Annotated in this window: 52 protein-coding genes, 1 other RNA gene and 3 pseudogenes; 12 read left to right on the top strand and 44 right to left on the bottom strand. The window is 47.5% G+C overall.

The genetic code is table 11. The features are described 5' to 3' along the window. Positions 1–77: 77 nt before the first annotated feature. From recG to ACQ5DJ_RS25675, 7 genes and pseudogenes are all read right to left on the bottom strand, one after another. A pseudogene (gene recG, locus ACQ5DJ_RS25705) lies at positions 78–2,131 on the bottom strand (ATP-dependent DNA helicase RecG). A gap of 1 nt (position 2,132) precedes the next feature. Beyond that, complete coding sequence (gene sdaAA / locus ACQ5DJ_RS25700) at positions 2,133–3,017, bottom strand: L-serine ammonia-lyase, iron-sulfur-dependent, subunit alpha (protein ID WP_017249446.1); 885 nt, start codon at positions 3,015–3,017, stop codon at positions 2,133–2,135. 39 nt (positions 3,018–3,056) lie between these two features. Beyond that, the gene (gene sdaAB, locus ACQ5DJ_RS25695; protein WP_069849455.1) at positions 3,057–3,722 is read right to left on the bottom strand and encodes an L-serine ammonia-lyase, iron-sulfur-dependent subunit beta; all 666 of its coding nucleotides are present in this window, start codon (positions 3,720–3,722) and stop codon (positions 3,057–3,059) included. Positions 3,723–3,972: 250 nt separating this feature from the next. Next, entirely contained in the window at positions 3,973–4,422 is a 450-nt protein-coding gene (locus ACQ5DJ_RS25690; protein WP_429844904.1) for a hypothetical protein, read from the bottom strand. Between the two features lie 79 nt (positions 4,423–4,501). Then, entirely contained in the window at positions 4,502–5,359 is an 858-nt protein-coding gene (locus tag ACQ5DJ_RS25685; protein WP_429844903.1) for a DegV family protein, read from the bottom strand. A gap of 47 nt (positions 5,360–5,406) precedes the next feature. Further along, a complete protein-coding gene (locus ACQ5DJ_RS25680) occupies positions 5,407–7,113 on the bottom strand; it encodes a DAK2 domain-containing protein (protein WP_429844902.1) in 1,707 nt (568 codons plus the stop codon). A gap of 13 nt (positions 7,114–7,126) precedes the next feature. Then, complete coding sequence (locus ACQ5DJ_RS25675; RefSeq protein WP_144614271.1) at positions 7,127–7,492, bottom strand: Asp23/Gls24 family envelope stress response protein; 366 nt, start codon at positions 7,490–7,492, stop codon at positions 7,127–7,129. Positions 7,493–7,739: 247 nt separating this feature from the next. Between ACQ5DJ_RS25675 and rpmB the strand changes: the two genes are divergently transcribed. Next, entirely contained in the window at positions 7,740–7,928 is a 189-nt protein-coding gene (rpmB, locus tag ACQ5DJ_RS25670; protein ID WP_005831020.1) for a 50S ribosomal protein L28, read from the top strand. A 98-nt stretch (positions 7,929–8,026) separates the two neighbouring features. Here rpmB and spoVM read toward each other — a convergent pair whose 3' ends face one another. The 6 genes from spoVM to ACQ5DJ_RS25640 all read right to left on the bottom strand — a co-directional run bounded on the left by spoVM (position 8,027) and on the right by ACQ5DJ_RS25640 (position 11,557). Continuing rightward, positions 8,027–8,110: a stage V sporulation protein SpoVM gene (spoVM, locus tag ACQ5DJ_RS25665; protein ID WP_005831022.1), complete on the bottom strand. Its 84-nt coding sequence runs from the start codon at positions 8,108–8,110 to the stop codon at positions 8,027–8,029. 23 nt (positions 8,111–8,133) lie between these two features. After that, positions 8,134–8,307 carry a hypothetical protein gene (locus tag ACQ5DJ_RS25660; RefSeq protein WP_007728365.1) on the bottom strand — a complete coding sequence of 58 codons (174 nt, stop codon included), beginning with the start codon at positions 8,305–8,307 and terminating at the stop codon, positions 8,134–8,136. A 189-nt stretch (positions 8,308–8,496) separates the two neighbouring features. After that, a complete protein-coding gene (gene thiT / locus ACQ5DJ_RS25655; RefSeq protein WP_017249451.1) occupies positions 8,497–9,057 on the bottom strand; it encodes an energy-coupled thiamine transporter ThiT in 561 nt (186 codons plus the stop codon). 265 nt (positions 9,058–9,322) lie between these two features. Continuing rightward, positions 9,323–10,045, bottom strand: a complete 723-nt coding sequence (locus ACQ5DJ_RS25650) for an amino acid ABC transporter ATP-binding protein (RefSeq protein ID WP_069849464.1) — start codon at positions 10,043–10,045, stop codon at positions 9,323–9,325. Next, positions 10,038–10,697, bottom strand: a complete 660-nt coding sequence (locus ACQ5DJ_RS25645; protein ID WP_144614264.1) for an amino acid ABC transporter permease — start codon at positions 10,695–10,697, stop codon at positions 10,038–10,040. Before ACQ5DJ_RS25645 ends, ACQ5DJ_RS25650 begins: the two co-directional genes overlap by 8 nt. A 53-nt stretch (positions 10,698–10,750) precedes the next feature. Then, a complete protein-coding gene (locus ACQ5DJ_RS25640; protein WP_429844900.1) occupies positions 10,751–11,557 on the bottom strand; it encodes a transporter substrate-binding domain-containing protein in 807 nt (268 codons plus the stop codon). A gap of 244 nt (positions 11,558–11,801) precedes the next feature. On the opposite strand from ACQ5DJ_RS25640, the gene ACQ5DJ_RS25635 reads away from it, so the two are divergent. Then, positions 11,802–12,935 (top strand): M20 family metallopeptidase, encoded by a 1,134-nt coding sequence (locus ACQ5DJ_RS25635; protein ID WP_429844899.1) that lies wholly within the window; start codon positions 11,802–11,804, stop codon positions 12,933–12,935. 130 nt (positions 12,936–13,065) lie between these two features. Next, positions 13,066–13,488, top strand: a complete 423-nt coding sequence (locus tag ACQ5DJ_RS25630) for an RDD family protein (protein WP_429844897.1) — start codon at positions 13,066–13,068, stop codon at positions 13,486–13,488. A 366-nt stretch (positions 13,489–13,854) separates the two neighbouring features. On the opposite strand, the gene ACQ5DJ_RS25625 is transcribed toward ACQ5DJ_RS25630, so the two are convergent. Next, positions 13,855–14,730: a LysR family transcriptional regulator gene (locus ACQ5DJ_RS25625; RefSeq protein ID WP_429844896.1), complete on the bottom strand. Its 876-nt coding sequence runs from the start codon at positions 14,728–14,730 to the stop codon at positions 13,855–13,857. A gap of 87 nt (positions 14,731–14,817) precedes the next feature. Here ACQ5DJ_RS25625 and ACQ5DJ_RS25620 point away from each other — a divergent pair, with 87 nt between their 5' ends. Then, positions 14,818–15,126, top strand: a complete 309-nt coding sequence (locus tag ACQ5DJ_RS25620) for a cupin domain-containing protein (RefSeq protein WP_429844895.1) — start codon at positions 14,818–14,820, stop codon at positions 15,124–15,126. 484 nt (positions 15,127–15,610) lie between these two features. Here the strand turns inward: ACQ5DJ_RS25620 and ACQ5DJ_RS25615 are convergent, their stop codons facing one another. The 15 genes from ACQ5DJ_RS25615 to ACQ5DJ_RS25545 all read right to left on the bottom strand — a co-directional run bounded on the left by ACQ5DJ_RS25615 (position 15,611) and on the right by ACQ5DJ_RS25545 (position 30,611). Further along, a complete protein-coding gene (locus tag ACQ5DJ_RS25615) occupies positions 15,611–16,075 on the bottom strand; it encodes a protease complex subunit PrcB family protein (protein ID WP_429844894.1) in 465 nt (154 codons plus the stop codon). A gap of 387 nt (positions 16,076–16,462) precedes the next feature. Next, on the bottom strand, positions 16,463–17,113 hold the full coding sequence (gene rpe, locus ACQ5DJ_RS25610; RefSeq protein ID WP_106653322.1) for a ribulose-phosphate 3-epimerase: 651 nt from the start codon (positions 17,111–17,113) through the stop codon (positions 16,463–16,465). Then, positions 17,107–17,997: a ribosome small subunit-dependent GTPase A gene (gene rsgA / locus ACQ5DJ_RS25605; RefSeq protein WP_429844893.1), complete on the bottom strand. Its 891-nt coding sequence runs from the start codon at positions 17,995–17,997 to the stop codon at positions 17,107–17,109. The genes rpe and rsgA overlap by 7 nt, the downstream gene beginning before the upstream one ends. Before the next feature lie 18 nt (positions 17,998–18,015). Continuing rightward, complete coding sequence (gene pknB, locus ACQ5DJ_RS25600) at positions 18,016–20,001, bottom strand: Stk1 family PASTA domain-containing Ser/Thr kinase (RefSeq protein WP_429844892.1); 1,986 nt, start codon at positions 19,999–20,001, stop codon at positions 18,016–18,018. A 5-nt stretch (positions 20,002–20,006) separates the two neighbouring features. Then, complete coding sequence (locus ACQ5DJ_RS25595; RefSeq protein WP_429844891.1) at positions 20,007–20,762, bottom strand: Stp1/IreP family PP2C-type Ser/Thr phosphatase; 756 nt, start codon at positions 20,760–20,762, stop codon at positions 20,007–20,009. A 4-nt stretch (positions 20,763–20,766) separates the two neighbouring features. Beyond that, positions 20,767–21,837, bottom strand: coding sequence for a 23S rRNA (adenine(2503)-C(2))-methyltransferase RlmN (rlmN, locus tag ACQ5DJ_RS25590; RefSeq protein WP_429844890.1), 1,071 nt, complete (start codon positions 21,835–21,837; stop codon positions 20,767–20,769). 203 nt (positions 21,838–22,040) lie between these two features. Beyond that, positions 22,041–23,387: a 16S rRNA (cytosine(967)-C(5))-methyltransferase RsmB gene (gene rsmB, locus ACQ5DJ_RS25585; protein ID WP_429844889.1), complete on the bottom strand. Its 1,347-nt coding sequence runs from the start codon at positions 23,385–23,387 to the stop codon at positions 22,041–22,043. Between the two features lie 3 nt (positions 23,388–23,390). Further along, positions 23,391–24,341: a methionyl-tRNA formyltransferase gene (gene fmt / locus ACQ5DJ_RS25580; protein ID WP_429844888.1), complete on the bottom strand. Its 951-nt coding sequence runs from the start codon at positions 24,339–24,341 to the stop codon at positions 23,391–23,393. 4 nt (positions 24,342–24,345) lie between these two features. Next, a complete protein-coding gene (gene def / locus ACQ5DJ_RS25575; RefSeq protein ID WP_376900156.1) occupies positions 24,346–24,822 on the bottom strand; it encodes a peptide deformylase in 477 nt (158 codons plus the stop codon). Between the two features lie 16 nt (positions 24,823–24,838). Then, positions 24,839–27,274 carry a primosomal protein N' gene (priA, locus tag ACQ5DJ_RS25570; protein ID WP_429844887.1) on the bottom strand — a complete coding sequence of 812 codons (2,436 nt, stop codon included), beginning with the start codon at positions 27,272–27,274 and terminating at the stop codon, positions 24,839–24,841. Further along, positions 27,271–28,518 (bottom strand): bifunctional phosphopantothenoylcysteine decarboxylase/phosphopantothenate--cysteine ligase CoaBC, encoded by a 1,248-nt coding sequence (gene coaBC / locus ACQ5DJ_RS25565; RefSeq protein ID WP_429844886.1) that lies wholly within the window; start codon positions 28,516–28,518, stop codon positions 27,271–27,273. Before coaBC ends, priA begins: the two co-directional genes overlap by 4 nt. A gap of 75 nt (positions 28,519–28,593) precedes the next feature. Beyond that, on the bottom strand, positions 28,594–28,800 hold the full coding sequence (gene rpoZ, locus ACQ5DJ_RS25560; protein ID WP_016742004.1) for a DNA-directed RNA polymerase subunit omega: 207 nt from the start codon (positions 28,798–28,800) through the stop codon (positions 28,594–28,596). Positions 28,801–28,804: 4 nt separating this feature from the next. Beyond that, positions 28,805–29,425, bottom strand: a complete 621-nt coding sequence (gmk, locus tag ACQ5DJ_RS25555) for a guanylate kinase (protein WP_173604713.1) — start codon at positions 29,423–29,425, stop codon at positions 28,805–28,807. A gap of 16 nt (positions 29,426–29,441) precedes the next feature. Beyond that, on the bottom strand, positions 29,442–29,702 hold the full coding sequence (gene remA / locus ACQ5DJ_RS25550) for an extracellular matrix/biofilm regulator RemA (RefSeq protein WP_015891999.1): 261 nt from the start codon (positions 29,700–29,702) through the stop codon (positions 29,442–29,444). A 24-nt stretch (positions 29,703–29,726) separates the two neighbouring features. Beyond that, a complete protein-coding gene (locus ACQ5DJ_RS25545; RefSeq protein ID WP_429844885.1) occupies positions 29,727–30,611 on the bottom strand; it encodes a YicC/YloC family endoribonuclease in 885 nt (294 codons plus the stop codon). 179 nt (positions 30,612–30,790) lie between these two features. Here ACQ5DJ_RS25545 and ACQ5DJ_RS25540 point away from each other — a divergent pair, with 179 nt between their 5' ends. From ACQ5DJ_RS25540 to ACQ5DJ_RS25530, 3 genes are read left to right on the top strand one after another with little or no spacing between them, the layout of a single operon-like run. Beyond that, positions 30,791–32,530: an Rqc2 family fibronectin-binding protein gene (locus tag ACQ5DJ_RS25540; RefSeq protein ID WP_429844884.1), complete on the top strand. Its 1,740-nt coding sequence runs from the start codon at positions 30,791–30,793 to the stop codon at positions 32,528–32,530. Positions 32,531–32,566: 36 nt separating this feature from the next. Continuing rightward, a complete protein-coding gene (locus tag ACQ5DJ_RS25535) occupies positions 32,567–32,908 on the top strand; it encodes a DUF2512 family protein (RefSeq protein WP_429844883.1) in 342 nt (113 codons plus the stop codon). A gap of 32 nt (positions 32,909–32,940) precedes the next feature. Continuing rightward, complete coding sequence (locus ACQ5DJ_RS25530; RefSeq protein ID WP_429844882.1) at positions 32,941–33,387, top strand: hypothetical protein; 447 nt, start codon at positions 32,941–32,943, stop codon at positions 33,385–33,387. An 86-nt stretch (positions 33,388–33,473) separates the two neighbouring features. Here the strand turns inward: ACQ5DJ_RS25530 and ssrS are convergent. Then, positions 33,474–33,664, bottom strand: a non-coding RNA gene (ssrS, locus tag ACQ5DJ_RS25525) — 6S RNA. A gap of 162 nt (positions 33,665–33,826) precedes the next feature. Here ssrS and ACQ5DJ_RS25520 point away from each other — a divergent pair. Further along, complete coding sequence (locus ACQ5DJ_RS25520; protein WP_429844881.1) at positions 33,827–34,252, top strand: Gmad2 immunoglobulin-like domain-containing protein; 426 nt, start codon at positions 33,827–33,829, stop codon at positions 34,250–34,252. 7 nt (positions 34,253–34,259) lie between these two features. Here the strand turns inward: ACQ5DJ_RS25520 and ACQ5DJ_RS25515 are convergent, their stop codons facing one another. The 5 genes from ACQ5DJ_RS25515 to ACQ5DJ_RS25495 form a co-directional block, all read right to left on the bottom strand. Next, a complete protein-coding gene (locus ACQ5DJ_RS25515; protein ID WP_429844906.1) occupies positions 34,260–35,030 on the bottom strand; it encodes an enoyl-CoA hydratase/isomerase family protein in 771 nt (256 codons plus the stop codon). Positions 35,031–35,048: 18 nt separating this feature from the next. Continuing rightward, the gene (locus ACQ5DJ_RS25510) at positions 35,049–36,224 is read right to left on the bottom strand and encodes a CaiB/BaiF CoA transferase family protein (RefSeq protein WP_429844880.1); all 1,176 of its coding nucleotides are present in this window, start codon (positions 36,222–36,224) and stop codon (positions 35,049–35,051) included. Between the two features lie 129 nt (positions 36,225–36,353). After that, a complete protein-coding gene (locus ACQ5DJ_RS25505) occupies positions 36,354–36,704 on the bottom strand; it encodes a DUF4870 domain-containing protein (RefSeq protein WP_429844879.1) in 351 nt (116 codons plus the stop codon). A gap of 96 nt (positions 36,705–36,800) precedes the next feature. Then, positions 36,801–37,076: a hypothetical protein gene (locus ACQ5DJ_RS25500; protein WP_429844878.1), complete on the bottom strand. Its 276-nt coding sequence runs from the start codon at positions 37,074–37,076 to the stop codon at positions 36,801–36,803. 120 nt (positions 37,077–37,196) lie between these two features. After that, entirely contained in the window at positions 37,197–38,129 is a 933-nt protein-coding gene (locus ACQ5DJ_RS25495; RefSeq protein ID WP_429844877.1) for a GntR family transcriptional regulator, read from the bottom strand. A 136-nt stretch (positions 38,130–38,265) separates the two neighbouring features. Between ACQ5DJ_RS25495 and ACQ5DJ_RS25490 the strand changes: the two genes are divergently transcribed. Beyond that, positions 38,266–38,436 carry a YjzC family protein gene (locus ACQ5DJ_RS25490; RefSeq protein WP_017249478.1) on the top strand — a complete coding sequence of 57 codons (171 nt, stop codon included), beginning with the start codon at positions 38,266–38,268 and terminating at the stop codon, positions 38,434–38,436. Between the two features lie 51 nt (positions 38,437–38,487). On the opposite strand, the gene ACQ5DJ_RS25485 is transcribed toward ACQ5DJ_RS25490, so the two are convergent. Further along, positions 38,488–38,736: a hypothetical protein gene (locus tag ACQ5DJ_RS25485; RefSeq protein WP_144614220.1), complete on the bottom strand. Its 249-nt coding sequence runs from the start codon at positions 38,734–38,736 to the stop codon at positions 38,488–38,490. Positions 38,737–38,827: 91 nt separating this feature from the next. Between ACQ5DJ_RS25485 and ACQ5DJ_RS25480 the strand changes: the two genes are divergently transcribed. Then, positions 38,828–39,361, top strand: coding sequence for a DUF309 domain-containing protein (locus tag ACQ5DJ_RS25480; protein ID WP_429844876.1), 534 nt, complete (start codon positions 38,828–38,830; stop codon positions 39,359–39,361). Here the strand turns inward: ACQ5DJ_RS25480 and ACQ5DJ_RS25475 are convergent. Continuing rightward, a complete protein-coding gene (locus ACQ5DJ_RS25475) occupies positions 39,358–39,909 on the bottom strand; it encodes an RNA 2'-phosphotransferase (RefSeq protein ID WP_429844875.1) in 552 nt (183 codons plus the stop codon). The genes ACQ5DJ_RS25480 and ACQ5DJ_RS25475 overlap by 4 nt on opposite strands. 21 nt (positions 39,910–39,930) lie before the next feature. Then, on the bottom strand, positions 39,931–40,611 hold the full coding sequence (locus ACQ5DJ_RS25470) for a CPBP family intramembrane glutamic endopeptidase (RefSeq protein WP_429844874.1): 681 nt from the start codon (positions 40,609–40,611) through the stop codon (positions 39,931–39,933). Between the two features lie 194 nt (positions 40,612–40,805). Here ACQ5DJ_RS25470 and ACQ5DJ_RS25465 point away from each other — a divergent pair, with 194 nt between their 5' ends. Together ACQ5DJ_RS25465 and ACQ5DJ_RS25460 are read left to right on the top strand one after the other, a co-directional pair. Continuing rightward, the gene (locus ACQ5DJ_RS25465; RefSeq protein ID WP_429844873.1) at positions 40,806–42,005 is read left to right on the top strand and encodes an MFS transporter; all 1,200 of its coding nucleotides are present in this window, start codon (positions 40,806–40,808) and stop codon (positions 42,003–42,005) included. A 97-nt stretch (positions 42,006–42,102) separates the two neighbouring features. Then, positions 42,103–42,582: a CcdC family protein gene (locus ACQ5DJ_RS25460; protein ID WP_429844872.1), complete on the top strand. Its 480-nt coding sequence runs from the start codon at positions 42,103–42,105 to the stop codon at positions 42,580–42,582. On the opposite strand, the pseudogene ACQ5DJ_RS25455 reads toward ACQ5DJ_RS25460, so the two are convergent. The 6 genes and pseudogenes from ACQ5DJ_RS25455 to ACQ5DJ_RS25430 all read right to left on the bottom strand — a co-directional run. Beyond that, positions 42,579–42,983, bottom strand: a pseudogene (locus ACQ5DJ_RS25455) (NUDIX hydrolase); the annotation flags it as partial. The gene ACQ5DJ_RS25460 and the pseudogene ACQ5DJ_RS25455 overlap by 4 nt on opposite strands. Before the next feature lie 261 nt (positions 42,984–43,244). Continuing rightward, positions 43,245–43,703 (bottom strand): hypothetical protein, encoded by a 459-nt coding sequence (locus ACQ5DJ_RS25450; RefSeq protein WP_429844871.1) that lies wholly within the window; start codon positions 43,701–43,703, stop codon positions 43,245–43,247. 219 nt (positions 43,704–43,922) lie between these two features. Continuing rightward, the gene (locus ACQ5DJ_RS25445) at positions 43,923–44,489 is read right to left on the bottom strand and encodes a hypothetical protein (RefSeq protein WP_429844870.1); all 567 of its coding nucleotides are present in this window, start codon (positions 44,487–44,489) and stop codon (positions 43,923–43,925) included. 8 nt (positions 44,490–44,497) lie between these two features. Next, entirely contained in the window at positions 44,498–45,484 is a 987-nt protein-coding gene (locus tag ACQ5DJ_RS25440; RefSeq protein WP_429844869.1) for a metallophosphoesterase family protein, read from the bottom strand. Positions 45,485–45,788: 304 nt separating this feature from the next. After that, a complete protein-coding gene (locus ACQ5DJ_RS25435) occupies positions 45,789–46,253 on the bottom strand; it encodes a hypothetical protein (RefSeq protein ID WP_429844868.1) in 465 nt (154 codons plus the stop codon). Between the two features lie 289 nt (positions 46,254–46,542). After that, positions 46,543–47,024 (bottom strand): annotated as a pseudogene (locus ACQ5DJ_RS25430) (hypothetical protein); the annotation flags it as partial.

Here is a 47,024-nt window from a genome sequence, read left to right as displayed (position 1 = left end):
GCTTAATTCGCAATGGTGTTTTGATACCTGTCCTACGGACGGGGGTCAGTCCCCTTGAAGTGGGAAGGCTTCCTTTCCTAATCGAAGACGACACCATCTAGCACGCCTTCATTCTTTAAATAGTCACGCAGCCAGTGATACTTTTCGTCGCGCCAGAAAGAATCCTCTGCTACCAGCTTGACAGTCTCCTGTCTCGCTACCTCCAGCGCTTTGTAATCACTTAATAAATCAGCGACTTTAAACTCCGGCAAGCCGCTCTGCTTTGTCCCGAAAAAATCACCCGGTCCGCGCAATTCTAAATCGCGCTGCGACAGCTCAAATCCATCCGTCGTCTCGCACATGACACGCATCCGCTCTTTTCCAATCTCGGATTTCGGATCGGCGATCAGCACACAATACGACTGTTCAGAACCACGTCCTACCCGCCCGCGCAATTGGTGAAGCTGAGCAAGACCAAACCGCTCCGCATCATAAATGACCATATAGGTAGCATTCGGCACATTTACACCAACCTCTACGACCGTTGTACTGACCAGGACAGCATGCTCTGCCGCAAGAAAGGCTTGCATGACTGCATCCTTTTCCTTCGCTGGCAGTCGCCCATGCATCAGGCCTACACCGAATTCAGGGAAAATGTGGGTGAGCTGAGCATGTACATCAATCGCGTTTTGCACATCGAGCTTTTCCGACTCCTCAATGAGTGGACAAATCACGTACGCTTGTCGTCCTTTGCGCAGCTCATCCCTCATTTGCTCCAGCACATCCGGAAACTGATCATGCTTTTTCCATGTCGTCTCAATCGGTTTGCGCCCCGCAGGCATTTGATCAATCGTCGAGACGTCCATGTCGCCAAATGCCGTAATTGCCAGTGTTCTCGGAATTGGTGTTGCAGTCATAAACAAGACATCAGGTGACAAGCCTTTATTCCGTAAAATTCGCCGTTGCTCTACACCGAATCGGTGCTGCTCGTCCGTAATCACGAGACCAAGACGGGAGAAAAAGACATCCTCTTGAATGAGCGCATGGGTACCAACCACAACATCGATTAACCCCATTTGCAAAGAGCCGATGACTTCGCGCCTACGTTTCGCCGTCAGCGAGCCCGATAAGAGCGCTACCTGAATGCCGTAATCGGACAAGAGCTTCGTCAACGACTGCACATGCTGCTCAGCGAGAATCTCCGTGGGTACCATCAGCGCTCCCTGATAACCTGCTTTCACCGCAGCAATCAGCGCGATGGCAGCTACGACGGTTTTCCCCGAGCCTACGTCCCCTTGCAGCAGCCGATTCATCGAGTGAGGTGCCCGCATGTCGTCCAATATTTCTTTTACTACTCGTTTCTGTGCATCTGTCAGTGGGAACGGTAACCCTTTGACAAATTCCCGTACCTCTTCCATCGGAATCGCCAAAGCAACGCCTTCCGTTTGCTGCCGATTAATCTTGCGCAGTGTTTGCATTTTCAACTGGAATAAGAAAAGCTCCTCGAACATAATTCGTCGCCGCGCTTGTCGACCATCTTCCGCATTTTCCGGAAATGAATCGAATGAAAGGCATGCATCCGCGGCATCAGTCGGTAGCGCTCCACGATATCCGCAGGAAGGATCTCAGGAATCTCCTTGCCGTACTGACGCAACGCCAGTTGAATGGTTTTGCGTAGCAGTGTATGCGTCACATCGCCGCCAAGTGGATAGACAGGGGCAAGTTCGCCTCGTTTTGTCGCACGTTCGGAGTCTACTTCTGTCATTTCGCTCACAGTGATCTGGAGCTTGTGCTTGTCCCATTTTCCTGTGACGAGTATTTCCTTGCCGGGCGACAGCCTGCTTTTGACAAACGTCTGATTGAACCAGACAGCCGTCACCACGACACGATCCATGACAACCTTGACCGACAGTCGTGATTTTCTTTTTCCATAAAAACGAACAGAGGGTTCGCCGTACACCGTACCTGCCAGCGTGACCCTCTCTCCGTCTTTTACTTCTGTCAAATCGCGCACACGGTAATCTTCATAACGAGACGGGAAATACTCCAGCAAATCACCAATGCTGTTGATTCCCAGTCCTGCAAATGCCTTCGCCCGCTCTTCCCCTACCCCGTGCAAAAGGGAGACAGGCGATTGATATCCACCAGCCATCTTACTTCTCCATCCGTACGCCGAACACTTTGGCTTCGATCATGCGGCCCGTTTGCGTGGCAGCAAGACCACCCTGTGCGGTTTCCTTCAGGGTTGTCGGCATGGCGCAACCGATTCGGTACATGGCATCGATGACTTCATCTGTCGGGATTACGCTCTTGATGCCTGCCATTGCCATATCTGCGGCTACCGTCGCAATCGCTGCTCCCATCGCATTTCGTTTGACACATGGTACTTCAACCAGTCCGGCTACGGGGTCACAGACCAGACCGAGCATATTTTTCAACGCGATCGCCACTGCTTGGGCAGATTCCTCAGGCGTACCGCCAGCCATTTCTACAATCGCTGCAGCAGCCATAGCCGTTGCAGAGCCCACCTCTGCCTGGCAACCACCTGCAGCACCTGAAATGAATGCGTTATTGGCAATGCAATACCCGATAGCACCTGCTGTGAACAAATAATTGACCATATCCTCACGAGTCGGCTGCAGCTTGTCGGATACGGCAAACAACGTCCCTGGTACAATGCCGCATGCTCCTGCTGTCGGAGTTGCGACAATCGTACCCATTGCAGCATTTACTTCGTTAACCGCCACAGACATCGAGACCGCATTCAAAAGTGTGGGGCCAGACAAAAATGTCTTGGTCTCCATATATGTTTGCAGCTTCTTCGCATCGCCGCCTGTCAACCCGCTATGCGAGCGAATATCTTCAGTAAGCCCGCGACGCACTGCTTTTTCCATCACATCGAGGTTGGCATACATATCTTGCATAATGGCATCCCGACTGCGCTGGGAAACTTCCATTTCTGCTTCAATCATCACCTGGGAGATTTTCTTCCCCTGGGATTCGGCCAACTCTACTAGTTCAGCCACATTACGAAACATCTGGTTGTTCACTCCTCTAATCCTGCTCGTCCTTTTTGCTTAGTTCAATGCGAGCAGGGATACGTCAAAGATATGGGGAATTTGACGAATTTCCTCCAGGACTTCCGGGGAGATCGTCGAATCCGTTTCGATTGCCATCAAAGCACGCGAACCGCGTGTGTGTCGAGACACTTCCATGAGCCCCACATTAATATTGTGCTGGGTCAGCACCTTTGCCACAGCCGCAATCATCCCAAAGCGATCCTCATGCAAGACCAAGAGCGTCGGTGTATCGAAGCCCAACTGAAAGGAAAACCCGTTCAATTCCAACACTTCGATCTTCCCGCCACCAATGGAAACACCAACGAGTTCTATCTGACGCTCATCATCAGACAGCTTGATCCGCGCTGTGTTCGGGTGCTCTGTCAAAACCTCAGAAGTGGACAACTCCACTTCCATGCCAGCTTTTTCTGCAATCACCAGCGAATTTTTCAGACGTAAATCCGACGTGTCAAAGTCAAGAATTCCTGCAACAGTCGCCACATCAGAACCATGTCCTTGATACGTTTTTGCAAATGAGCCGTAAAACACAATTTCTGCTCGCAAAGGCATTCTGCCAAACAGCTTGCGAGCCACACGACCGATACGGGCTGCACCAGCCGTATGGGAGCTAGATGGCCCAACCATGATTGGACCGATAATATCAAATACGCTTTTGTACTTCAACCGGTTCTCCTCCTGAATCACAAGGGGTTCAACAAGATTCCCTCTCATTGTATCCTACAGCCTTTGAAAGCGCTACAGAGGAAACTGTACGTAAAGCAATCATAACTGATTTATGCTGACAACATGCGGTCAAATCAGGTTATATGAAAAAACTCCCTCTAAAAAGAAGCGGAGCTTCAAGTTTAGTCAAGCCGGTATCTTCTGGGTCCCACAACCAGCATGTAAGCGTGCAAACTTCATAAATCTCATTTTATTTTTTTGGAAGTGAAATTAGGAATACCTTTACGCGATCTAGTTCTCGATCTATTGGAAGTCCATCATAATTCGAAGAATGAATAAACTCGTTAATGATTGGTTCAAGCTCATCAAGGATTTCAATCTTCCCGCTAAAGGGGAGTCTTTCGTGAATCTGAGATATAAGATTCAATTTTAGTCGCGAAGCCTGCCAATCGATCCAAACATATAACAGCATTCCATGATCACTATTTGATTTTAAAATTTGCTGTTGTCTATTCTCTATTACTTTATGGATAAAGTTCATGAAATCAGCAACTGTGAACTGACTAGCTAACTGCTTACTTAAAGAAATAGACCACATATTAGCAGAAATTTCTTTATTCAAATCATCTTTATGACTGCCAATAAATAGAGAGTCATACACAATATCCTCCAACTCGATAAGGAAATCATCCTTATTCACGAGAACCTCCCCCTTGTTTTTCACGTATAAAAAAGAAGCCCCCTACCTTAGGGAAGCTCCTCTCCGAACGATATATATCTTACCTATCTTTTACCATGACGATCCCGAGTAGACCTGGACCTGTATGCGTACCGATCACCGGACCAATCTGTTCCAACCAAGAATCCGTTACCGAAAACTCTTGCTTGAGTCGCTCCAAGAGCTCAGCCGCTTGATCTGGAACACTGCTGTGCAGCACGGCGATTTTCACAGGCTCGCCTTTCGCGTACTCTTGCAAAGCTTCAAATACGCGATTCAGAGCTTTCTTCGTCCCGCGTACCTTGTCAAAAGCAGACACGTACCCAGCAGGATCCAGTGTCAAAATCGGCTTGATATTCAAGAGCGAACCGATGACAGCAGATGCTTTGCCAATCCGACCGCCTTTTTGCAGGAACTCCAGTGTATCCACAATAAAGTATACCTGTACCTCATCCAAATAACGATCAATCTGATCCAGAATTTGCTCTTTGTTCTTGCCTGCTTGTGCGGCTTTGGCAGCCTCCACGCAGATCATTCCATGAACAAACGAAGCTTTGCGGGAATCGATCACCGTAATGTCGATATTTTCATCCAACATCGACTTGGCGATCATCGCTGATTGATACGTACCCGATAAGGAACCCGATAAGAGTATGGCAATGATTTGCACGTCCTTGCCATAGTTCTCATAGATCGCTTTGTACGCTTCGGCAAATTCAAGCGGAGACGGCTGTGAGGTCGTCGGCATCACGCTCGATTGCTTCAGCTTATCGAAAAACTCCGAAGACGAGATAGTGACTGCGTCCACATACGTTTCGGCCCCAAACATGATTTTCAACGGGACGGCCACGATCCCCAATGACTGTCTCACAGACGCATCGATATCAGACGCGCTGTCGGTAAGAATCACAATTGGCATTCTCGATCGCTCCTCTCCCTATTCGTTCGTGTTCAAAAACTTGTCTTTTACTCGACAGAAAAAATGAATGGATACAACGGTTGACCGCCTGCCTGGATCTCTACTTCCGCATCCGGGTACGCATCAGACAAAGCTTTTTCTAAAACATGAGCTTGATCTTCTGTCGCATCTTCTCCTAAGAATATCGTAATGATTTCGGAGTCTTCATCCACCATTCCCAAGAGTAGCGTCGTTGCGCATGCTAGCAAGTCGGGGCCTGCTGTGACGATTTCTTTCTCAGCCATGCCGATAAAATCGCCTTCTTTGATTTGTACCTCACCCATTTGCGTGTCTCGAACCGCGTGCGTCACCATACCCGTTTTCACCTGGGCAATCGCCTTGATCATCGCTTGCACGTTCGTTTCCGGTTCAACATCTGTACGGAAGCTGATCAGTGCTGCTAATCCCTGCGGAATGCTCTTCGTCGGTATGACAGATACAGGAACTTCAGCGAGCTCGGATGCCTGCTGTGCTGCCATGATGATATTGCTGTTGTTTGGCAGAATGATGATGTGCTGGGCATTCAGTCCTGCGATGGCCTTCATGAAGTCCTCTGTGCTCGGGTTCATTGTTTGGCCGCCCTCTACTACCACATGTACACCCATGCTGCGCAAAATTGTAGCGATTCCCTCACCAGCAGCTACCGCGATCAATCCGTATGGAAGCAGCTCAGTAGCAGGTTGAGCAACTGTTTCTGGCTTCGCCTGTCCTTTGTTCTCTTCCGCTTTTAGAATGTTCGCATGCTGCTCGCGCATGTTCTCTATCTTCAATCGATGCAGGCTACCGAATTGCTGAGCGTATTGCAGTACGCTTCCCGGATGCTCTGCATGAATATGTACCTTGACGACCTCATCATCAGAGACGACCAGTAGTGAATCGCCCATCGTATCCAGATGGTTACGGAACAGCGCTTCTGAGAATGGCTTTTTGTTCGACTCGGTGCTATGCGCGACATGAACCATAAACTCCGTACAGTACCCGTACGTGATGTCTTCTGTTTTCATGTGGATTTGTGCATTATGCTGATCAGAAATGAGCTTGTCCAGCTCTTCCTGACCGATTGTAGGTACCGAACGCTCACGATCGGCGGATAGCTCTTCCCCACGCAACGCTCGCAAAAACCCTTCATAAATAAACAAGAGACCTTGTCCACCTGAGTCGACTACGCCCACTTCTTTTAGAACAGGCAGCATTTCCGGCGTACGCAACAGCGTAGCTTGCGCCTGTTCGTATGTTATTTCCATGACAGAGATAATGTCATCTGACGTGCGCGCTGCACGCACAGCCATCTCCGCCGCTTCACGGGCAACAGTCAAAATCGTGCCTTCTACCGGCTTCATCACTGCCTGATACGCAGAGTCAACACCAGCTTTCAAGGCATCGGCAAACTGACGGGCGTTAACCTCATCTTTTCCATTGACTGATTTGCTGAAGCCGCGGAATAGCTGGGACAGAATCACGCCGGAGTTACCGCGCGCGCCCATTAACAGACCTTTTGCCAAAGCAGCTGCCGATTCAGTGATTCGGGGGGATTCTTTTCGAGTCAGCTCCTCCACACCGGAAGAGAAAGTCAAATTCATGTTTGTCCCCGTATCGCCATCCGGCACAGGAAAGACGTTTAATCCATCCACTACTCTGACGTTGTCGGATAAAAGGTTCGCCCCCAGGTAAACCATCCGGCTAAACAGCACGCCATCTAGACGCGTATGTACCAACTGATGTTCCTCCTTACATATCCCTGTCTGTACGAACTCCCTGCACAAAAATATTAACAGCAGTCACATCAATGCCTACTGTTTGCTCCAAGGTATATCGAACACGGCGTTGAACGTTGCCTGCCACCTCGGAAATTTTCACGCCATAGCTGACGATAATGTGCATGTCCAATACTACTTCGCCATTTGTGTTATGAACGACGACACCTTTGCTCAGGTTGTCTCTTCCTAACAGTTCAGCGATACCATCTTTCACCGCTTTGCGAGAAGCCATGCCCACAAGTCCAAAAACTTCCATGGCCGCGCCTCCAGCGATCCGTGCGATCACGTCTTCTGTAACATCGATCTTTCCTAGCGATGTATTCATTTCCACTGTCATGCAAGGACTCCTCCTCTGTTAAACAGCTTGACCGTCATAGGTAAGCGTAACCATGCTTCCTTACAATTCTACACTAACACAAAAGAGAAATGAAGCGTTTTGTCGATCCTATCAACCCTACGAGAAAGACTCGGTAAATCATGTTGTCAAGTATTGCAATTGACAGCAATGGTGTGCTAATATAGTCGAGTATTTGTATTTCCCACAAAGGAAATCCCGTTAGATGTAACAAGGGAGGTGGATCTTAATGGCACGTCGTTGCTTTGTAACAGGTAAATCTGCTAAAGCTGGAAACGCTCGCTCCCACTCCATGCGCGCAACTCGCCGCACCTGGGGTGTCAACGTACAAAAAGTGCGCATTCTCGTAAATGGAAAACCGAAGCGCGTTTATGTAAGTACTCGAGCACTGAAATCCGGTCTCGTAACTCGCGTATAGTTGAAATCAACTATGCGAAAAAAAGCACCCTCGAGGTGCTTTTTTGCATTTCTCCCGTTTCTCCACTCTTCTCCCAAAGGAGGCTCGGGGCCGAAGCTTCACTTTTTCTTGTTGAACGCCTCGATGATGCCCCGAATCATGCCACCCAGGAACTTCGGCAACTTGATGGTGTAAAACCGCATGCTACCCCTCCTCACCGAAATTACTACACACGATACAAATACACGCCGGCCCCTATGAGTGCTAATGCCAATAGGCTATACCAAACCCACGGAGGTGCCCAATACAAGAAAATGGTGATTCCCCCGACAGCCAACGCAACCCCGAGAACACGTCGCAAGGCGCCCCCCTGTCGCAGGCGATAGGAGCGCAATCCCATTTCGTGCCGCACCTCCTTTAGGTGTTCTCAAAAACGTGCATATTACATCATATTCTGCTGTCGGATAAACATGTATCCTGCCACCTGAAAAAAGTATATGTCTAAGAAGTAAAAAATCAGGCAACGGAACTCGCTGCCTGATTACATTATGTGGATAGTTTGTACTTGATACCGATTTTTTCCTGCTTCTCACGCGACTCGATCGCGTGCGGGGAACAGCAGCTGCGATGCGCTGCTAAGCACAACTGTCAAAACGACTCCCGCGATAATCATTTCTGGCAGCAGATACGTGATGTTATAAATGAGGGAATATTGCCAGACTGGTACACCTTCTGGCGCGTAGCTGCCAAACCAAATAATACCCGATAGAAAATGGCAGACAAATCGTCCAATCACGCCGATGAACAAGCCGCTCCACAGTACCATGATTCGTTGCTTCGTTCCTTCGTAGCCAGACAGGCGAACAAACCCAGCGAGGCCCAGCGCTCCAAAAGCAAGCGGATAGTCTAGCAACAGTTGAACTGGATGGACAACTGTACTACCCAAGAGCAATTGAAGAAATCCGACAACAAGCCCTGTAATGACACCAGCGGCGAGTCCACGGCGAACAGCGATCAATGCGATCGGTACCATCACGAGGGACACAGAGCCGCCCTGTGGCATTTCGAAAACCTTGATCTGACTAAATACGATTGCAAGAGCCGCCATCATCGCCATTTCCAACAAAATGACCAACCGTTGACGATCCAAAATAGTCACTCCTCAAAATAGAATAAATAAATAAATTTTTAGACTTCAAACAGATGTTCAAAAAGTCGCCCTATCAGCACCAAGAAAGTGGCGAGAACCTGAAGTAAACGCCTTTTTCGATGCCAAAGGAGCCCAAATGGACTACTCCGTGATTAAAAGTCGATTTTTCGAACTACCTCTCCTAAGCTGTTTCTGATTCTAGCCCAACTATATGCTCGTGTCAAAGAAAAAAGCCGCAGCCTCATCGGCACTGCGGCTAGTTGTATTACCGAACCTTCTCCAAAAACTGCTGGGCACGTTCACTTCTTGGTTTTTGGAAAAACTCTTCTGGTGGCGTATCCTCCAACAGACGACCATCATCGAGGAACAAAATACGATCTGACACCTCTTCAGCAAAGCGCATTTCATGCGTGACGATTGCCATGGTCATTCCGCTATCAGCCAGCCCTTTCATAACCTCCAAAACCTCCTTGACCATCTCTGGGTCGAGGGCAGAGGTCGGCTCGTCAAACAGCATGATTTGTGGCTCCATCACAAGCGAACGGGCAATGGCTACACGCTGCTTCTGACCGCCTGACAAGCGTGATGGAAAGACATCCGCTTTGTCTGCCAGCCCTACACGCGCCAATAGCTCTCTCGCCTTTTTTTCCGCTTCAGCCGCAGACATGCCTTTTACTTTCATCGGAGCATAGGTCAAGTTTTTCAATACCGTCATATGCGGAAACAGGTGAAAATGCTGGAAAACCATCCCGATTTGCTGACGAATGCCCATCACGTCAGCTTTTGGAGCCGTGATTTCTTGTCCGTTGATCGTAATTGTACCCGTCGTTGGTGTCTCCATCAGGTTGATGCAACGCAATAGCGTTGACTTCCCCGATCCAGATGGACCGATGATGGCGACAACCTCCCCTTTACCGATGTTCGTCGTGATGCCCTTCAACACATTTAGTTGTCCAAAAGACTTCGTAATGTTATCGATCTTAATCACTGAGTCTCATCCTCCGTTCCAAAACGCGCGCTACCCAAGTCAGGATCATAACCATGACATAGTACAGGGTACCAGCAATCATGTATGGCTCAAAATAGCGGAAGATGGTGCCTTTGACCACATTCGCGTTCTGCATGATGTCTGCAAGACCAATCGTGGAAACGAGTGCAGATTCCTTCAAGAGAGCAATTGTTTCATTGACGAGTGCAGGTAAGATATTTTTAACAGCCTGCGGCAAAATAATATCTAGCATCATCCGGTGATATGGTACACCAAGCGCTTTAGCCGCTTCCCACTGCCCTTTATCCACCGCTAATATTCCACCGCGAATCGTCTCAGAAATGTATGCACCTGAGTTTAATGTAAACGTCAGTACTGCTGCTTCCAGTTGCGAAATGTTGTAGCCAGTAAGCTGTGGCGTTGCAAAATAAACAAAGGTAAGCTGCAATATCAAAGGTGTCCCGCGGAAAATAGAAGTATAAGCAACCGCGAGCCAGTTTAGCAATTTCACATTCGAAATTTTAATGAGTGCGAGGATGGAGCCCCAGAAAAATCCCAATACAACCGAAATCAAAGTAACAAGTAGCGTGCCCTTTATCCCTTCCAATATGAAAGGAATATAGGGCACGATTTGTTCAAAATCCAAATTCATGCCCATTCTCCCCTCTTGCTGCTTATACAATTATTCTTCGTTGCCTGGAGAGATTATTGGCCGAACCATTTTTGAATCAGCTTGTCCATTTCTCCGTTTTCTTGCATCTTTTTAATGACTTCATTAAATTTCTCTACGTGCGGCGAGCCTTTTGGGAACGCAACAGCAGAACCGTTCTGTTCATTCTCTTCCAATGTGGTGAATTGTAGAGAGTCATTGTTTTCCACGAAGCCTTTCGCTACCGTGTCCTCGATGATGGCAGCATCTACACGGCCCGCTTTTACTTCTTCGACAATCTCAGGCAGCTTGTTCAGCGAAGTGATCTGCAAGCCAGAAACCGTCTTTGCAATCTCCTTTGCTGCCCCTTCCTGAATAGAACCGAGCTGTACCGCTACTTTCTTGCCAGCCAATTGCTCAGGCTTGGTCAGATTGCTGTCTTTCTTTGCTACGATCGTATTTTTCGCATCGTAATAGATGGTGGAGAAATCAGCGTTCTTCTCGCGCTCAGGCGTTGCTGTCATTCCAGCCATAACGAAGTCCGCGCGATTCGTTTGCAGTGCCGGAATAAGCCCGTCAAAGTTCATGTCATTGATTTGCAGTTCGTAGCCGAGCTCTTTTGCAATGTATTTCGCGATATCAATGTCAAAGCCGACAATCTCATCTTTTCCGCTGCTCAGATCGTGATACTCATAAGGCTTATAGTCAGCAGAAGTAGCCATGACCAATGTTTTCTTGTCGCCAGCAGAAGGCGCAGGTGCTTGTCCTGTTGCGGTTTGATTGCCTGTACCGCATCCAGCGATCACAATTACTGCAAGCATTGAAGTAAGTGCCAGAGAAATAAATGATTTTGTTTTCTTCATGATGAACCCCCGTTGTTTTGATTTTTTACGCATAAAGCAGTCTATTCGCAGCATTAATTTGCATGAAAACTTATATTTATGCATCACAATGATTATTTTACTCATAATCTAAACAATTTCAATCATTTTTTACCTACATTTTAAACGCAGAATATACAGAATTTTATGCACAAATCTTTATTTTAGTGGCAGAAAAGCAAACAAGGCTTTATAGTGCTAGTAAAAGGAATTATAGGAGGCTGACATGGAGAAAAACTGGACGTCCTATTTTCAGCAGCAGCTCCCAGAAATTATCGAGGAACTGCGTACATATGTAGAGATGGAAACACCTACCCATAACAAGCAAGCTGTCGATCGATTAGGCAGCCTGATTGCAGAACGCTTTCGCCAATTGGGGTGTCGGGTGGAGAGCTTGCCACAAGAGCAATACGGAAATCAGCTGCGAATGGAGTTTGGAGATGGTGACGAACAAATCCTCATTCTCGGTCACTTCGATACCGTAAAAGAAATTGGTACATTAGCCGTTGAGCCTTGTCGCGAGGAAAATGGCCGACTCTATGGGCCTGGTACATACGACATGAAAGCCGGGATTGTTTTTAGCTATTTCGCCCTGCGGGCCATGATGGAACACAATCTTTCTCCCAAAAATAAGCTCGTCTTTTTTTGGAACACCGACGAAGAGATTGGCAGTGTTTCCTCCGAAATGCTCATTAGAGAAGAAGCAAAAAGAAGTAAATATGCATTGGTACTGGAGCCTGCCGCTGGAGATGGCTCTTTGAAAACAAGCCGCAAAGGCGGAGGAGACTTCCTTTTAAAAGTAACAGGCCGTGCTGCACATGCAGGCAATGATCACGCTAAGGGGATCAATGCGATTGCTGAGCTGGCTCACCACGTCCTCGATATTCAATCGTTTACGGATTATGAGGCGGGCACCACTTTGTCTGTTGGTACCATTACAGGCGGAAGCGCATCGAACGTCGTACCTGACTTTGCCATGACAGAAATTGATGTACGTATCCAAAGCCGCGAAGAAAGCGAGCGTATTACCCGATTGATGAGTCAGCTGACCCCTGTCCATCCGGAAGCCAAGCTGTGCGTAGAAGGCGGAATCACCAAGCCACCTATGGAACGAACTGCCGGTACCGAGCACCTGTTCTTGCATGCGCAGGAACAAGCGCGTCTGGAAGGCTTTGAATTGACGGAGCAAGGTGTCGGTGGAACAAGTGATGGAAACTTCGCCGCTGATGCAGGAACACCAACGCTTGACGGTTTGGGACCTGTTGGTGATGGGGCCCACGCTTCCCACGAGCATATCGTCATTGACGCCATTCCTGGCAGGATTGCCGTAATGCTTCGGATGTTTTTAACCTTGTCATAATAAATTTACAGGTGTATAATTTTATGGAAAATTAAGGCTCCGTCTCGTTAAAGACGGAGCCTTATCTGCACTATTTTCGAATGGGCAGTCATATATATATTCCTATTCGAATAACAAGGAGAGGGAAAACATGGAATCAATCACCACATCGCCAAGCGATCCAGTAGGATTTTGGCGCCGGCTCGGTGCCGGTCTGCTAGATGCACTCATTATCGGACTACCGCTTCTACTGATCACCTATATCATTACAGGCAATACAGAAGACAATATTGTTACCAATATCATCTCCTCGCTGTACAGCCTCCTCGTTCCTGTATTTTGGCATGGCTATACGGTGGGCAAAAGAATTGTCGGTATTCGCATCGCCCGAATCGATGGAGAGCCTGTCGGAATCGGAACTATGCTGTTACGCAACTTGGTCGGAGGGATCGTGTACTTCATTACACTCGGTATTGGTATAATCGTCAGCGCCATCATGATCGCTGTTCGTCAAGATAAACGCTCGATCCATGACTTGATCGCCGGTACGTATGTAACATCGAATCATCCATAAATCACCATTCATCATGCATAGGGGTACCTCCACATGCCCATCAAGCTAAGAACCTTCTTTTCGGAAACAAGTGATGAACTCTCTTTATTATGAGTAGTCGATTTGTTTCCGAATAAATAAACATACCATATAAGCCTAACTACGAGGCTATTTTTTAAAACACCAGCTATGCAACCTTCATTGTAGCCGTGGTGTACTCGTAGACAACACCCAAGCCATATCAAAGACTGTTTTTCTCTAACAACAGACGAAACAGTATCTTCGATATGGCTTGGGTGTTTATTTGTATGGCTTGATGCAAGATGGGTATGTGGCGGTACCCCTTAGAGCGGATAATAACAAAACCGAGGACTTTTTTGTGTTGGTTTAGCAGGATGAAAATATGTTAGCTACCAATTTTTCTGTAGCAGGGCTGAGGACTTTATTCTTTTTGCGGATTAATCCAACAGGTAAAGCGGATGAAATATCATGGATGTCACGAATAGCGTATTGATGTGAATTGGCAACAAAATTGCTAGGTAGCATAGCAATGCCAAACCCTTGTCGTACAAGATTTAAAACCATCTCCATGTTTGCTGCATCGTAATTAGAGTGTAAATGAAAGCCATGATGAAGAAAAACATGCTCTATTTTTCGCCGATAATCACACAATTGTCCAGTTAAAATGAAATTTTCATCTTCCAAATCACACATGTAAATTTTTTCTTGTGTAGATAATGGATGGTCGATTGGCAGTATCAAACAAAGATTTTCTTCATATAGCGGATAAAATTCAAGATTTAATTCTGGTGATGGAGGCGGACATAAGGCAATATCAAGTTCGTTAGCGATAATCCGTTGACTAAATTGTTGGGTTACGCCACTTTCGATGGAAAGACAAATTTGTGGATGTTCTTTCATAAACGTTGTTAGTACGGAAATCAAATTTGTTTTGCCAATGGAATCAATTGCTCCTATCCGAATAAGTCCTTTCTGACCGATTGAAAATTCTTTTGCGGTTTCAATGATTACATCCACTTGATTTAATAAAATATCTGCCTGTTCTTTCACAAGTCTTCCGGCTTCGGTTAGCACCATTTGTTTTCCTTTACGCTCAAACAGTTCGATGCCGAGTTTTTCTTCTAATTGATTGATGTGTAGCGTGATGGTAGATTGTGCGTATTGCAGCAGATTTGCCGCTTTTATCTGACTACCACATTGGACAACAGCTTGAAATGTCTGTAACAAACGAATTTCCATCATTCATTTCTCCTGAAGAATAGTTCATTTTTGTTCATATTGAACAACATATCATCGTAAGTTACGATTTGTATAGAAGGAGATGATGACATGAAAGATTTCTTTTCCGTTGATATCACAAGCAGTGAGTGGAAATTTGTTTTGGATGGTATAGAACAAATTCCATTACGAGATGAGAATGGTGAACTGCGTTATGTCGTACGATTTGCACCGGGGGCAAAATTCCCTCAACATACGCATAAGGATACTGAGGAATTATTCGTATTAGATGGAGCTCTTATCAGCAATGATGTTGAGTATGGAGCAGGTTCTTATCTCTGTTATGGACCTAATACAAAACATGAACCATGGTCTGAAAAGGGTTGTTTGGTTCTTGTAATGGAACGTAATGCTGGATAGTGTTTTTTTGTGTAGGAAATTATTCATTTTTATTATTTTCATGCAAACATTGCCACATAGAATGGATAACCTTCATTCTAAGAGGAAACCGCTCGAAAAGGAGCGGTTTTTTTATGTTGTGTGCCCAGCAATCTAAGGAAAACTAGCGCGTTTTGAATCGTATCTTGTTTTTCAACCTCAAGTCTTAACACTAAAACAGTGTTTCACTTAATGAATTCAGTTTCTTTTTCAGGCGTGCGCATAGTAGCTACTACATTCCATCCTCTTTCAGCAAAGTGTTTTGCTGTAGCTCTTCCAATTCAGATGAAGCACCAGTGATAAAAATCGTTTTCATTAAAAATTACTCCAAGTCAGGTTTTATTATTTCACTCAGACATACAGGCAACAAAGAAGTTTACCATTGCGAAGTGTTGAGAGCATGTCCCGACTAAAAAAGACCGGATATAATCATCCGGCCTTTTTTCACTTCTATACATCAAGCGATTTATTGGAACAGCACCTTATCTGTTTTTGCATCTATAAACACCATTGTTGTGTATGACGGTAGACTTGCACGCACAATGATATAAGGTGTGTGCACCGCTGGCAATGTAATATCTTCTGGAGCAGGATTTGTCAGATCTACATAAACCGTGAGCATTTCCCATCCTTGCTGAGTTCCAACAACCTTCAAACTATAGCCAGAGGTAGGCATTTCACCACGGGAGACTACAAACAGGTCGCCTTGGCGATGTACACCCTTCTTCGATTTTACTTTTCCTACGAATGCTCGTTCAGCCGCTGACAATCTACCTTCTTTTTCGATAGACAATTTTTTCGTTTGCACGTCTACTTGAGAAGCCGCGATCGACTCCGAATGTTTTTGTTCAGCATGCACGGCAGCTTGTGAAAATGGCAGGATCGAGAGAATGGTGAGAACCGCTACACTGTTTTTCCATAACGATTTCATACTTGATCAACTCCTGATTTTTTTAGGGGGCAACAACATTACTTGATACTGGCCAGTATCTCTCAGACAAGAAGTATTTTCCATTATCTGGATAATTTCATTTAATCATTATATTTATTAAAAAGCAATATTTTCCAAAATGTTTTATTTTTGTTAATTAACCTTTACCACATATCACCAAAAATCCTTATTATAGCGGGAGTAATACGATTTTATTCTATTTGTAGTATGAACTATAATTATACTTTTATATTTATTATTAATTGATTTATCACATAATTAGTTACAATATTCAGATGATTACAAACGAACTATACACAGAGGAAAGCACAAAAAAGCTGACGCCGATTGCATATCGTCGTCAGCTTACATTGCAAAGCATTATTCTTACTGTCCACGAATCGCAGCGATCGCTTGACCACGATCTGCCTGATTGAATACCGCGCTGCCTGCAACGAGGACAGTCGCTCCTGCTTCCTCGCACAAACGCGCTGTTTGTGCATTGACACCGCCATCGATTTCGATTTCCACATGCCCCAAGCCACGCTCGTTCAGCATTTGACGCAACTGGGCAACCTTTGGCACAACGCTGTGAATGAATTTTTGTCCACCAAAACCAGGGTTCACTGTCATGAGGAGAACCATATCCAAATCAGCAAGGACTGGCTCGATCGTGGAAATCGGTGTAGCCGGGTTCAATACCACTCCTGCTTTTACACCTTGCTCCTTGATCAAGTGCAGCGTGCGATGCAGATGACGGCATGCTTCCTGATGAACAGTAATCCAATCTGCTCCACTTTTCGCGAATTGCGGAATGTAGCGATCTGGTTCCTCAATCATCAAGTGTACATCGAGAGGCAGCTTGGTCACTGGACGAATCGCCTCCACAATCAGAGGGCCGATCGTAATGTTTGGAACGAAGTGTCCATCCATCACATCCACGTGAATCCAGTCTGCTCCTCCCTTCTCGACATCGAGAATTTCTTCACCCAGACGAGCAAAATCAGCAGATAGGATAGAAGGTGCGATTTTTACCATGGTTTGTTCCTCCGTTGGTATTCTTTTAGCTCTTCGCGGAATTGTTTGTAGTGTTCGTAGCGCTGTTTACTGATCTCACCAGCCTCCAGTGCGGCCTGCACGGCACAAGCTGGCTCGCTTACGTGAAGACAGCCACGGAACTTGCATTCCGAGCTGCGATCAGCAAAGTCCAGGAAGGATTCCGCCAAATCAAGCTCGGAGAAATCGATAAATTCCAGTGAACTGAAGCCCGGTGTGTCTGCCACATAGCCGCCGCCTGCAAGCGGAATCAGCTCGACGTGACGCGTTGTATGCTTTCCGCGTCCAAGCTTTTGGCTGACATCTCCTGTCTGCAAGCTGACACCAGGAAACAGCATGTTGATCAGGGAGGATTTTCCTACACCTGACTGACCTGCAAAAACCGAAATACGGTCCCGCAAAATCTCACGTACGTCCTCCACACCGCGCCCATCCGCAGTTGAGGTCGGAATCACGCGGTACCCGATCGCTTCATACTTCTCCACGATTTCGGTTACCTCTTCTTCCGACACTTGGTCGGCTTTGGATAGCACAATCACGGAATCAATCCCTGCACGCTCCGTGTGCGTCAGGAACTTGTCCAACAGCAACGGACTGAACATCGGCTTGTACATCGAGAAGACGAGTACTGCCTGATCTACATTGGAAACGGGCGGACGAACCAACTCATTCGTCCGTTCCCCCACCTCCATGATATAGCCTTCTTCCTCATTGATTGCATCGTAGACGACCCAATCCCCAACCAGTGGATTTACTTTTGCATCTTTTTTCTTGAAGAGCCCTCGTGCACGGCAACTGTAGATTCGCCCTTCGTCGGCTACATAATAGAAACCGCTGAGCGCTTTCACAATCCGTCCTTCTGGCATTCATGTCCCTCCACTACACTATGGCAAGCTGTTATACGAAACTGGAATCGTCTGGTATTCATTGAAGCCTTGATCAGTCGATCGTTTCACAAAGACTTTAACTACCGAGTCCTTCTGTGGCGCCAAGACGATTGGTACATCGTACTCTTTATTTTCGGTGATCGTATCCGTGTGCAGAACCTTTGCCTGTCCACGAGCATCTGTCACTTCAATTTTCACTTCCAGTGTTTCACCAGGTACAACCTCTACATAAACCGGAACGTTTGCAAGCTTAGCATCCTGCGGATATTGGCCATTGCTGACCTCAAGCGGAACCGCTACATCCTTTTGCACATCCATTCCCGGATCGTAAGGGTGAGTGCTGAGAACAATACCTGGTTTGTCGGTCGTATAAGTAGGCACTTCGGTGATTTTCCCAACAGCCAGTCCTTTCTTATACAATTCTACTTGTGCAGCTTCTACCGATAAATTCCGTACATCCGGCATTTTCACGAAGGCTTTTCCTTTACTGATCGTGACCGTCACATTCGTTTTGGTCGGAAACACCTTTTCATTTGCCGCTGGCGACTGCTTGATAACCGTACCTACCTCGGCCTTGTCGTCCTCTTCCTCTACGAAAGTGACATTCTCCAGTTTGAAGCCATTGCTTTTCAATGCTTCCTCTGCTGTTGCTCGCGGCAACGTAACCAGGTTTGGCATGTTGATCTCTTGTTGTCCTTTACTTACATACAAGGTCACAACGGAATTTTCCTTTAACCGCATGGGCGGTGCAGGGTCTTGGCGTATCACCATTCCCTTTTCTATCGTATCATTGGCTTCTTCAACGATACGGGCAGCAAGTTTGGCATCCTGAATCTTCTTCTCAGCGAGCGTCACTTCTATTCCTTCCACATGAGGTACCTGTGCCTCTGGAACGGACGGGAACAGATTCAACAGTAAGTTAAATCCGAAGAATGCCAGTACGAAAAACAGTCCGATACCGCCTACCCACAACAGAGCTTTGACCCACCATTTTTTCTTGGCTGGTTTGGCATCCTCTTCTTCTGCACGCTGCTCATAGCGGCTACGCCCCGCTCCTCCGGTTTTTCCATTGGTATGGCCATCGAGCATGTCAGGTGTGATGATCGGCACCACACGCGTCATCTCTTCATCCACCGGGAACGTCAGCTTTTCTTCGTTTAATCGCTCTGGAAACAGGCACGTCTCCAAATCTTCTAGCATTTCACTCGCGGATGCGTATCTGAGAAACGGATCCTTTACCAGCGCCTTCAAAATGACATTTTCCACACTCTGTGGGATAGCCGGATTGACTTGGCGCGGCTCTGGAAGCGGCTCCTGCAAATGCTTGAGCGCCACTGATATAGGCGAATCACCGGAAAACGGCAGTTCACCCGTCACCATCTCATACAAGACGATCCCCAGTGAGTAAATATCGGATTTTTCCCCGGTAATCCCACCACGCGCCTGCTCTGGCGAAAAATAATGGACAGAGCCAAGCATCGCATTCGTATGCGTGATCGTTGCTGAAGTAACGGCTCGTGCAATCCCGAAGTCCGTAACCTTCACCCGACCATTTTTTCCAATCATAATGTTATGCGGCTTGATATCTCGATGAATGATCTGGTTTTGATGCGCATGATCGAGTGCATCGCAAATTTGCTCGGCGATCCGCACTGCCTCTTCTACCGGCAGCGCACCACGTTGAATGATGACTTCTTTCAACGTATAGCCTTCTATGTACTCCATCACCATGTAATGGGTATCGCCTTCCTGACCGACATCATACACCCCAACCACATTGGGGTGAGATAAGCTCGCCACCGCCTGCGCTTCACGTCGGAAACGATTGACGAAATCTTCGTCCGTACCAAATTGTGAACGCAGCACTTTGACTGCCACTGGACGATTCAATATTAAATCTTTGGCCTTGTATACAATGGCCATACCGCCCCCACCGACGCGGGACTCTATTTGGTATCGTCCTCCCAGTCGTTGACCTTCCATCTCTCTCACCCCTCTTCCTGACCGGCATCAAGCGTATTTCGTACGGCAACCAGCGTTATGTTATCTTCCCCACCGGCATCCAGTGCTTCCTGCACCAAACCGTCCACCTTCGCTTGTAACGATATCTGTTTCTGCATATTTTCTTCTATGGAAGGATGACTGACCTTGTTGCTCAGTCCATCTGAGCAAATCAAGACGATATCACCCTCTGACCATTCAAACTGCCCAAGATCAATGAGCACATCTGGTTCAGTCCCAAGCGAACGCATAATGACGTTGCGATGAGGGTGGACAGACGCCTCCTCGGCTGTAATCTGTCCACTTTTCAGCAGCTCATTTACAAGGGAATGGTCTTCTGTTTTCATGACCAGTCCGTCTTGGGTGTAAAAATACAGACGGCTGTCGCCAATATGCGCAGTAATCACGGAGGATTGGTCGAACAAGGCAGCAACCACGGTTGTGCCCATGCCACTGCACTCCGGATGTTCAAGCGCATATTCATAGACTTCTTTATTCGCAATCAGGACGGCGTTCATCAATTGCTCACGCACATCCTCTGCTTCGAGGTCCCCTTCTAGGTGACGCAGTTCTTTTACTATTCGCTCAACAGCAAGGCGACTGGCGATATCACCAGCCTGATGGCCACCCATACCATCTGCTACAATGGCGAGCACGCGTCCGTTTAAATCGGTCACACAGGCATAATAGTCCTCGTTAACCTGACGAACGCGGCCAACATGGGATTTCATCGCGATTTCCATGGCATCACCCCACGGTTTCTTTAGCGTGTTGTGCCCTCAATTGTCCGCAAGCAGCAGCAATGTCACTGCCTTGCTCGCGTCTGATGGTCACATTAATTCCTTTGTCCTCTAAAATGCGTTTGAACTGAAAAATCTCATCGCGTGGCGTGCGCACATAATCACGCTCTGGTACGTAGTTCACTGGGATCAAATTCACGTGGCAAAGCATGTCGCCAATGAGTTCAGCCAGTTCCTCTGCATGCTCGGGCTGATCGTTTTTCCCGCCGAACAGACCGTACTCAAAACTGATGCGGCGCCCTGTCTTGTTAATGTAATGGTGGCATGCTTCCATCAGCTTAGCAAGCGGGAAGCCGCGGTTGATCGGCATCAGCTGGCTTCTCAGCTCCGTGTTTGGAGCGTGCAGGGAAATCGCCAGGTTCACTTGTCCGCCTTGTTCGGCAAACTCGTAAATCTTCGGCACAATTCCACTGGTGGAAACCGTAATGTGACGAGCACCGATATTCAATCCACGGTTATCGTTGATGACGGACAAGAACGCCATCAAGCTCTCGAAGTTCTCGAAAGGTTCCCCGATCCCCATGACGACAACGTGACTGACACGCTCACCTTCCGCATCCAATCTGCGTTGTGCCGTCAATACTTGAGAGACGATTTCACCTGCATCCAGGTTACGCTTTAGTCCACCTAAAGTAGATGCACAAAACGTACATCCGATACGGCAGCCCACCTGTGTCGTAACACAAATGCTGTTTCCGTAGTTATGACGCATAATCACCGTCTCAATTGCATGTCCATCGACAAGCTGGAACAAAAACTTGATCGTCCCATCCTGCGACTCCTGATGCGTGATTTCCTTGAGTGGACCGATGCGGAATGTATCATCCAGCTTTTCGCGCAGCTCCTTGGACAAATTGCTCATCTCTTCAAAAGAAGTGACGCGCTTTACATATAGCCAGTCAAAAATTTGTTGCGCACGAAATGCTTTGTCGCCGGCACTAACCAGCCATTCCTTCATTTCATCTTGTGTCAAACTGTAAATAAGCGGCTTTGCGCCAGTAAATGTCATTAACGGCATTCTATCTCCACATCCTCAAAATCATTGCTTGCCTAAATCCATTCTATCATTGTACCTCGTGGGGCGTCTCGCTTCAAACGGTTTTGACATCCAGATTTATAAATGCGTCACTTTTCCTAGTGTAAACCAATCTGAGCGCTCGCAAACAAAGGCAAAGGAGTGGCATTTTCCACCTGTTGGTGCGCCACCCCTTGTTTGTTTCCTTATCCTCTTCGTTTCAATCGTGCGATAAAGAATCCATCACTCTCGAAATGGTGAGGCAAAATTTGTACGCAGGCTCCGGTTTCATCGACATGCCCTCTGACAGCCTCAGGCAGGTCTTGTGCCAGTGTATCATCGAATACGAAATCAGGGTGTTCTTCGACAAAGCGGCGAACAATCTCCTGGTTTTCTGCTGGCTCGATCGTACATGTGCTGTAAACCATAACACCGCCTTGAGCAAGCATCGGTGCCAATGTCTTGAGCAGTTCGTACTGTAGCTGAGCAATCGCACGAACATCTTCAGGCGTTTTGTTCCATTTCAGATCAGGCTTGCGACGAATCACGCCAAATCCGGTGCATGGCGCATCGAGCAGGATTCGATCGAAAGCTCCCAGCGCTTTTTCAGGTAGGTCCAGCGCATCACTAACGATTGGCTCGATGATCGTAATCCCGAGTCTTTTCGCTGCACTTGCAATCAGATCGCGTTTGTGCGGATGCACGTCACTCGCAATGATTTGCCCACGGTTTTCCATCATTTCCGCTATGTGCGTTGTTTTTCCACCTGGTGCCGCGCAAGCATCCAGTACACGCATGCCTGGTTGCGCAGCAAGAGCTGGTGCTACGAGCATGGAGCTCTCATCCTGGATCGTGAAGAAGCCTTCCTTGAACAAGCGAGTTCCTGCTGCATGTCCGCCTTCCATCAAAATAGCATGAGGACTGACAGACGACGCTTGTCCTTCGAGCCCTTCTTCCGCCAACTTGTCCAGCACTTGATCCTTCGTCGTTTTCCATGCATTGACCCGGATAGAGCTCTGCGGCGTTCTGTTGTTGGCTTCGCAAATCGCAATCGTCGTCTCTTCTCCATAAACCGTAAGCCACTGACGCACTAGCCATTCTGGATGAGAATAGGCTACGGCGATTTGCAAGGCACGTCCGCCATTTGGTTGACGCTCCCACACATCCGGCTGGCGCAACACATTGCGCAAAACACCATTGACCATCGAAGCAATCCCTTGGTGACCGCGTTTCTTAGCGATTTCAACCGCCTGGTGTACAGCAGCGCGCTCAGGAATACGGTCCAAAAAGTGAATTTGATACAAGCTGAGACGCAACAAGTTACGGACCCAGGTCTGGACCTTTTTATTCCCGACAAAATGGGACAGAACATGATCCAGCGTCATCTTGCGCTGAATGGTACCGTACACAAGCTCTGTCACCAGTCCTGCATCTGCTGCACTGAGATTTTCCCGATCCAAGACATTGCGCAGCTCAAGATTGCTGTAGGACTTATGTTCTTCTACCCTGTTCAAAACATCGAGGGCGATATCGCGAGCTCCCTTTTTTGCCACGGACTATTCTCCTACCTTTGTGCCGATTTCAATGTTGCTGCCCGCTCCACGCAAAAAGTCGAGTGCACTCATACGTTTTTTGCCTTCTGGCTGCAATTCGGTTATTTTCACTGCACCGCTACCGCAAGCGACAACGATACCGTCTTCCTCACGGGCGATGATCGTTCCCGGCTCTTTGCCTTCGCCCGACGCAGGCATTTTTTCTACCCACCACAGCTTCCAAATCTTGCCTTCACATGTAGTAAATGCGACAGGCCACGGATTCAAGCCGCGGACTTGGTTGTAAATCTGTTCCGCAGAACGGCTCCAGTCAATTTTTTCGTCTGTACGCTTAATATTCGGAGCAAAAGTCGCTGCCGAATGATCCTGTTGCTCTGCTACGAGCTCACCAGCCAACAGGCGTGGGACGGTAGCCAGCAACAGCTCAGAGCCTGCCGCAGCCAATTTGTCAAACATGGTTCCCACGGTATCGCGCTCCTCAATCGGAACGACTATCTTGGACAGCATATCACCTGCATCGAGAGCTTCCACCATGTACATGATGGTCACGCCTGTTTCCGCTTCTCCCTCGACAATTGATTTATGAATCGGGGCACCCCCACGATATTTCGGCAAAAGAGAAGCGTGCACATTGATGCAGCCATATTTCGGTGCATCGAGGAGTTTCTTCGGCAAAATCTGTCCGTACGCCGCAGTAATGATCAGATCAGGTTCGAGCGCTAATATTTCATCCAAGGCTTCTTCTACCTTGATTTTCTCCGGTTGCAAGACCAAAAGTCCATGACGCAAAGCCGCCTCCTTCACGGGGGGCGGCGTCAATACTTGCTTGCGTCCAACGGGACGATCGGATTTTGTTACGACTCCAACCACGTTGTAGCCTGCTTCGAGCACAGCCGTAAGACTCGATACAGCAAAGTCAGGTGTTCCCATAAACAGGATGCGCGCATCTTTCAAATGCTTATTCCCCTTCCTGGTTCGGGTTTACTTTGTACACCTTGTCAGCCACATCAATAAAGAGGACACCGTTCAAATGATCGATCTCATGTTGAGCGCAACGGGACAACAGGTCGTCTGCCTCGAGCTCAACCACATTCCCGTTACGATCATGACCGCGCAGCTTGATCCACTTGTGACGACGAACGTCTCCTTGCAAGCCAGGAATGCTCAGGCAGCCTTCTGGATAATCGTATTGCTCCCCTTCATGCTCAACGATTTCCGGATTGATCATTTCAATCAGTCCATCACCGCAATCCATCACGATGACACGCTTGGAGATGCCCACTTGTGGAGCAGCCAAGCCTACACCGTCTGCATCGTACATCGTATCTGCCATATCATCAAGCAGCTTGTGCAAGTTGGAATTAAATTTGGTTACGACCATTGCCTTTTCACGCAAAATCTGATCTGGATGTTTTACAATTGTGCGAATCGCCATGTGTTTCATATCCTCCCTAAAGCAGTACGTAAGGGTCGACGTCAATCGTCATCAACACTTTCTGCTGTTTGTTCCATTCTTCAAACGCAGCCGTCGCCTGAGCGAGCAGGTCTGACAGTTGCGGTTCATCACGATATTTTAGCATGATCTGAAAACGAAATCTATCCTTCACCCTTGCAATGGGCGAAGCAACTGGGCCCAAGAGAACCGTTGTCTGTGCCAAACGCTGCCGCAAATAGTCAGCCATTGTATGCGCACCGCGGATAACAACAGGTACATCCTCGTGGCTAAACGTAATTAAAACGAGACGGAAATACGGCGGGTAGCCTGTTCGTCTGCGCTGCATCATTTCATCCTGATAAAATGCGGGATAATCATGCTTGGTCGCATGAATTATGCTATAGTGCTCCGGCGTATACGTCTGAATCACGACATCGCCGTCCAGCTCATGCCGCCCTGCGCGTCCACCTACCTGCGTCAGGAGCTGAAATGTCTTTTCCGCTGCACGGAAGTCAGGCAGATGCAAGGAAGTATCCGCTGCAATGATTCCTGCCAGCGTCACTCGTGGAAAATCAAGGCCCTTGGCAATCATCTGGGTACCGAGCAAAACGTCGCCTTGACCTGTGCGGAATTTGTTGAGCAGCTCTTCGTGAGAGCCTTTACGCGAGGTCGTATCCACATCCATTCGAATGACCCGGATTCCAGGGAAAAGTTTTGCCAACTCCGCTTCCACCTTTTGCGTTCCGGTACCAAAAAAGCGGATATGCTCACTCTGACACTCCGGACAATGCTTAGGCTGTGCAATGGTGTATCCACAGTAATGGCAGCGCGCCGTATGATTCGTTTTATGATAAGTAAGCGAGATGTCGCAATGAATGCAGCGCATCGTATAGCCGCAGGATCGGCACATGACAAAGGTAGAGAAGCCTCTTCGGTTAAGGAAAATGACCATCTGTTCTTCTTTTGCCAATCGATCTGCAATCATCTCATGCAGCTTCCGGCTGAACATCGAGCGATTCTGGGCCTGAAGCTCCTCTCGCATATCCACGACATGTACCTGCGGCATCGGACGGTTCCCGACACGCTCTGGCATACGTAACAGCTCGTAGCGGCCTCGGGTAGCCAGTGCATACGTCTCCAAGGCAGGAGTCGCGCTTCCCATGACAACTACACCCTGATTCTCTTTCGCTCGCCACAGAGCTACTTCCCGTGCATGATAGCGAGGGGTCTCTTCTTGTTTATACGAGCTCTCATGCTCTTCATCGATCACAATCAAACCAACATTCCGAAACGGAGCAAAGATGGCAGATCGTGCACCTACCACCACTTTGACCTGATTGCGAATGATCTTACGCCACTCGTCATAGCGCTCTCCTTGTGACAACGCACTGTGCAAAACAGCTACGTCTGCACCAAAACGGCCCTTGAATCGCTCCACCATTTGCGGAGTCAATGAAATTTCCGGAACGAGAAAGATCGCCTCGCGCCCTTTTTCCAACGTACGTTCGATCGCTTCGAGATATACTTCTGTCTTACCGCTTCCGGTAACACCGTGCAGCAAGAAAGAAGTATACGTTCCCGATTCAATCGATTGCAAGATAGGTGTCAGTGCCGCTTCCTGTACCGAGGTAAAGACAGGTTTCTGCTTTTCCTGGAAACGTCGATTGGCGTATGGGTCCCGGTAAACCTCCACTTGCTCGATCGCGATCCAGCCTTTTGATTCCAGGCTTTTTAGCGGAGAACGCGTAATTCCGTATTCATCCCGCAGCATTTGTACAGATAAGGACTGCTCCTTGTGCATGAGCATCAGTTGAAGAACACGGCGCATCTGCTCCGCTCGGGCTGGCAACGAACTTATCACTTCTTCCAGCTTACCCTCATCCAATAAACTCCGGACAAATGATTGCTGCTTGCGGGTAATTTTGTCCCTTACTTGATACTCCGTCGCAAGCAGACCACTCTGTATCCACCCCGGAACGAGCAAATACTCCTCCGCAAATTGTTTCTCCACTTCTGTTAGCGGTAGTTGCCGTTTGCGGAACAATTCCCACAGAAGCCCCGATCTACCGCATGCCTCTTCGTCCAATGCGTCTGTCGCCGTCAGCCACTTCTCCGACTTCCCTTTGAGTACAGCCGGAAGCATCGCCTGTACAGCCGTTACCCACGGACACAAGTATTGCTTGGACATCCATTCGCTCATCTTTAGCAGCTCTGGCGTAAGAGGAGGAGTGTCGTCTTGTACCTGCACGACATCTTTTAGTCGCGAACGATCTGGTATGGCTTCGTCTTCCTCTACAATCCCTATGACATAGCCTTGCAGTTGACGGGGACCAAATGGGACAACCACACGGCTGCCAATGCGAATCAGTGGACGCAACCAAGGCGGAACATGGTAATCAAAAGGTCGATTCGTTCGGTTGACCGGAACGTCCACGATAATTTGGGCAATCATGACAGGTCTCGGAGCGGTTTATGTTCTTGTACTGCAAGGACAGCATCAAACAGCCTGTCTGCCACAGCCCGCTTGCTCAATTTATCCAACGCCAGTTGCTCTCCGCCACGGGTTAGCAAGGTCACGATATTCGTATCGCTCCCCATACCTGCTCCCTCGAGCAATACGTTATTCGCTACGATCATATCAAGATTTTTTCGCTCCAGTTTGGACTGGGCATGCTGTAACACATTTTGGGTTTCTGCTGCAAAGCCCACGACGAATTGCTTCGTTTTCCGCTCACCAATGGTCTTTAAAATATCAGGCGCTTTCTCCAACTCCAATTCGAGTGGACCATCACCTTTTTTCATCTTATGTTCAGATACATGCTTCGGTCGATAATCGGACACTGCTGCTGATTTGACGACGATGTCACAGTGAGGCAACTGCTCCATGACGGCATCAAACATTTCTTGTACCGACTCCACCTCGATGAATTCCACTCCATCAGGACGTGCCAAGGAAGTTGGCCCACTGATCAGTGTGACCTTCGCCCCTCTGTCTCGTGCCGCTTCCGCGATAGCGTAGCCCATTTTTCCTGAAGCATGATTGGTTATGTAACGAACTGGATCAATTTTTTCACGAGTCGGTCCCGCCGTGATCAATACGTGCTTGTCCTGCAAATCTTTTTCTCGGATCGTTTGCCTAGTCTCATCGGAAGCAAACCATTGACGCACAGCTTCGACGATTTCCTCTGGCTCCGCCAAACGTCCTTTGCCAATCCAGCCACATGCCAAGAGTCCGACACCCGGTTCAACAAACCGATAACCATAGGCCGTAAGCTTGTCCATATTTGCGATAACCGCAGGGTGATTGTACATATTGACGTTCATGGCAGGCGCGACCATAACAGGCGCTTTCGTAGCCAATACAGTGGTCGTCAGCATATCATCCGCTATGCCATTCGCCATTTTGCCAATTACGTTGGCTGTTGCTGGCGCGATCAATACCAGATCAGCTCGATCAGCCAGTTCAATATGACTAATCACATGCGGGTCTGGCTCTGTAAATGTATCTGTATAAACAGGCAGGTGAGACAAGGCTTGAAACGTCAGAGGCTGAATAAACTGCAAGGCGCCCTCTGTCAAAATGACATGCACCAATGCACCTGCCTGTGTCAGCTTGCTGGTCAGTGCAGCAGCCTTGTAAGCAGCGATGCCGCCAGATACCCCAAGAACAATTCGTTTTCCTGCAAGCGAATGCATCTGCACTCTCTCCTTTCTCCCCTATCCGAAATCCGAAAAAAACAACCTCGTGAGGTTGTTTTTAAAGGTGACTGCTTATTTGCGACCGTCCAAAAACTCGTGAACGAGCTCGTCGGAGATGAACTCTTCCAGTGCCAAACCTACAAACTTTTTGGATTTTGGTCTCACCACTTGAATTTCGCTGTTTTCGCGAAGCTGACGCGCACGCTTGGATGCTACTGTCACCAGGATGTACTTGCTCTCCGCTTTTTCGGTCAATTCGTCAATAGATGGATACAACATAATTCTATTCAACCTCCTGTAGCCATTTGCGATATTTGTGAACCTGACGATCTTTTTTCAGATGCTCTGCTGTAATAATCGCTTGAATTCGATCGCAAGCCGATTCGATGACGTCATTGACGACTACATAATCGTAGTGGTCCATGAGCTCGATTTCAGCACGCGCGACTTCCATGCGCTTGCGAATTATCTCTTGTGATTCTGTCCCACGTCCCACGATCCGGTTTTCCAGTTCGTTTAAATCAGGCGGAGCCAGGAACAGGAATGTACCTTGCGGGAAGCTCTCTTTCACTTGAAGAGCACCCTGAACTTCGATCTCAAGAATGACATCTCGACCCTCATTCAGCATATCGTCCACGAACTGACGAGGTGTTCCGTAGTAATTTCCTACGTATTCTGCCCATTCCAGAAGAGCATCTTCTTCAATCATCCGCTTGAACTCTTCCTGGCTTTTAAAAAAGTAATTAACTCCTTCCACCTCTCCAGGACGCGGCTGGCGTGTGGTAGCGGAAACAGAATACACCAAATCAGGCATTACTTCACGAAGTGCCTTGCATACTGTTCCTTTTCCCACACCAGCTGGTCCAGAAAGAACCAAAAGGAGACCACGATCAACCATACTCATTGTTTACACTCCTACTTTATTCGTCCGATTCGTCATCCTTGGTAGTCAAGCGCTGTGCCACTGTTTCTGGCTGTACCGCTGACAAAATCACGTGATCGCTGTCTGTAATAATGACCGCACGTGTACGTCTCCCATAGGTAGCGTCCACAAGCATGTTGCGATCGCGCGCTTCCTGGATGATCCGTTTGATAGGAGCGGACTCCGGACTTACAATTGAAATAATCCGGTTGGCATTGACGATGTTGCCAAAACCGATATTGATTAGCTTGATTGCCATGACGGCCCAGCCCATCCTTTCATGCTACTCGACATTCTGTATTTGCTCCCTCATCTTCTCCAGTTCTGTCTTGATCTCGACAGCCAGATGCTGAATGCGCAAATGATTCGCTTTGGAAGCAATCGTATTGGCTTCCCGATTCATTTCTTGGAGCAGAAAATCCAGTTTTCGACCAATTGCTTCTTCTTTGCCTAATTGAATGGCAAACTGTTGGCAATGACTATCTAAACGGGTCAACTCTTCACTAATATCACTTTTATCAGCGAAAAAGGCAACCTCTTGCGCTACACGAGCAGGGTCCAATTCAAAAGGTGTCAAACCGGCCCACTCACTTACGCGTTGCTCAAGTCGGCCCTTGTAATCTTCCCTACAAAGTGGGGCCAACTGGGAGATCTCCCGCGTCCATGTGTTAACGGCAGTCAGGCGACTGGCTAAATCAGCGTGCAGCAGATTACCCTCAGTCTCTTTCATCGAAACAAGATCCAATGCCGCGCCCTTGACCAGGTCTTGGAGCCACTCTGTCAGCTCCTCTACATTGTCATCTGACTCTTTGGTATGTATCACGCCAGGAAAGTGTAGCAGATCCTTGACAGTTAAAGGCGTCTCTAGCGAAAAACGCTGAGTCATCTCGCGGGAAATGGAGACTAGCTGTTCAGCTACATCCCAGTCAATGTCCATAACCGTAGCAGAAGAATTTTTCCCTTCCACTGAGACAGTGACATCGACACGCCCTCTTCTGACATGCTGCGCAACCAGCTTACGAATCGAATCCTCAAGCATATTCCATGCTTTCGGCAGGCGCACGACAATCTCAGAAAAGCGGTGATTCACTGCACGAATCTCGACTGTTGCTCGAATGGAGCCTTTGCTATCTTCTTTTCTACCGTAACCAGTCATGCTTCGAATCATAAGTTTTCACTTCCATAGACGCAAAATCGTTAATTTATTATAGGAGACAACTCTTGGCAGTGTCAACCGAAGCACCCCCACTACGATGAGATTCCTCCTTGCTCTGACTTATGCTACACTGTGACTGGCAGCTCTCTATACTATATTCTAGCCATTTTTTTGATCTGAGGTGACTTTTTGTGGCATTTGATGGCGTAGTAACCCGCTCCGTTGCGCGGGAATTACATAAACTGGTAGGAGGACGCATCTCGAAAATCCACCAGCCCCACCATAGCGATATTGTTATGCAAGTACGGACACAAGGAGAAACGGTAAAGTTCCTCCTGTCTGCAAACCCGACCTATCCGAGGCTTCATATCACGACAGAAGAATTCACGAATCCGCTGGAAGCTCCGATGTTTTGCATGCTATTGCGCAAACATTGTGAGGGCGGCGTAATTGAATCTGTCCAACAAATCGGGATGGAGCGAATTATTCACATCGACGTACGCACCCGGGACGAGCTGGGTGACACGGCTGTCCGCCGAATTATTGTCGAGATCATGGGCAAGCACAGTAACATCATCCTCATCGATCCTGCAACAGGAATAATTTTGGATAGCGCCACGCATGTGACGCTCGCGATTAGCCAGTACAGACAAGTTACGCCTGGCAGACCTTACGTCTCTCCTCCGAGCCAAGATAAGCGCGACCCTCTTACTGTAACCGAGCAAGCGTTTATTTCTTCCCTCGACTGGAACGGCGGTCGTTTGGACAAGCAAATCGTAGAAGGCTATACCGGGATCAGTCCCTTATTGGCCAAAGAAATTTTGCACAGAGCTGGCCTCGCGAATCGGGAAACACTGTGGGCTGCCTTTTCACAGGTGATGAAGGCAATCAACGCTCATGAGTATATGCCATCCATTGTACAGGCAAACGGCAAAGCGTATTTTCACGTCGTCGAGCTGACTCATCTCGCAAACGGAGCTACCACCCCCTATCCTTCCGCCCAAGAATGCTTGCAGGCATTTTACGAAGGAAAGGCGCTCCGTGACACTGTCAAGCAGCGTGCGCACGATTTAATTCGTTTTGTCACCACTGAACGCAATAAAAATGAAAAGAAAATCGAGAAGCTCGAGCAAACATTGCAAGATGCGCATGAAGCAGATCAGTTCCGCCTGTACGGAGAATTGATCACCGCTAATATGCATCAAATGAAGCGAGGGGATCGCGAGCTCGTCACAGTCAACTGGTATGATGAAGCGGGAGGTACTATCACGATTCCGCTCGATCCGTTGAAGACCCCCTCAGAAAATTTACAGTCGTATTACAAGCGGTATAACAAGGCCAAAAACAGCCTTTCTATCGTGAGTGAGCAGATTGAGCAAGCGCAGGCTGAACTCTTGTATTTGGACGGCGTATTGGTTCAACTGGAACATGCCACCTTAAAAGATGCCGAAGAAATTCGCGAGGAGCTCGTTGAACAAGGCTACATGCGAGATCGTAAAAAACGCGGTCCGCGCAAGAAAAAGGATATCCGACCAGAGCTGGATACGTACCTTTCTTCGGAAGGCATTGAAATTTTGGTCGGCAAAAACAATAAGCAGAATGAATACTTGACCAACAAGCTCGCATCGTCGCAAGAAACATGGCTACACACCAAGGATATCCCTGGATCCCATGTCGTCATCCGTGCTCGGGAATTTTCGGATGAGACGTTGCTTGAAGCAGCGAATCTGGCGGCTTATTTCAGTCGTGCTAAAGAAGGAAGTCAAATTCCCGTAGATTACACGCTCATCAAGCATGTAAAAAAACCGAGTGGCGCCAAGCCTGGTTATGTGATCTACGAGCAGCAACGAACGCTGTATGTGACACCAGATGAAGCACTGATCCGCCGTTTAAAATCAAACACCTCTTCTACGAATAGCGCGACTACCTAAGTTCATACTAAGGGCATGAAAGGTGGTGTTCGCTCTTTGAACATCGTTCTCAAGCTCTTGTTTAACGGAATCATTGCCATTCCAGGGCTTTGGTGGTCGGGGACGTCCCTTATGTTTGCAGTGCTCGCAAGCGTGATTGTCAGTTTACTGGGTTATGTACTTGATTTGACAGTCCTCCCACGTACGAACAATACGTTTGCGAGCTCCGCTGATTTCTTGTTCGTGTATGCCTCCTTGTGGCTTGGGTGTTACTTGTTTGGTCAGACCATATCCTTATCTGGTTTGTTGTTGACGGCATTTGCCATTACGGTGGTCGAATACTTTTTCCATGGTTACCTGCAACGGCACGGTGTCCATCATTCCAAACATCCGGGCTGAAGCATCATTTCTATTTTGGAAGGAGGATCAGGATGAACGTCATTGGCATCATCCAGACCGATCTTAACGAATTCAACGTGCTGTTTGAGCAGCAAGGCGGACAAGGCGGAAACGGACAAGGACAGCAATCACAAAACAGCGGACAAAACAACCAACAAGACCAAGACAGCGACTCGATGTTTCTCAGCTTTCTTGATGAGCAACCCAGTTCAAATGAAAACAGCGGGCAAGGGAATAGCCAAGGTGAGCAACAGCAACAGCAAAATGGCGGCCCGCAAGAGCTGACGGTTCGCATTAAAGGAATTCCCGAGGGGCAAAAAGCAAACTTCCTGCAAATGTATCAAATTCTTCAAGACGCCCAAGACTCCCAAACACTTGAGAAAGACCTGACCATTGTCGATCACGGAGATCAAGACCAAGGCTCCCAAAAACAAGGGCAGGGCCACGGCTCGGGCAAACAAAACAAAACCACCCATTAATCAACGTACAAAAAACAAAAACCACCTGGAAGCAGATTCCAAGTGGTTTTTTGTGCTATCGGCAATTCATTGCATTCATAAACGGCCAAGTCCCCGCTCTGCCGTTGACCTCATGTTTCTATAACCTGCGCTCACACAGGTGGGCGACCCTTCTGCACTTCAGCCTTCCCATGCATCCCAAAAGGAGGTGGGCCTGACATCCATCACAGTTTCCGTCTCCCGAAAAACACGTATAAGGTTAGAAACATTTACGGCCTATCGTACATCGCAGGATCTTGATATCCCTACTTTATCACAGAATGGCCCTTTGCTCAACGGATAAAGTTCCCTTTGGACTTTTATCTCATCCATTTTCACGGAGTTGTCATATACTCCCGAGAATAGTTCTATTCCAATTTCGCCAACCTAGAGAGGAAAACGAATGAAAGGAAGAAAAAACATGCAATATCGAACAAACATGCTGACAACCTGCTTACTAGCCATGAGCCTGACTGCTGTATCATTCCCCACCATCATTCCGCTCGCAGCAGCTAGCACACATTCTCATCCTGTTGGCGAGGACAAGGGACGATATGAGAATGAGTCGTTTCGAAATATTACGATCACCAAAACAGGCGAAGGACAATATACGATTAAGGGTGAAGCACGCGTGAACGAAGCCAACGTTCGATTCGTCGTGACGGACGGAGACAAGACATTGGCCAATAGCTTTGTGACAGCAAGCACGGGTGCTCCCGGATGGGGGAGCTTTTCCATCGACCTCAAGCTGGATCCGAGCGCAAAATCACCTGTGCTCTCTTTGTTCGAGGAAAGCGCAGCGACAGGACAGCGCATTCATGAACTAAACATCCCACTGCCAAAATAAATCATCGCTACGTCCGCTTCAGCTTCGCTTGTACAAGCATCTGAAATTCAGGACGTGCGATCAGGGACGGCTGCTGTTGCTTTTCCCAGGCCAGTGCATATTCTAGGCCGTTTGCCTGGCAGCGTCCCAATCCTTCTTTTGTGACGGCATACGCTTGCTTCGGCAGGCGCCGTACCGTAGCTACCAATTTTTCAACCTCACTTTCGACTTGATTGGCATCTACCGCTCGATAGATCAAGCCGATTTCCTCCGCTTTTTTCCCTGTAATCTTTTCTCCCAGCAGTGCGAGACGCTTCGCCCACGCCGTACCAACAAGCCTTGGCATAAGGTATGTCCCGCCAAAATCCGTTGTCAGACCGATCTGGACAAAAGGCTCCTGCAACAGGGCGTCTTCCCTCGCAATGACAAAATCAGCATGCAACGCGAGATTGAGTCCCGCTCCGACGGCTACTCCCTCGATGACTGCAATCACAGGCTTCGGCATTTGATGCAAGTTGGTGATGAAATCATTAATGATCGTCATTGATTGATCAGCGTCACTCTTATCCGTCAGCGCAGTCAGCACACCCAAATCAGCACCGGAGCAAAAGTTCCCCCCCGCTCCCCGCAAAATAAGCACATCGACTTCCACATCTGCTGAAGCTTTTGCGATCCCGTCCTGCAAAAGGGAAAACATTTCAACCGTCATCGCATTGAGAACGTGTGGTCTATTGAGCGTAATCGTGCAGATTCCATCAGCTTTTGTTACGATCAGTTGCGTTTGATGATCCTGCTCCATCATATTTCTCACCCTTTCCTATAAAGAAGCGGCAGGAATTACCCCCTGCCTTTGCAGCCTGCCCAAATCCTCCTCTGTGAGGTTTAGCTTGCGTTTGAGCAGCTCGTACGTGTAATCGGCGTGCCACGGGGGTGACAACCTCTCCGCCCTGTAACGATGCGCGAGACTCCCCTCTTGATCGGGCGACTTCTTTTCTAGATAAGGCAGCGTATACGCTATCTCCCTGTTCGCAACGTATGGATTGTCTGCCCAGTTTTCCCAATCTTCAACGGCGGTCAGACAGCAATCCACTTCACTGCCCAGCTCACTCCACTCGGCTTGGGTTCTGGACAGAAACAGTGCTTTCATATCGTCAAACACCTCTGGATGCTGAGAAACGCTAGCTCGGTGGCATAGCTCCCAGTCTGCTCTTCCTACCGCGCGGCAAAAATTGAGCCAGAACTTTTCTTCCAACGCAGCAAGTCCGACATACTGACCATCTGCTGTCTCATAGACCTGATACGCCAGCAAACTCCCTCTCCCGGTCTCCCGTCCAACCGAGGAGCTGTATGACATAAACAGTGCATGAAGCCCTGTCCAAGAACTGAACAAGTCAGCCGACGAAACATCCAAATAAGCTCCTCGTCCTGTCCGCGCACGTTGAACAAGCGCCGCGCATATTTGTTCACTGGCATACAACCCAAGCGCATAATCAGAAAGCGGAATATCTGCAACGACAGGCTTTCCTTCCAGATCGCGAACCAGTGAGAGAAATCCGCTTACTGCCTGGACATTCAAGTCATGCCCCCCTATTTGGTATAGCTCGCCGCTTTGTCCATAGCTCGTCACAGAGCAATAAATGACAGCAGGGTGCATCTCGAACAGGCAGTCGTAATCCAGTCCCAAATGTCGCATCACACCTGGTCGATAGCTTTCCACCACAACATCAGCCTGTCTGGCCAGAGCAAACGCGAGCGCTTTTCCCTCATTCGTCCGCAAATTCAAGGAAATACTTTTATGATTGCGATGTGAACGCAGGTAAAACGCTCCCGTCTCTCTAGCTTCCTGATGAGAAGGCCTCGTTAACGGTGAGTGAGTTTTGTCGTGAAACGGTTCCACCTCGATGACCTCTGCCCCCAAATCAGCCAGGCGCATGGTACAAATCGGACCTGGAAGATGGCGAGAAAAATCAACTATCGTCACTCCCGTCAACATGTTGACTCCCCCTTCACCGACTACACTCTCTTGTAATTCGAGATGAACGACTGTTCACCCTCCTTTTAAATAGAAAATTCAAATAAATACAAAAAGCCGTCCCAAGTGGAACGACTTTTCCAAGAACGGTTATTTTATAAACCGGAGAGTGAGCGGGTAACGGAATTCTTTTCCCTCATTCGCTTTCACCGCAGCGATAATAACGAAGATCGCCCAAAAAATAAAGAGGGCTCCTACTAATAGTGCGCCGATAAAAATGATGATCAACAAACTTGAAATGGCGGCATAAATCGTTACCGAGATACTAAAATTCAGGGCCTCTTTTCCATGCTGATAAAAAAAGGCTCCCTCTTCACGCTTGATTAACCATACGATTAAAGGTCCTAGTACATTGCCGAACGGAACGATAAAACCAAGGAAGGCAGATAGATGTACGATCATCGCCCACATTCGTTCCTCTTTCCCATTCAGGAATTGCATATCCATACCTCCATTAATCCTTTTCCTTTATTGTACGACAAATTGCGCAAAACTTGCGAAAAAACGAAAAAAGCGCCACCACGGCGCCTTTCTCTATTAATACTTGCTCTCGTTACTTCCACCGTGCATGCCGCCGTACATACCGCCGTACATGCCGCCGTAACCGCCACCATGAGAGGAGCCGTAACCATCGAAGCCGCCGTAGCCGCCCCCGAAGTGGTCAAAACCGCCAAAGTGACCGTGTCCACAACTACGACCGTATGGTTTACAATGGGTTTTGTAGTGTGGCTTGTAGAAGCAATGCTTTCTGTACACTTTCTTTTCGCAGCATTTAAAGCATCTGCGACGAGATCTTCTGCATCCGCAACTCATTAACCTCACTCCTTCCTGTTCGTTACATCTACAAGGTATGTAGGTGAAGGCATATCGGCATGGACATCAGTCTATACACTGGTCAAAATCAGCGGATGTCTCGTAGGCTATTCAGTATGGTCAATGGGTAACGAGCTTGCGCAGCTCATTAATACCATGGTGGTCAGGGATTTCTTGAAATTCCTTTACTTTTGGCAGTGTAAGCAAATGAGGCTTCACCATATAGCCAGGCTTGGAAATATACACGACGTCACAGGTCGTAATCAAGTCAAACACTTCTGCATGGTTCGCTTCTATTGTCCGAATATCCAAATGCGTGATGCCCGCGTTGTAGAGATCATTGATCATCCCCGCGCCACCTCGTATGGTCGCACAGATCAACCCGACTTTCGTATTTCGTGGGTAGGCCTCCATCGCAGGGATCACCGTCGTCGGGTCCGGGATAAAATCAAGGCTGACGATCGGAGGAGCATCCTTCAGAAGTTTCAGGTTAACGGAAGGTGGAATAACGATCGCTTTGTATTGCTGCAAAAAATTCGCATCGCATTCTACCTGCTGGGAAAAATCCTCAACGGTTCTCCCTTCAACCATCACACTCGGAAGATGGTACTGCACCAAACGCATATATTCAGTGACCTCCAGCTCTGTGAACCGCAAAAAAAGAACCGGAAACTGATTGATTTCTTGCAAAACACAGGACATGACGCGCGAGAATTCATCCATGGTATAGCCCATTGCTTTTACTTTATGAATGGTTTCTTTGGCGAGTAAAGCAAGATGGATCGGGTTACGTGTCAAGAACGTGTCACTTGCGCTATTGCTTACAATCGTCCCCCTCCCTTGCCGACAATCAACCAGCCCTTCTTGCTGGAGACGCAAATACACGCTGCGAACGGTGTTGTAATTGACTTTCAGCTGTGCCGCCAACTCCCTAACCGTTGGTAGCTGCTCTTGGGAAGGCAGCTCACCGCTTCGAATCGAGGATGAAATTTGTTGGTATAATTGCTCGTGATAAGATATATTTGATTCCTTTTTCAAGGTCAAAGGTAGCATGTATTCACCTCTCCAAAAATAATTGAAATGATCGTATAGGAATTCAAAATCTATCGTCAATAGAAGGGAAAGCATGAAGCGAGTGTACCGGGTCATACTAATTCAGATGACAATTCCTTAGGAAGAAGGTGCCTCCGTGGGAGAACACAGCCGTTTTCGTGAAGGAGAAAAGTCTCCGAAAAATGCCGTATACATGGAGATTGGTGAGTCCGGTGCAAGTGTGCAGAACCCGATGATCATCGAGCTTTCCAGAGGGGAAAAGTTCCCCGCTACACGAAATAAAAATCGCGTATGGACGCAAAAGTAAGGAATGCAAAAACCAACCTGGCACCATGCACAAGGTTGGTTCTCTTTTTTACTAATTGTCGTCGTCTTCGTCGTCTTCTTCCTCTTCGTCTTCTTCATCGCCGCTCAAATAAATAATGGCGACACCCAAGCTCTCCAATAACGAAAGGACTTCTTTGTTCAACTCCTGATCCATGAGCAATCCCAGGCTTTCCACGAGCTCAAGCTCTTCCAGTTCTCCCTGTTCAGCATCCTCGATCAGTTCTATGATTTCGGTCATTCGCTTTTTTTCCAATACGGCTACGAGTTCATCTCTTGTCATAAATGGTTTTACACCTCATTTTCTACTCTCTATGCTTTATAATAGTACATAAACGATCCATTGAAAACCAAGCAGTGAGGTGAAGATCACCATGTATCCGCAACCGTATCTGGATTATTTGATCCAGTTTCATGTAGAACGCGATTATTTTGAGTGTCATGAGATTCTCGAGGAGTATTGGAAAAGCGCTCCTCCACATGAGCGACAGCCAGTGTGGGTTGGTTTGATTCAAATCTCCGTCGCTCTCTATCACCAGAGACGCGGGAATCAGTCAGGTGCAGTTAAAATGCTCACAAGCGCCATATCCCTTGTCAAAAAACATCATCTAGACATCCAAAAGCTTGGATTGGATAGTGACAGTCTCGCGAACCTGCTTGAAGAGCGCCTGACGGAAATCCAAAATGGCCAGCCTTATCGAAGCCTGTCCCTGCCCATGTCCGATGCTTTGAAACAGGCGTATCAGGAGGCTTGTACGATGCAAAATCACCCTGAACATCGGGATAGCGATATGCAAGACGCCTACTTGCTGAATAAGCATACCTTGAGGGATCGAAGCGACGTTTTGGCAGAACGCAAGCACCAGCTGCAAATGCGCGAAGCACGCCGAAACAACGAGTCGAACTAGTCTGCGTACAGCTGCAAATAACTGGCCGGGACAGCATCGCTTAAACAATAGCGCTCACCCACTCGGTAAAAGCAAATGCCTGCTTCATGAGCCTCCTTTGTTTTCACAGTGACGAGGCGCAATGTGTCTGTCGGCTCTCCAATATGCTCCGGCCTTTCCGCAAGCTGCACATACTCACTGGCAATCGGCAACAGACCGCCAGTGAGTACTTGTTTCAATAACTTTCGATGTGTCCCGTAATAAAGAACGTCAGGTGGTACAATCTCGATGAGCTTGCTTTTTGCAATCGTGGGCAAAAATCCGTACGTAGCTCGAATGAGCGCTCCCCCGTCCCATTCGATACTCTGCTCCGGATCGAATTCCACGACTTGATGAAGATCTTGCCTGGCTATGTATGAGCACCCTTTCAACGTATGAAGATAGTCCAGCAACGGCTCGATTGGGGTATAACCATACGTGTCATAATAGAGTTGAAATGCTTCACTGTTTTGCCGAAGTACGCTAAGCAATCGCTTGCGAAGTCTCGTTTCTTCATGAATCGCCAGCATCCGTTTCGCCCTCCTATCCGGTCAATAAATCCAGAGAACCACAGCTAGTGCGAGACCCAAATCCGCAAACAAATGACTAATCCAGTTTGGGTAAATCGAAGGAAACATTCCTTTCATCCATCCCCAAATTAGCCCTGCTCCAAAAACCATCGCCGTAATGAACAAGCCGTTTCGAAAACCAAACAGGATCGTAGAGATAATCAGGTGATACAAGGAATAAAAAAAGCTGGAAAGAAAAATGGACATCAAGCGGGATAAGGATGCGCGCAACCGCTGCAATACGAAGCCTCGCCAGAACAACTCTTCCAGCATCGAGTTAATGAAAACGAGGTAGAACGAAAAACCCCAAATCCAGCGGCGTTCAATCCCCCATGCCTCCATACCTGTTCGAACGGCTTCAGGTCTTCCTGGTTCCTGCAGGAGCAACCATAGCCCAGCCAGCACTCCTGTCAACATAAGAACACCAAATGCCAGCCCGTATAAAGTACCCTGCCATTCAAACCTTCCCCACGCTAAACGCCAGTGTCTTCGCAAATCTCCTTCCCACCATCCGTGAATGACGGGGATACAAATGCAAACGAGCACATGAAAAGAAAAGAACGTGACAATGACGCTATGCTTTTCCACCAGTCCGTAAAAGATCGTGAGTGTCGCAGCGAATCCATACACAATCAACAGTAGCAACGTGCGTTTTCGCGCCATTTACGAATAGCTCCTTTTGGGCGTAATGGCCGCAGTATTGCGTTAGTTTGTCCGTTATGAATACGAAGAATACCCACAAAGACAATAAATATACAAGCGTTTGCATGGATGCTATACTAGAGAAATCGCTTTTTATCAAATGAATGGATCGGTTCAAATTTTTACCTATCTAACGAATGTTTGGAGTGGCTCTCATGTTATGGCGTAATCGTACCTTTCTGCTTTTAATGAGCGGAGAGATCGTCGCGGGAGCGGGCATGTGGATTTCGATTATTGCCAATCTTGCGTTCATGCAGAAACTCGTTCCTTCTGATACGGTGAAGGGCTTGATTCTGATGTGTGGATTGGTGGTCAGCATCCTCCTCGCCCCTAAAGCGGGTGTGATAATTGACATGTACGACAAAGGCAAGATCATGCTGTTTGCCAGCCTGGTCCGAACACTCAGCCCCGTCTTCATGTTCCCAGCTCTTGCAAACGATTCTCTTCTGTGGATGATTGTATCTTTGATCGTGATGCAATGCTCTGCTGCCTTTTATTTTCCGACCGTGCAGGCCTCCTTGCCAGCCATCCTTTCTCAGGACGAGTTACTCAAGGCGAACAGCGCATACTTGAATATCTCTACCCTCTCGCGCATTGGAGGAACGGCAATCGGCGGTATACTCGTTGTATCCATGGACCTGTCCATGCTGTATGTGTGCTCCATCATCGCGTACGCTGTACTCGCTGTCGTCACGCTCTTTCTCCGCATTCCGCAAGTAACTTCTCGGAAGATTCAGGAAAAAGTCGAGTTTCGCGAAGTACTGACAATCTCGCGACAGGACCCGGCCTTGTTTGTCGGATTGATTAATAACGGGTTGATTACCTTGTTCCTTGGCGGTCTGAACCTGATGATCTTGAACTTTAGCGAGCTACAACAGGAACCTCAGCTCATGGGATGGATCTATGCAGTAGAAGGAATCAGCATTTTGATTGGGGGGCTCTTGGCAAAACGTTGGATAGGCCGCAGAAACCTTGTGGCAGCGTCCACCATCATGCTCTTTTTCTTCGCGCTGTCCCAGTTTGGCATGTCATTCGCTGATAACAAATTCATGGTGCTCGCTTCCTTCTCTGTGTTCGGCTTTGTCGTTGCTTTCTTCTTCCCGGTCACCGCAACGATTTTCCAGAAGCGCCTACCTCCACACCAGCAAGGGCGATTCTTTTCTTTCAAAAGCATGCTGGATCGTGGATTCTTCTTGTTGGCTCTCGCGATTACAGGAGTTGGGCTGGACCTTCTCGGCATTAGCGGCTACCTCCTCTTCATCGGCTCGGTGACAGTGCTCTTTGGCTTATTGACTTACTTCTACAGTAAAAAGCATAAGCTGGATGTACGCTCTCACGATGAAGCAGCTGCCTAGTATCGGAATGTAACGTACCATGACAAACGCTTTCCCACAGACCATGCTTTGGTGTACACTAGTGAAAGTATGTTGAACCTTATGGAGGCGTTTTTCCATGCAGATACTTTCCTCTCCCGTTTTGGGAATCCTGCTGCCTCTCGTGATGGCTATTGCAGTGATCATTGTGAGAATGCGTCGGCAAAAAAAGCCGGCTTCTGCAAAAAGCATTATTTTGCCGCCTTTCTTTATGGCGACAGGGTTTGCAATGTTCTTGTTCCCAGAGGCGCAATTACCGCCCAAGTTTGATATTGCAGCCTTTGTAGTTGGGCTTATCTTTTCGATTCCGTTGATTATGACGTCACGCTTCGAAATCATTGGGCAAGATGTGTATTTGAAACGGTCCCGTGCGTTTTTCTTCATTTTGTCCAGCCTGTTGGTTATCCGACTGATTATTAAACTGATGATCAATGATAGCTTTACACCGATTCAAACAGGTGGACTGTTCTTCTTGCTCGCATTCGGTATGCTCGTACCTTGGCGTATCGCGATGCTAGTGATGTACCGGAATTTAACCAAAAAGACGTATGGCACCTAGTAAAAAATCCACCTCCATTGTAAACTGTCCCCTATAGAGTAGACACTTAAAAAAGTCTGCCTATAGGGGACTTTTTTGTATAATCGAGAAAAATTACTGGGGTTGAGTCCAATGAGCAAAAAGCCTGCCTCCAAGCATTCCGGGGTCGTGATCAACTTTCCCCCGATCGGTTTGGCTATAATCAGCTCATTACAGAGGCTTTGCTTAACATCTTGAAAAATACCGCAAAATTTTGTCACTTCAATCTCTAAACCGCACTCTTCCTTCGTCTCTCGAATGGCTGCCTCCATGAGAGATTCGCCCTCTTCTACTTTTCCACCGGGCATCTCCCATCCTCTGCGCGGACACTTGATCAATAAAATCTCCTGACGCTCATTGATGATAATCGCTGCTGCTTTTAACCTATATACGTAAGTTCATGTTACAGGCTTTAAATTCAAGTTGTTAGAGCTATAAAGTGGTTTTCTGGTCCATGGCCACCGCTGTTTTATTTGGTAGTGATTTTTGTCCTTCAATCGACTCCATCCGATTCAAAGAAGGGTGTTATTCTCGTAATTTCCTAGCAAATAGTGGTTCTATTGCAACCGTTCGTTTCAAAAGGATTTTATTTTCGTCTGTTTAACAGGGAGTCCAATCTCGCGAAATCGTGAAAAACTCTTTCTTTAGCTTTGCTTGTTGATGAGAAAGTCCAACCACCAGCCATCTTGTGGATGCAGAAAGGCTGTGCTGTTGCCGACGTTTACAGCCGAAATAACGAGTTCAACTGCTCTCGCTTCCGCAGATTCAACAAACAGTACTTTATTTGGTCCTGGGAAATCCTGTTTGTTGGACGTTGACTGAAAAAATGCCTTGGCCCCCCGCACTTGCACTCTCAAACGTATATTCCGGTTTTGGAAATTGAAGCGTGCAGCATTCAACACAAGAAAAGCCGAAGAAATGATCCCGACTGTGATCACTTGAATGTTCCTTCTTTGCTTCGGTGCGATTTGAAAGGACTTGGCTCCACCTACATCTCCACTCAAGGAGAATCTTTCGAGGCGAATCACTCTCGCTCGGATTCTTTTGGGTTTATGTTTCAGTTTCAGTTTCCGCTTGATGGGGGAAGATTTTTTTACTGCCATAGCTGTCACCTCCTCTTTCAGTACATGCTGGAAACGAAAAGTTGGCAACGGATAAGTGTACACTGAAATAAAAATAGCTTCGTACCTATCGATTATCTCCGCCACTTCACTTGGTGCGGTAAGACAACAGCCAAACTTCATCCCAATAGTGTTAAAAAAAGCGCCATCGACTGCTTTTATGCAGCGGGGGAGGCGCTTCTCTTCAAGTTTTCTCGCTCACTAAGTCGTTCTCTTTTTCGTTGCTTGCAGAGGGATTGGCATTACTTTAACTACTTTCGTTCTTTCCACGATCTGCGGGATAAACGAGGAGTTCTCTGGTCGCTTTTCTTGTGGTACGCGGTTCAGATGGGCATAGACTACTTTTCGGATGTTGTTTCCCACGATCTTTTTCGTTTTGGGATCTATTTTCAATGAGCAAACAATCTTCCCTGTATTGGTGACAGCATATAAAAACCGTCCGTTCTTCACTTGCGATCCTCCATTGGTGCCAAATACCAGAGCAATGCAGGTCCCTGAGCGAACGATGCTCCCATTGGAACCACCGCTTTGCTTTCGGCATAAGGGAGGCGGCGTGTACGGTGTGCGCAGAACAGCCAGCGGATTTTTAATATGAAGCTCTTCAGGCTGAAGATTTGTGCCTGGTACATGAATGATGACTACTTCTGCCGTTAATTTATTGGAGTCTGGAATCGGGACCAACAGTCTGCCATTGTGAACGGCTAGCTGCTTTGTTTTTTGATCTACGTACAAGACGCCTACACATGTTCCTTTTACGAGATTGGCCATAGTTTACCCTACTTTCTGCCGTGTCTGGATGCTCTCTTGGCATAGACGCTTGGCCCCGAAATTGAACGCCTTACTCTAGCTGCTTTTGTGGAAGACCTCATTCTTGATTGAGTAGAGCTACACTTACAATTGCAAGGGGCCTGGCCTAAATTTGATCCAATCCAATTCACTTCTTTCCGACTGATTTGGGACACCTTTCCGTTGGTTACTTGAATCTGTACATAGTGAAAAATATTGCCGGGATCTAGTGCAGCTCCTGCGCCGCCGCTAGTGATAAAGGTGGTTATTTTACCCGTCACCTTCTTATACTCATGAGCATGGCTTTGCAGGACGAGAGGGACCTTTTTTTGATTGATGATTTTTAAAAATCTGGCCTTTTGCTTGCTCAATCCAGAAGTCCATTCCTTCAGCGGTACGTGCATCGTCACGATGTTGAACCGAGAAGAAATGAGCTGTTTTTCCAGGTAGTCCAGCTGCCTGTTGGTTAATCCATATAGGGTCTGCCCCTGGCTGTTGAAGCCTTGGACCGTGTTCATAGCCACGACACGGACCCGGTTTTGGAGAAAGGATACCGCGAAGTCGAGATCGGGTGTGAATTTTCGGGGAAAATTGGAGATATAGTTGGCAAAATTGTATATCTTGTTGGGATTGCTTCCTGTGATAACACTGTCATGATTTCCGGGGACCATGATGAAAGGAATACCCGGAATATACTTTTTTAGCTTGAACTTCAAACAGCGATACTGGTCGGCTCCTCCAGAGAAGACGCCATCCCCGCCGTGGATAACAAAAGAAGGTTTTTGTTTTGCAGTACCGGAGAGCACACCATTGAAAATGGCCTCCCCAGTTAAGTTGCCACCAATTACCCAGTTATCCCCCATATAGACAAATTGAAACGTCGGTTTCGCCGCTTTTGCAGAAAAAATGCGCTTTGTCCTTACTGATCTGTCTTGAATCGGTCCTGTCTGTTTCCTGACACGCGAGTTAGCTTTCACCTAATCCGCTCCCTTCCCCTGCTAGTCTACTTACACAAGATACCCATCCGAGCTTCGCTATTTTTCGAAGCGGTGAGAATGTTCCTATCAGCGTACGCGTAAGGTTGGATTCCATTTCATCCTATTGGAAGAGTGTTTTCGATGTGTGCCCGAATACATCGCTTCAAACGTGGAGCTGAGCCTTTTTTAGGGGCAGAACAACCGCCTATGATGACGGGATACTTTCATCCGACTTCTAAGCCTGATATCTACAAGATGGAATTTGATGAAGGAATAGTAACGGGAGTGGTCATACAATAGCAGCCTACCAGGTTGCCTTGACTGTGGGAAGAATCAGGGGAGGTGTAAATTTAGCAGTCATGTTGGGCTGGGCTGGAACAGCAAATGTTCCATTACCTGACATACCAATGCCAACAGATGCCGCTTTGCTTGGAATAGAATCGTCTTGATAAATATGAAGGACACCACCAGCACTGTCTTTTTGGCCTTCAAAAAAATAGCCAGAGTCATTTTTACTCAGTACAATGTAGTTCTCTTTATTCAAATCGGTTTCAACAACTTCGTTGGCCGTGAAAACTACACCAGGCGTTAACGTCCCTACCTCGGACCATACAAACGAATAGTCAATGTTCCAACGAAAGGTAACGAGTGTTTTAGGATTACAACCTTTTGAGAACCAAGCGAGTGACTGTACATCTGGATCATTAACATCCACACCTTTTTGGTACATACAATGGATGAAATGCGTCTGAACAGTATGGCTAGGCACGCTGGGATTTCCCAACAACGATTAAAAGAGATCACACGGGATATTGTAAACCGATTAACAAGGGAGTTATAAAATGATGAGTTATTAGGTTCCTAACTGGTTAGCGCTTTTTTAGAAAAGAAAGTGCATAAACACTAAAGCAAGCCATGATGAAAAAAGCCACACGGGAATGGACCTGGTGGCTTTGGGGAGTTCTATACACCTATAAGGAAATTTGCGTAGTTGTAACCGATCCACTTCCGATTACTTCATTACGTGGGCATTAATTTCATTTTAATATATGGAATTTTTAAATGCTTGTATTTACGTACACAGTATAAACTGCACTTTGTGTAACGTCAGGATTTGCAAAAAGACTAACAGCATCATCACGAAGCAGTGGATTTCCGGGAATGGTACTGGTCCAAGCAATGGTGGCAGGAGCCAAGACATAAGGAGCGTTGTTAGATACAAACACATTATTAGTTGGGACTCCTTCACCATCTGAAGGACGACTTGAAAAGATAATGGTGCCTGTAATTGTGCTTGTAGTTACGATGGTTATGGTTGAGACCACGTCACTAGCAGGAGGACTAACTGCGTTGTTAGGAACATTTTTGCAAATTTCATAGAGATACATTCCAGGAGCAAGGTTATTGACATTGATAGAACCAGAGAAACCAACTATTGATCCAGTCGTTCCCGCAACAACATAAGGAATAACATTAGAAACTGCACCTGGGGACCCAGCCATTCTTTGAAAGCCTGCATTCGTTCCTCCAAAAAAGATAG

It is taken from the genome of Brevibacillus sp. FIR094 (genome assembly GCF_050477165.1).
Classification (GTDB): Bacteria; Bacillota; Bacilli; order Brevibacillales; family Brevibacillaceae; genus Brevibacillus.
The sequence above is the reverse complement of the archived record's forward strand: the minus strand, read 5'-3'. Positions and strand labels throughout refer to the sequence as shown.

Bases quoted from the DNA above. Each gene is read 5' to 3' on its own strand.
- ACQ5DJ_RS25675 (WP_144614271.1), bottom strand. From the start codon at position 7,492: ATGACAGTGGAAATGAATACATCGCTAGGAAAGATCGATGTTACAGAA.
- def (WP_376900156.1), bottom strand. From the start codon at position 24,822: ATGGCGATTCGCACAATTGTAAAACATCCAGATCAGATTTTGCGTGAA.
- ACQ5DJ_RS25500 (WP_429844878.1), bottom strand. From the start codon at position 37,076: ATGAGTTGCGGATGCAGAAGATCTCGTCGCAGATGCTTTAAATGCTGC.
- ACQ5DJ_RS25630 (WP_429844897.1), top strand. From the start codon at position 13,066: ATGGAATCAATCACCACATCGCCAAGCGATCCAGTAGGATTTTGGCGC.
- ACQ5DJ_RS25495 (WP_429844877.1), bottom strand. From the start codon at position 38,129: ATGCTACCTTTGACCTTGAAAAAGGAATCAAATATATCTTATCACGAG.
- coaBC (WP_429844886.1), bottom strand. From the start codon at position 28,518: ATGCATTCGCTTGCAGGAAAACGAATTGTTCTTGGGGTATCTGGCGGC.
- remA (WP_015891999.1), bottom strand. From the start codon at position 29,702: ATGGCAATCAAGCTAATCAATATCGGTTTTGGCAACATCGTCAATGCC.
- ACQ5DJ_RS25545 (WP_429844885.1), bottom strand. From the start codon at position 30,611: ATGATTCGAAGCATGACTGGTTACGGTAGAAAAGAAGATAGCAAAGGC.
- ACQ5DJ_RS25470 (WP_429844874.1), bottom strand. From the start codon at position 40,611: ATGGCGCGAAAACGCACGTTGCTACTGTTGATTGTGTATGGATTCGCT.
- ACQ5DJ_RS25465 (WP_429844873.1), top strand. From the start codon at position 40,806: ATGTTATGGCGTAATCGTACCTTTCTGCTTTTAATGAGCGGAGAGATC.
- ACQ5DJ_RS25530 (WP_429844882.1), top strand. From the start codon at position 32,941: ATGAACGTCATTGGCATCATCCAGACCGATCTTAACGAATTCAACGTG.
- spoVM (WP_005831022.1), bottom strand. From the start codon at position 8,110: ATGCGGTTTTACACCATCAAGTTGCCGAAGTTCCTGGGTGGCATGATT.
- ACQ5DJ_RS25625 (WP_429844896.1), bottom strand. From the start codon at position 14,730: ATGATGGAAATTCGTTTGTTACAGACATTTCAAGCTGTTGTCCAATGT.
- ACQ5DJ_RS25640 (WP_429844900.1), bottom strand. From the start codon at position 11,557: ATGAAGAAAACAAAATCATTTATTTCTCTGGCACTTACTTCAATGCTT.
- ACQ5DJ_RS25635 (WP_429844899.1), top strand. From the start codon at position 11,802: ATGGAGAAAAACTGGACGTCCTATTTTCAGCAGCAGCTCCCAGAAATT.
- ACQ5DJ_RS25485 (WP_144614220.1), bottom strand. From the start codon at position 38,736: ATGACAAGAGATGAACTCGTAGCCGTATTGGAAAAAAAGCGAATGACC.
- ACQ5DJ_RS25595 (WP_429844891.1), bottom strand. From the start codon at position 20,762: ATGGAAATCGCGATGAAATCCCATGTTGGCCGCGTTCGTCAGGTTAAC.
- ACQ5DJ_RS25645 (WP_144614264.1), bottom strand. From the start codon at position 10,697: ATGAATTTGGATTTTGAACAAATCGTGCCCTATATTCCTTTCATATTG.
- ACQ5DJ_RS25685 (WP_429844903.1), bottom strand. From the start codon at position 5,359: ATGCCAATTGTGATTCTTACCGACAGCGCGTCTGATATCGATGCGTCT.
- rpmB (WP_005831020.1), top strand. From the start codon at position 7,740: ATGGCACGTCGTTGCTTTGTAACAGGTAAATCTGCTAAAGCTGGAAAC.
- ACQ5DJ_RS25620 (WP_429844895.1), top strand. From the start codon at position 14,818: ATGAAAGATTTCTTTTCCGTTGATATCACAAGCAGTGAGTGGAAATTT.
- ACQ5DJ_RS25520 (WP_429844881.1), top strand. From the start codon at position 33,827: ATGCAATATCGAACAAACATGCTGACAACCTGCTTACTAGCCATGAGC.
- ACQ5DJ_RS25510 (WP_429844880.1), bottom strand. From the start codon at position 36,224: ATGTTGACGGGAGTGACGATAGTTGATTTTTCTCGCCATCTTCCAGGT.
- ACQ5DJ_RS25450 (WP_429844871.1), bottom strand. From the start codon at position 43,703: ATGGCAGTAAAAAAATCTTCCCCCATCAAGCGGAAACTGAAACTGAAA.
- ACQ5DJ_RS25480 (WP_429844876.1), top strand. From the start codon at position 38,828: ATGTATCCGCAACCGTATCTGGATTATTTGATCCAGTTTCATGTAGAA.
- rlmN (WP_429844890.1), bottom strand. From the start codon at position 21,837: ATGCCGTTAATGACATTTACTGGCGCAAAGCCGCTTATTTACAGTTTG.
- rpe (WP_106653322.1), bottom strand. From the start codon at position 17,113: ATGGTAAAAATCGCACCTTCTATCCTATCTGCTGATTTTGCTCGTCTG.
- pknB (WP_429844892.1), bottom strand. From the start codon at position 20,001: ATGGAAGGTCAACGACTGGGAGGACGATACCAAATAGAGTCCCGCGTC.
- ACQ5DJ_RS25460 (WP_429844872.1), top strand. From the start codon at position 42,103: ATGCAGATACTTTCCTCTCCCGTTTTGGGAATCCTGCTGCCTCTCGTG.
- priA (WP_429844887.1), bottom strand. From the start codon at position 27,274: ATGATTGCCCAAATTATCGTGGACGTTCCGGTCAACCGAACGAATCGA.
- sdaAA (WP_017249446.1), bottom strand. From the start codon at position 3,017: ATGTTTCGTAATGTGGCTGAACTAGTAGAGTTGGCCGAATCCCAGGGG.
- rsgA (WP_429844893.1), bottom strand. From the start codon at position 17,997: ATGCCAGAAGGACGGATTGTGAAAGCGCTCAGCGGTTTCTATTATGTA.
- ACQ5DJ_RS25505 (WP_429844879.1), bottom strand. From the start codon at position 36,704: ATGCAATTCCTGAATGGGAAAGAGGAACGAATGTGGGCGATGATCGTA.
- rpoZ (WP_016742004.1), bottom strand. From the start codon at position 28,800: ATGTTGTATCCATCTATTGACGAATTGACCGAAAAAGCGGAGAGCAAG.
- ACQ5DJ_RS25615 (WP_429844894.1), bottom strand. From the start codon at position 16,075: ATGAAATCGTTATGGAAAAACAGTGTAGCGGTTCTCACCATTCTCTCG.
- ACQ5DJ_RS25475 (WP_429844875.1), bottom strand. From the start codon at position 39,909: ATGCTGGCGATTCATGAAGAAACGAGACTTCGCAAGCGATTGCTTAGC.
- ACQ5DJ_RS25515 (WP_429844906.1), bottom strand. From the start codon at position 35,030: ATGGAGCAGGATCATCAAACGCAACTGATCGTAACAAAAGCTGATGGA.
- ACQ5DJ_RS25660 (WP_007728365.1), bottom strand. From the start codon at position 8,307: ATGGGATTGCGCTCCTATCGCCTGCGACAGGGGGGCGCCTTGCGACGT.
- ACQ5DJ_RS25445 (WP_429844870.1), bottom strand. From the start codon at position 44,489: ATGGCCAATCTCGTAAAAGGAACATGTGTAGGCGTCTTGTACGTAGAT.
- gmk (WP_173604713.1), bottom strand. From the start codon at position 29,425: ATGAGTATGGTTGATCGTGGTCTCCTTTTGGTTCTTTCTGGACCAGCT.